This is a genomic window from Adhaeribacter radiodurans, from assembly GCF_014075995.1.
Classification (GTDB): domain Bacteria; phylum Bacteroidota; class Bacteroidia; order Cytophagales; family Hymenobacteraceae; genus Adhaeribacter; species Adhaeribacter radiodurans.
The window spans coordinates 6,170,846-6,228,516 of record NZ_CP055153.1 but is presented as its reverse complement, the minus strand read 5'-3'; the positions used below and the strand labels follow the sequence as shown (position 1 = coordinate 6,228,516).

Sequence of the window (57,671 nt, the reverse complement as noted above, 5' to 3'; positions counted from 1 at the left end):
CATAAGGGGCCGTTCGCCAGGCAAATTGCTGGGTAGTAGGCGAAATGGCGAAAAAAGGCGAGAACGTTTTTACTTTTACTGTTTTACCATCAGGCAAAAATTCCAGAATACGCAGCCAGCCATCGCCTCCATTGCCATACCAACCACCGCCCATGGCCTGGGCATTAAAAACCATTTGCTGCACCTTTTTTCCACCGGCATTGGTATCTGTCCGGAAAGCGACGTGTGCCCTAGGGTCATCCGGAGCGCCAATGTGGCCGGCTAGTACCAATTGAATATTTTTAGAAGGCTGCACCAGCTTTTGCCAGATAGCGGCTCCATAATTACCTTCGGTTATAGCATAATTTTCTTTTACTGTATGCTCATTCTTAGCGTTCAGGTAAGAATGGGTTAATATAATTACTTTATGCTTCTTATATTTTTCCTGGTTTACCACTTGCTTTGCCCAAGCCAGAATAGTATCCCGGGGAGCAAATTCTAAAGTAATAATTAAAAATTTCTTGCCGTGGGGAGAAGTAAAATCAAAAGCTGCATTTTCCAGAGTAGGAATTTTTTCGGCGTTTTGTGCCACTTCCCGCACCAGTTTTTGGGTTTGAAAGTTTTTATCAATCGGGAAGTATTTGTTAAAATTAGTATTTCGGGTGCTAATGTTAGCGTAGCCATAATCGTGATTACCCGCTGCGGTAATAAATGGTACGTGCCCATCCAGCTTGTTAAAAGAGCGGGCCACCGATTCCCATTGCAATTTACTGGGTTGGTTTACTTTGGTACCATCCGGATTAATTATTTCGTTTTGTTCCACTAAATCCCCGGTGCATAGTACCAGTTTAATATTTAACGGGTCAATATTTTCCTTTACCCAGGAAGTCATTAATTCCAGGATAGGCTGATTTCGTTCAAATTTTACATAAGACTGCGGGTCCGGAACCAGAATCATGGACCAGGAACCGGGCGTGCTTAAGGCCGGAGCTACGTATTTTTTCTGCGCGCAAACGGATAAGGAAAACAGTACGAAAATAACCAGGCTAATCTGAAATCTAGCGTTCATCTTTCCTAAAGATATATTTACCATTTAAAATTAATTTTAATTAAATTATTCATTCAGTTGGTAAAATAGAATTATAAATTCTAAATCAATCAAAAAAATAGAACTATCACCTTATATATTCTTAAATTTAATCTTTTACCACAACAAAATTTTTACTGGGCCGGGGTACTCCGGTTAAAGTATTTCGCTTTTTTACTGGCTTTAGGTAGCTGCTCCTGAATAGCAGCGGCGGCTTCAATAGGTAAATCTGATTCCAGCACATCGGCTCCCATGGTAAAGGTTTGCTGGTAGGCTTGTTTGCGGGCTTCGGGATCTTTTAATTTGTCGTAGGTAGGGGCCGCCGAAATCATGCACATTACGCCGCGGGCATGCAACAAATCATACATTTCTTTGTTTTCGGGTTTGTTTTCCGGCCCTACGTAGGCCATAATACTCGACCAAGGCACGCCGGCTTTTTCGTATCCTTCCAGTTCTTTTTTTGTTTTCACGAAAGCCGAGAACATGACACCCGGTATATTATCATAGTAATATTTAGCTTGTTCGGGCGTGTGCACGGTCAGCATCACGTGAGCGGCGGCGTTGTGTTTTTTTAATATTTTCATCGTGGTAGCCAGGGGTACGTCTTTTTTATCCAGGTTAATAATGGTTTTGCCTTTACTCCAGGTAATTACTTCGTCTAAAGTAGGGATGCCGTATGCCGTTACGTTGCCTTCGGGGTCTTTTAATTTAAATTGCTTTAACTCTGCCCAAGTATAATCCGATACTTTGCCGGTGCCGTTGGTAGTCCGGTTCAGGGTGGCATCGTGCATTAATACTACCACACTGTCCTTGGTGAGGCGCGGATCTATTTCGAAAAAAGCCGGGGTATGGCGTAAGGTATTTTCAAAAGTGGCAATGCAGTTTTCGGGAAAACCTTTGGTAGTGCCACCCCGGTGCCCGCTAATAATTGGTACATCCTGACCAGTATACTTAAAAAAGTCATGTAGTTCCCGGGTATTTTTAATTTTTAAAGTTTGCAGCGGTGCTTTTTGCTGGGCATAGGTTTGATGAAACATACCGGCAAACAACATAGCCCCTACTAAACCACTCGCATAACGCTTACCGAAAAAGATTTTCATAAAAGATTTCATGGTATTTTCTGACTTAAGGCTCCGGTTAAGAAATGAGCTTATAATTTACTATTTAAGTGTACCAGGTAAAGTTCACCGGCCGCATCCAACTCAAACATGGTAACAGACGAATTATCGATTACCAGTTGGCGGTAGTTTTTTACCGGCATACCTAACTTGTAAGCTAAATAAAAACGGTTTACCCCGTTGTGGGCTACTACCAGAATATTACCCGTGGTACGGTTCTGCTGCAACGTTCGATAAAAATCATCTACCCGCTTAATTACTTCTCCCGCCGACTCGCCGGTGCCGCCGGCTTTGGTTTGGATAGGGTCTTCGCACCAGTTTTGCCAGAGCGGTTCATTTTCCGGGATAAAAACTTCTTTTGGTTTTCCTTCTCATTGTCCGAAATCGGCTTCAATCAACCGTTCATCCGTTATTACGTTTTGGCCACCGCTGGCAATGTAAGCCGTACGGTGCGCCCGCTCTAAGGGCGAGGAATAAACCGCAGCAAAATCAATATTTTTAAGTTGATCGGCGGCCAGATGCGATTGTTCTAAACCTTTACTGGTTAAGGGCAAATCGGTGCGGCCGCAGTAACGGTTGCCATCGGCATTCCAGGCAGTTTGGCCGTGCCGCAGTAAATAGATATTAAGCATAATGGTAATCAGTAATGTATTTTTTCTCCTGCAAAAGTTGCAGAAATTTACCGTAACTTTTTTGATAGCTTGCGCTAAGGTAAGGGGTAAGATGCACTTCTTTTTCGATTTGCTTTAAAGCTTTGGTAGCTTCGCCCATAAAAGTAAAATACGTTTTGGAAGCTGCAATTATCGCGGCTCCCACCGCCCCCGTAACGTACCTCCTATTGTAGATAGGCAAATTTAACACATTGCTGCGGATGGTAAGCCAGGCATCGCTGTTACTGGCCCCGCCCGCCATGTATATGGCTTTTACTTTTTCGCCGGAAAGTTGCTGAATTATTTCAAAGGCATAGCGTTCTATATAAGCCACTCCTTCCATATTTGCCACAAAGCGTTCCACGGGAAACAATCCGTCTGGTTCAAAGCCGTGGGCATGGGGAGCAATAAACGGAAAACGTTCTCCTTCCTGCCGTAAGGGATAAATTTAGCTTAGAATCATTGATAGAATTTTAAGTTTATTTGAAAGTTGGTTAGTAAAAGAGCATAATACTTTTTAAGTTAATTGAGTAAATATCCACGCTATTGAAGCCTGAGCTAGATTTATCAAAAAAAACAAAGCCAGATAACATTGTTGCTACCTGGCTTTGTTGAGGAATTAAGATCAAATTATTTATTTAAAAGTAATTTTTGTTGCTGGCGCGTAGTAGGTGTTTGCAGTTGCAGGAAGTACAAACCAGCGGGTTTATTACCGGCTTGCCATTTTACTTCATACTTCTGATTGGCTTTGGCTTCGCCCTGGAACAGAGTAGTAATTTCCCAGCCCTGGTTGTCGTATACTTTTACATTGGCTGGTTGCGTCTGCGGTAAAGTAAAGCTTATTGTTACTTTTTCACCGAATGGATTGGGGTAAGCCTTCAACAAGTTAAGCCTGGTTTCCTTTACCGGATCCGTTACGGGCTGCGCTTCTCTGGCGGCAATAATAGGAGTAGTTTCCGGGGCTACTTTTACCAGCCAGTAATCGTATTCGCCCTGACTAGGCTGTTTCCTATCGCCGCTTGCGCCTGAAAGGGATTTACCTGCCAGCAGGTAGCCGCCATCATCCGTTTGAATAACGGCTCGTAGTTCTTCCACAGTACTACCGCCGAAGCGTTTGTCCCACTGGTACATGCCATCCGCATCGGTTTTCACGATCCAATAATCGCTGCTTCCCTGGCTATCTTGGGTTTTATTGCCGCTCTTACGGGAAGCCGACATACCTGCCAGCAAATATCCGCCATCCTGGGTCTGGATACTGGCCCGGACTTCGTCGTCAAAGTTACCACCAAAACGCTTGTCCCATATCTTACCGCCGGTGCTATTTATTTTCAAGAACCAGAAATCTTTAAAGCCCTGGCTGTCCCGGGTTTTATCAGCACCCACTGGTGAATCGCTCTGACCTGAAATAAAGTAATCGCTTTTGCCACTCCGACCTAAAGAATAGGCTTCGTCCTGGCCGCTGCCCCCGTAGGTTTTATCCCATACTTGGTTGCCATTTTTATCTACCCGCACCAGCCAGAAATCACTGCCGCCCCGGCTTACCTCACTCTTGTTGCCGCCCTTATCCGATAAAGAACTACCCCCCAGCAGAAAGCCACCGTTGGATGCCTGCACGATGCCAGTTAACGTTTCATTTAACGTACCACCGTAAGTTTTGTCCCATAACTGCGAACCGGTACTGTTAACCTTTACAATCCAGTAATCCAAACCGCCCTGGCTTGCCTGACTTTTGTTACCACCGGCCGGAGAGTTGCTGTAACCCGCCAAGATATACTCGCCGGTAGAGAGTTGAATTACTTTTTTGAGTTCGTCGTACCCTGTGCCACCGTAACGTTTATCCCATTGTTTCGCTCCAGTGTTGCTGATTTTGACAATCCAATAATCCCGGTCACCGCGGGTAGCCTGCGTTTTATCACCACTGGTGCCTGAGAGGGAAGAACCCGCCAGTAAATAGCCTCCGTCTTGTGTCTGAATCACCCGGTTTAGGTAGTCATCGCCGCTTCCGCCATAACGTTTATCCCAAAGCTTCTTGCCATTCGCATTGGTTTTTACAATCCAGAAGTCGTTCTTGCCCCGGCTGGCTTGGGTTTTATCCCCGCTAATACCAGAAGGAGAATAGCCCCCGGATAAGTAACCGCCATCTGCCGTCTTGATAACGGAAGTTAAAACATCGTAGCCGGAACCACCATAACGCATATTCCAGGCAGAGTTATTGGAGGAGGTTTCGTCTTTTATTTCTACTACCCAGTAGTCAGTTGGCGAAAATTCAAAGTTTATATTGGTGGTATCCCGGGGAGCTTCGCTTTTATCGCCCCCAATACCCGATTCGGACGAGCCACCCAATATATAATTCCCCGATGAACTAACAGCAGCGGCCGACAGGAAATCGTAGTTAAAGCCACCCAAAGTTTTGTCCCACTTTTTAACGCCTTGGGCATCAATTTTCACGGCCCAATAATCCACTAATTCATAATCCATTTTTCGGACGTCTTCGCTCTTGTCAGCACCTTTTCCAAAATCAGAATCACCGGCCAATAAGAAACCGCCATCCGGAGTAGAAATAAGAGATCTAAGGTTAGCACTGCCCCCGTATATGGTGTAAGTACTATCAACAAATTGGAGAGTAGACGTTGTAAGACCGCCAGCGTAAGTTTTATCCCATTCTTTATTTCCCTGGTCGTTTATTTTTACTACCCAATACTTTCTGAGGTTGGCATACTTATCACTCAAATTATCTTCACTTTTTTCGGCTCCTGGTTCTGTTGTAGAAGTACCTCCCAGTAAGAATCCGCCGTCCGGTGTGGTAATCAGCCCCGAAAGCACCGATTCGCCATAAGTAGTTACATTACAGTTAGTAGTGCACCAAGGATCAGTGTAAGTGCCTTTAATACCGCTATAAGCTTTGTCCCATACTTTGGTGCCGGTTGGCTTAATACGAACTACCCAGTAATCGGTTAAGGCCCGCTTTGCCTGGGTTTTATCGCCACTATAGCCCGAAACCGAAGAACCACCCAGCAAATAATCGCCGTTGGTTCCAACGGCCAAGGCAGCCAGATTATCTACGCCTACTCCACCAAGCGTTTTATCCCAGAGTTTTTTTCCGGTTTCATCTAATTTAACTACCCAATAATCTATTCCACCCCGAACGGCTTCACTTTTATCACCAGAAATACCGGATTCGGAAGTACCACCTAATAGGTAACCACCATCGGGGGTGGCGATTAAAGCCGTAAAAATATCTTCGTTCGCGCCGCCAAAGGTTTTATCCCATTGCTTGTTTCCATCGGCATCTATTTTCACGACCCAAAAATCGGCATCTCCCCGATTGGCTTGGGTTTTATCGCCGGAAATATCTGATTCGGAAGTACCACCCAGCAAATAACCGCCATCGGATGTTGCAATAATAGCTGCCAATTTATCCTGGTAGCTGCCGCCATAACTTCTATCCCAAAGCTTATTTCCTAAATGGTCCGTTTTTATGATCCAGTAGTCCTTTGAATTTCCCTGGCCGGCATGGCTTCTGTCACCGGACTTACCCGAGTTTGAAGTGCCGCCCATTAAATAGCCCCCATCGGAGGTAGCAACCATGGCAGTAAGTCTATCCTCGTATTTACCCCCAAAAGTTTTTTCCCAACCCTTGCGTACCAACGATGGCTCCATCACCAAAAAGGTTTGGGTGGCTTCTGCTGGTTTATAGGTGTCATTGCCGGCCTGACGGGCTTTTACCGTAACTTTACCTACTCCTGTTAAAGTAACAATATTACCTTTTATGGTAGCCGGCCCGGATACAATGCTAAAAGTAACGGGTAAGCCAGAACTAGCGGTGGCAGAAATGGTGAAAGACGCATCGCCGAAAGTTTTATAGGTAATAGGGGCAAAGGTAATATTCTGGTTAAGGTTAGTACCGCGGTTATCGATTTTTACTACCCAGTAATCGGAAGTGCAAACAGTAGAGGTACATTCACCGAGTTTAGCCTGGGTTTTATCATTACTTTTGCTTGAATTGGAAGAACCACCTAATATATAGTTACCATCAATGGTCTGTTGCAAGGAAGATAAATAATCGCCGGCGTTCCCACCAAGTGTTTTATCCCATACCTTACTACCTGTAGCGTTTAGTTTTACTACCCAAAAATCGTTCGGATCATAAAATGTTTCGGATCTTTTAAATTTTTCAGATTTATCTCCACTTATATCTGAATCGGAATAACCGCCTAAAATATAACCACCATCCTTGGTCTGCTGGATAGCGCGTAGATAATCGTCGTTTCCACCCCCAAGGGTTTTATCCCATACTTTACTACCCGCTCCATTAATCTTTACCACCCAGTAATCCCGGGTAGGATCACCTCCGCTATTAATTCCTCCTTTTCTGGCTTGGGTTTTATCGCCGCTCTTATCGGAATTAGAAGAGCCGCCCAGGATATATCCACCATCATTCGTCTGTTGCAGAGAACGTAGTTCATCATTGTTTTCCCCGCCCAAAGTTTTATCCCAAGCTTTCTTGCCATTGGATGTTAACTTTACTATCCAATAATCGGAGGAGTTAAAATTAGCCGCTTCTTTATTATCTTCGGTTTTATCGCCGCTAATGTCAGACTCGGAAGAGCCACCCACCAGGTAACCGCCATCGTTGGTTTGCTGCACCGAACTAAGCTTATCTCCCCTGCTTCCGCCAATTGTATTATCCCATGCTTTGGTGCCATCGGCTTTTAGCTTTACTACCCAGTAATCACCGGTATCTGTATCTTTCGTTCCAATTGTGTTTTCAGATTTATCTCCTGATTTATTAGATAGCGAAGTGCCACCCACAATATAACCGCCATCGCTGGTCTGCCGAATTAATTGTAATTCATCTCTGCTATCTCCACCAATGGTTTTGTCCCATAATTTATTACCGTTGGCGTTTAGTTTTACAATCCAATAGTCCCCCGTGAGAAATTCAATATTATTCTTATTATCCCGGTTAGCTTCTGATTTATCGCCACTTTTGCCCGAGAAAGAATATCCACCTAAAATATAACCACCATCGTTGGTTTGTTGCAATGAGGTTAATAGGTCGTCTTTGTTCCCGCCAAAGGTCTTGTCCCAGGCTTTGGTACCATCGGCTTTCAGCTTTACTATCCAGTAATCACTCCCCCCTTTTTTGGCCGTAGTTTTATTGCCGTTAATTCCCGATTTAGACCAACCGCCTAAGATATAGCCGCCGTCTTTTGTTTGCCGGACAACGGTTAATTGATCTTCCGATTTACCCCCAATGGTCTTATCCCAAATTTTATTCTGGGCATAAGTTGCTACTATACAAGTTAGGTTAAGAAGTAAAATGGCGCCTAGTGCGCGCCACCAATGAGCGGTTACCCGGTTCTCTGAAACCAGGCTACCAGGAGATAAATGTATTTTCATGGGAAGTAAAAATTTAAATAATGAAGTAGTGGAATTAGTTGGTGAATGTTCTTTAGCGCAATGGCTAATTAATTAGAGACCTGGTAAATGTAAATAGTTGGCTTCCATGTTCCTATACCTAAAATTGGGTATTTTTTAAAGTATTTTATTATGTTTTAGCTAATTAGCAGATTAATCGAACCCGATGGAATAACAAATAATCCGGAAAGTAAAACCGGTTTTGTCTAAGAAATTATACAAAATAGGCTACAACGCTTTTGTTATTTTTTTAAGGAAAGTACCAAACAGAGCTTTTGTTATAGTTGGTACTCTCCTTAAATTATTCCCATTTATTTAGTCAAGAACAGTTTTAGTTGCTAACACGTAGTAGGAGTATCCTGATTTGCTTCGATTTTATCCCCCGATTTTCCGGATCGGGAAGTTCCGCCTAACATGTAACCGCCATCACTTGTTTGCTGAACGGAGTATAAAGCATCAAACTGATTACCACCAATAGTTTTGTCCCGGATTTTTTCCTGGGCAAAGAGTTTAACTGGGTGAGTTAGAGTAATGCATAAAAAAGTAAAAGTCACCTATTTTTAAGTGGATTTACTTGGCTTAGAGGAGGTAGAAATATTTTCATAAATTTTGTAAAGTTATTTTTTAATAAAATACTGTATTTCAGGAAGAATTACTAAAAGTGGTAAGTATTAGCATAGATTCAGGATTATGGAGATATTTATATTTTTGCCATTACTTTGTTCCTTCTTAGAGAGGCGATATATTATAGGAGAGCTTCTACTTTTAAGTATTTATATGGGGCTCCTTATCAGGTCAATAATTTTTAGTAAGCAAGTGTTATTCTAAATTAGAACCTAACCGGAATTAGCTGAATTACTAAAGTTTCCGTTATCCAAAAGTTTTTTCTTCTTATTTTAATCTTAAACAATTGCCATAGAAACCTGTGCCTGTTTAAACAGATACCTCCTCAACTTATACATTCCTTGAAGAGTTAAATTGTTACCTGGTTTGAGTGAATATTTTGTGAGAAAATTTCTAAAACGGGAACCAGGGCTGTTGAGCAGTTACCGGACGATTTTAATAGTGTTCTTTTTACCCGGAATTCAACAAATAGAAGAGGAACATTACTAAACTAGTAACCAGCTAATCCGGGAAAATAACAATCGGGGCTTTTCGCCATCATTGGTGTAAGAAACAACAGATTGATTGCCACACAACCAGCGCGAACAATCTTCTTGATTTTACTTAAAAGTTAAAGCCGGTTAGAAGATTCTCTAACCGGCTTTAACTTTTAGGATTTAGGTGCCATTACTTAGTTAAAAGTAATTTTTGTTGCTGCCGAAGCGTAGGCGTTTGTAATTGTAACAGGTACATGCCCGTAGCCTGTTTATTAGCTGGCCAGCTTATTTCATACGTGTGCTGGGCTTGCGCTTCTTCGTTAAACAAAGTGCTAATTTCGCGGCCCTGGCTATCATAAACTTTTAAGATAGTCCTTTGCGTATCGGGTAAAGTAAAGCTAATGGTTACCTGCTCTTTAAACGGGTTGGGATAAGCCCGCAGTAAGTTTAGCGGCACTTCTTTTTCCGGAACAGAAATTTCCGTAGCTTCTCTGGCTGCTACCATAGGAGAAGTTTCGGGCGCTACTTTTACTAACCAGAAGTCGGTACCGCCTTGGCTGGGCTGGGTTCTGTCGCCACTTACCCCCGAGTCGGACTTCCCGGCTAAGAGTAAACCCCCATCGCTGGTCTGGATCACAGCCCGCAGTTCTTCTGCCCCGCTGCCGCCGTAGCGTTTGTCCCACTGGTACATGCCATCTTTATCGGTTTTTACAATCCAGTAATCACTACTTCCCTGACTATTTTGCGATTTATTTCCGCTTTTGTTGGAGAAAGACTTACCTGCTAACAGATATCCTCCATCGCTGGTCTGTACACTGGCCCGTAGTTCTTCATCTAAGGTTCCGCCAAAACGTTTGTCCCAGATTTTCGCTCCGGTGCTATTAAACTTAATAAACCAGAAATCTTTACCTCCCTGGCTTCCGCGGGTTTTATCCCCACCCGCCGGTGAATCACTTTGGCCCGAGATAAAGTAGTCTTTGCCGCTCCGACCTAAAGAATAGGCTTCGTCTTCGCCGCTGCCCCCGTAGGTTTTATCCCAGAGTTTGTTGCCGTTCTTATCCAGACTAATCACCCAGAAATCGCTCCCTCCTCGGCTTACCTGGCTTTTGTCGCCGTTCTTTCCCGACCAGGAATGGCCCCCCAGTAAAAAGCCGTTGTCAGGCGTTAACACAATGCCGCTTAATATTTCATCGGAACTGCCCCCATAGCGCTTGTCCCATACCTGCGTACCGGTGCTGCTAATTTTGATAATCCAGTAATCGTACCCTCCCCGGCTCGCCTGGCTTTTGTTCCCGCCAGCCGGGGAGTTGCTGTAGCCGGCTAAAATATATTCGCCGGTCGAGAGCTGAATTACTTTTTTGAGTTCGTCGTAGCCGCTGCCGCCAAAGCGTTTGTCCCATTGCTTTACCCCGGTATTACTGATTTTGACAATCCAGTAATCCCGCCCGCCCCTACTCGCCTGGGTTTTATCGCCACTGATTTCAGAAAGGGAAGAACCGGCCAGCAAGTAACCACCATCCGAAGTTTGAATAATACGGTTGAGGTATTCCTCCTGAGAGCCACCGTAGCGTTTATCCCAGAGCTTTTTACCGGCCGCATCACTTTTGACTATCCAGAAGTCGTTCTTGCCCTGGCTGCTTTGCGTTTTATCACCACTCACGCCCGAGTTCGTGTAACCGCCGGATAAGTACCCGCCATCAGAAGTTTTTATAATAGCCGTAAAGCCTTCGTTGCCGGTGCCGCCGTAGCGCAGGTTCCAAGCATCGGAAACAGGTGCCGTTAAATCTTTTACTTTTACCAGCCAGTAATCCTGATTTCCCCGACTAGACTCACTCTTATCCCCCCCTATTCCCGATACCGACGTGCCCCCTAGCAAATACTCATTCTCTGAAACAGGCAGAATAGCCGCTAAAAAGTCATTGTTTAATCCTCCAATTGTTTTATCCCACTTCTTCTGGCCACTCCCGTCAATCTTCACTACCCAATAGTCATACAATCGCTGATCAATTTTTTCGGTTTCGATGTCGCGTCTGCTATTTTCACTTTTGTCCTTACCTATGTCTGAATCAGACGTACCTGCCAGTATAAATTCGTTATTTGACGTTGGAATTATTGATTTAAGCTCCGAATCACCGGTATAGTAGTAAGTCCCATAATCATTGTACTCAAACTGATGGATTCCTCCATAAATTTTATCCCACTTCTTATTTCCTTGCCCGTCAATCTTTACTACCCAATAGTCTCTTAATCGAGCCGTTTCTTCATAATCATTCCACAATAAATTTTCCTCACTTTTTTCCCCGCCTTTATCGGCGTTAGATGATCCGGCAAGCAAAAAACCTCCATCTGTGGTAGGTACTAACCCGGAAAGAATGGAACTACCAAATTCCACTTGGCAATCGTTACCCATTCCAGGGTCGCACCATGTTTGTGAGTACAAGTCCTTAACTCCGCCATAGGTTTTGTCCCACAGTTTAGAACCATTCTCATTTAAGCGGATTACCCAATAATCTTGCATTCCGCGCAAACCTTGACTCTTGTCGCCGGAAATACCCGAAGCAGAGGAGCCACCCAACAGATAACCACCATTCGAAGTATTAATCAGAGCAGCGAGATTATCATTTTTATTACTCCCATAGGTTTTATCCCATACTTTCTTACCTAAAGCATCTATTTTTAAAATCCAAAAGTCAGTATTGCCTTTTCCTGCCTCACTTTTCTCGCCACTCCTACCCGAAGCTGATGAGCCACCCAGCAAATAACCCCCGTCCATAGTAGACAACAGTGTTGTTAAGTTATCGCTATTATTACCACCGTAAACCTTATCCCAAAGCTTTTTACCCGTGCCATCCACTTTCACCAGCCAATAATCGACTCCTCCCCGGCTAGGCTGACTTTTATCCCCACTAATACCAGAGTCGGAATACCCCCCCAGCAAATAGCCTCCATCGGCAGTAACGATTATAGCGGTCAGATTATCCATACCGCTCCCCCCAATAGTTTTATCCCACAACTTCTTACCTTGTTTATCGGTTTTTACGATCCAGTAATCCTGATTTCCTTTACTGGCTTGGCTTTTATCGCCCGATGTACCTGAATCGGAAGTTCCACCCAGCAAGTATCCGCCATCGGCTGTTTTAACCATAGCCGTAATGCCGTCGTTCCCCGTACCGCCGTGGCGCAGGTTCCAGGTAGCAGGATTGGATTCTTTTATTTTAATCACCCAATAATCAGTAATGCCCTTCGGGAAATCACTCTTATCTCCTCCTGAATAGGAACTGGAAGTACCTGCTAGCACATAACCGCCATCCGAAGTAGAGCGTATTGCCACCAGTTCATCCGAGTCGTTCCCTCCATAGCTTTTATCCCAAAGCTTACTTCCATTCTGGTCAATCTTGATAAACCAATAATCATTATCCCCATATCCTACCTCATGCCTATTATCTTCACTCTTATCATAGCCTTTACCCGAACTGGAAGAACCTCCTAGAAGGTAGCCTCCATCCGGAGTAGCCTCCAAATCATTAAGAATCTCCCGGTCTTTCCCCCCCAAAGTTTTATCCCAAATTTTGTTTCCGTTTGCATTGATCTTTATAACCCAATAATCAGTAATGCCCTTCGGGAAATCACTCTTATCTCCTTCCCTGCCAGAAGCAGATGTACCACCTAATAAATACCCACCATCAGCCGTAGCAATTATATCTGAAAGATCATCATGTTCCCCACCCCCAAAAGTCTTGTCCCAAAGCTTTTTACCATTGCCATCGATTTTTACCACCCAAAAGTCAGAGGGATAATCACTTTCAGGGGAATCCCTGGTTCCTTCCGTTTTATCACCACTATTACCGGATGTAGAAGAGCCTCCGACTAAATAGCCTCCATCAGAGGTAACAAGGATACTTTTAAGATAATCATCTGAAGTTCCTCCTAAGGTTTTATCCCAGATTTTCTTCCCATTCGGATCAATTTTTAGCAACCAATAATCATTTCCTCCTTTGTTAGGTTCACTTTTGTCTCCTTCTTTATCGGTTTGAGAATACCCTCCTACTAAATAATTTCCATCTGACGTAACTACTAAAGAAGTCAACTTCCAACCCCCATCATAAGTTTTGTCCCAAATTTTATTACCTTTTCCATCTATCTTTACTACCCAAAAAGCATACAGATCAAGGGAGCCTCCTAGTAAATAGCCTCCATCGGGAGTAGCTACCACTTCCTGAAGTTGGTCAAACTTAGTGCCGCCCGCAAAAGTTTTATCCCAAGTTTTATTACCTTTACTATCTACCTTCACTACCCAATAGTCCAGATCACCCTCATTCTCGATTGGATTACAATCCCCTTCGCTATCCTGGGTTTTATCTCCTCCTTGTTGGGAATCGGAAGATCCGCCTAATAAATAGCCCCCATCCGGGGTTCGTATTATCGTGCGCAGGGAAGAAATACCCGTATCACAAATTCCCACTCCCTCTTCATCCGTTACTACACTTCTTATACCCCCATAAGTCTTGTCCCACTGCTTTATGAGCTGCGCGGACGCTATAAACTCAAAATTGACGACAAAAAGTGAAACAAAAGTGATTTTCAGCAACAAGTTACTGCCAGGCAGATTTCCCTTGATTTTAAAGAAATAGAGTTGATACCATTGAATATGGTGGAGAAGAGAAGGTAAAAGCTTTTTCATACGCTTTGCGAAAAGTGTTTTAAGTAAAAGTTTGAGTTAGATAAATGGATAGCCCAAAAGGAGCAGAGGAAAAGTTAGCTGGTGCAATTTTATTTTGCCAGCCAGTGGAAGAGCTTTAAACTAAAAGGAAGAAATAAGCCTATTCCAACAGAAGGCTGATGTAATTTCTCGCATCTTTTATGCTCAACTTTAGCTAAGATGCTAGTAAACTGGAATGCAAGAAAACCAACAGTGCTTACTTACATTAAAAATCTCCAGGAAAAGGAATAAGGTTCAGGGTAAAATGCCTTTTTTAACTAATAGGAACTCGGGGATTGAGCGGGGATGCTTACTTCTTAGATGTAATTGCATTCTCTGAGAAGGGAGGCTTAGAAGAGAAAACAGTACGAAATTTATTCTATTCTTCTGTTGAATAAAAGCTTTTTCCATCATGAGGTAGTGTTAAGTAGCTGAAATGAATATTTCCATTCCGCGGATTTATCTATACATCTGGCAGATAGGCAAATTGTTACCTTAAAATATAAAAAATTTTATTAGAATATTTACAAATATGAGTTCATTTTTGTTAGTAGGAATAGAGAATAAATTAATCTTCCTATTTAACAGCTATTTAGTAAATTTTTAAAAGCAAACAAGATTCTGCGAGTATATCTGCCCGTGCATATTTCCTAAAACTTCCTCCACACTATTCTCGCTAAGCCAGTACTTCTTCCTCCGAAACCACACCCGAGAAAGCTAGCCGCTGCTTTATTGGGTCGAACTCGTTTTCGCTTTTAGCAATAACAATAGTGGCTACGCCGTTGCCGATGATATTGGTAATGGCCCGGGCTTCGGACATAAAGCGGTCGACGCCGAGCAATAAAGCCAGTCCTTCCACGGGAATGATTTTAGTAGCGGTAATGGTAGAGGCCAGCACAATAAAACCGCTGCCGGTAATACCCGCTGCTCCTTTAGAAGTAAGCATAAGAATGGCAATAACGGTAGCTTCCTGCGCCAACGTTAAATTAATACTAAACACCTGAGCCAGAAAAATAACAGCAATGCTCAGGTAAATACTCGTGCCATCGAGGTTAAAAGAATAACCGGTAGGTACCACTAAACCCACCACCGACCGGGAACAGCCTAACCGCTCCAGTTTGCGCATTAATTGCGGTAACGCCGACTCCGACGACGAGGTACCCAATACCAGCAGAAGTTCTTCTTTTATGAATTTTAAATACTGCCACAAACTTACTTTGTAGTACGCCATAATTAAGTTGAGCACCACGAAAATGAACAAAAACATGGTTAGGTAAACCGTGAGCATAAGTTTGCCCAAAGGCAGTAAAGTACTAATTCCGTATTTGCCTATGGTAAAGGCCATCCCGCCAAAGGCACCCAGCGGGGCCAGTTTCATAATCATGGCCAGAATCCGGAAGAAAACCGCGGATAATTTTTCGAAAACAGAAATAATAGTGGGAGCGGCTTCGCCTACCCGGGTAAGTGCCACCCCAAATAATACTGAGAAAAAAAGCACCTGTAAGATATCGCCCTGGGCAAAAGCACCTATTACCGTAGAAGGTACAATATGCGTAAAATACTCTACCCAGTTAATTTCGGCAGCTTGCTTGGTATACGTACTGATATCGCCTTTCGCCAGCGCCGATATGTTAATGCCCGCACCGGGTTTTAAAGCATTAGAGGCTACTACCCCAATTATTAAAGCAAACGTAGTTACTACTTCAAAGTACAATAATGCTTTGCCCCCTACCCGACCCACTTTTTTAAGATTACCCATGTTGCCAATGCCCAATACAATGGTTAAAAAGATAATGGGTGCAATTACCATTTTAATCAGGTTAATAAATACCTCGCTGATAGGGCGGAGTTGAGCAGCGGTTTCCGGGAATAAAATACCGGTAAGGATTCCTAAAAAAATAGCTAGTAAAACCTGAAAGGTAAGGTTCCGGGAGAGTCGACGCATATACTGGTAGCTGTTTTCGCGTAAAAGATAAGCAGAATTACCGGAAAGATTGATGCTGACTAGATAGAAGGTAAAGGTCAGATTTAGGAAAAGGCGATTAAGGCAATTGCATCAAGTTAGCTAGCTAAGAACAAAACCCAACTCCCCCGCTTACAACAGCCAGTAAGCACCTTTTAAAAGAGCTTTATACCAGAAAATAGTAAATAAAAGAGGAATAAAACTTAAATTAGAACCAAGCTGAAGATACATACATAAGTACCTGGACAAAAATAAATATTCATTCTCACGCGCAGCTGTAAGCTTCCCGTTTTTAGAACTGGTTACAATTATAAATTCTAATTAAGGTGATACTACTTTACTAAGCTGCTTTTTTCTAGCATATTCAACGGGAGCCATTCCATTCAAAGCATCATGTGGTCTTTTATGGTTGTAATCCTCGAGCCAAGTCGCCGTAATTTCTCTTACTTCCTCCAGGTTTTCAAATAAGTAAGCATTAAGTACATTTCGGCGGAAGGTACCGTTAAACCGTTCTACAAAGGCGTTTTGCGTTGGCTTGCCGGGTTGAATATATTTAAATTCTATCCCTTGGACCTGACTCCATTCCTTCATTAAGCTAGCCACAAACTCTGGTCCGTTATCCATTCGGATCTGTTTTGGTTTTTCTCTTCGCTTTAATAGGTGATTCAGTACCCAAACTACCCGGTTGCTTTTCAAAGAAAAGTCCACTTCAATATGCAAGATTTCCCGGTTATAATCATCTAGCACATGGAAAGAGCGGAACTTTCGCCCGTTCAGCAAAGCATCACTCATAAAATCAATCGACCAAGTATAGTTCAATGTCTGCGGTACTTGCAGGGGCTGTTGGATGCGGGCGGGTAGACGCTTTTTCGCTTTACGACGCAGGTTTAAACCCAAAGCGGTGTAGATGCGATAAACCCGTTTATGATTCCAAAGATGGCCTTCTTTACGTAACCGTACATAGACCTTCCAAAAACCTTCTCGGGGATGCTGCTCGGCTTTCTGCCGTAAAGCTTCTTCCACCGGTTGGTCCTCTTTAACAGCTTGATAATAGTAAACCGACTTGCTTAAGCTCAATACCCGGCACGCCCTGCTGATGCCGGCTTGTGGTTGCTGGTAAACCTCTTCCACCAGCTGTCGCTTTTGGCAGGGCTTCAAAGCTTTTTTTCGATGATCTCCTTCGCTAATTTTAAGTCTAAGGCTAGTTCCGCATACATGGCTTTCAACCGCCGGTTCTCTTCTTCTAAATCCTTGAGCCGCTTCAGCTCGGTCGCATCCATACCGTTGTAACGTTGCCGCCATTTGTAAAAAGCCGCTTGACTCACTCCATGCTCTCGGCTAATCTCGGCCGCACTTTTACCATCCTCAAATTCCTTGAGAATTTTAGCAATTTGTTGGGGACTAAAGATCTTTCTTTTCATAAGTACTGTTCTAAGTTAAGTTTTTTCCTCTTCCTGAACAGTTCTATTTTTGGGGAAGCTTACAAAGTACATATTTAAAAAAGCTTAAATATGTACTTTTGTATTGTAATTAATCTTTCTATATTAAAGCATTAAAAATAAATAATGTAATTTTATGTTAGTTAAGTACCTGGACAAAAATAAATATACATTCTCACGCGTAGTTTTAGTGGAAAAACAACCACACCTACCCCTCCTAAACTTAGGAGGGGAGCTATTATCCAACTTATTATCTATCATTTAATTTGTCTCTTTACTTAACTGGATGGTGTAACTGAATAGATTAGTTGTATAATCTGCGTACAATATTTAACCTTTCTCGTTTTACTTTTGGTTATTACAGATACAGTTTTTATAACAATAAAGAATATAGCTAATATTATAAAGAAGTTGTTTAGAGTTTTAAAACTACCAAAGAAATAGGAGTGTAAAAGAGTTTGCAAAGACACTTTACACAAGTTCCTATTTCAATGGCAGTATTAAGCGAAGATAAAATAAATCGGTGGATAGTTCCATATTTGAGCCAAGGAAAGAGAGGCAGTAAATTACAAGTAGCACCAGCAGCCATTATTTCAGGTATTTTATATCGGTTGAAAACAGGCTGTCAATGGCGAGAGTTACCCCTAAAAGAAATATTTACTGGCCCAACCATTAGCTGGCAAGGCGTGTATCATCATTTTCGAAAGTGGGTAAATGATGGGAGTTTTAAGAATGTATGGCTTGGCCTACTAAAAAGCCAGCGTTGCTTACTAGATTTATCAGGTGTTCAGTTAGATGGTAGTCAGACTATCTGTAAGCAGGGAGGGGAATGCATTGGTTATCAAAACAGGAAAGCGGCCAATAGTTGCAATAGCCTGTTTTTAGCTGATAACAAAGGGCAGATGCTGGCTTGTAGTTTACCAGTATCAGGAGCCCACCATGACTTGTATGAGATTGAAGTAGTATTTAAAGAATTATGTAATTTATTGAAAGAAGCAGGTATTGAAACTAAAGGTTTATTCTTAAATGCCGATGCCGGATTTGATTCCCAAGCTTTTAGAAGTATATGTTCAGAAATGAAAATAGAAGCTAATATTGCCACTAATCCCAGGAATGGCCAAATCACGGATGAATATATTTATTTTGATGAACAACTCTTTAAGCAGAGAAATGCCATTGAAAGAGCTAACGCCTGGATGGACAGCTTCAAAGCTTTGCTCATTCGATTCGAAACCAAAGCACTACACTGGTTCGTGCTTATTTTAATTGCTTTCTCCGTCTTATTTATTCGTAAAATCCCTAATAAACCAAAACTCTAAACAAGTTCATAATTAAAATCATATATAATAGCTGTATTCAGGTTTAGGTTAGTAACCATTTACTTTTAAGATAAATATTCCATAAAGAAGCAAACGCTGATTTTATTACTTTCTCTTTTGAGTTCTTCTAATTGCTTCTTTTAAACTAATTCGGAGGGGCCTATTAATATTTGACAGATAGCTATTACTAATTAAACCAAGCTAATTGTTTTCTCTTTGCAACTTACAATAATCGGCTTCATTTCGATTTATCTTTTTCCAGAACTTGTCTTCATTATAGTTCATTAGTTGTAATTCTTGATATACTTCTAATAAAGAAATTTGATTTTTATGAAAACACTATTATCACAATTAAGTTTGGATACTTTTATTGTCTTACTTAAGTACTGGCGATTGCGAGTAATATTTATTTTTTTGTTTTTAATATATTATCCTTCTATAACCTCTGGACAAATTAAAGAATGGGACAAAACATTAGGTGGCAGTGACCTGGATGAACTTACCTCTTTGCAGAGGACCATTGATGGTGGCTATATTCTAGGTGGAAATTCCTATTCTGAAATCAGTGGAGATAAAACTGAAGCTCCAAGGGGAGTAGGAGATTACTGGATTATAAAAGTGGATGCAACTGGTAAAAAGCAATGGGATAAAACTTTTGGGGGAATTAGCAGCGATTTTCTTACTTCTTTGCAGCAGACCAGTGATGGGGGCTATATCCTAGGTGGAAATTCCCTCTCTGATATTAGTGGAGATAAGACAGAAGCTTCCAAAGGAAGTAATGATTACTGGATTATAAAAGTGGATGCAACCGGTAAAAAGCAATGGGATAAAACTTTTGGGGGAATTAGCAGCGATTTTCTTACTTCTTTGCAGCAGACCAGTGATGGGGGCTATATCCTAGGTGGAAATTCCCTCTCTGATATTAGTGGAGATAAGACAGAAGCTTCCAAAGGAAGTAATGATTACTGGATTATAAAAGTGGATGCAACCGGTAAAAAGCAATGGGATAAAACTTTTGGGGGAAGTGACTGGGAGGAACTTTCTTCTCTTCAACAAACTACGGATAATGGTTTTATTTTGGGCGGACATTCCAGTTCACCTATTAGTGGAAGTAAAACAGAAGAATCAAAAGGTTACCTGGACTTCTGGTTGGTAAAACTGAATGCTACTGGCGAAAAACAGTGGGATAAAACTTTAGGGGGGAACAGTAGTGATTTACTTAACTCTCTTCAGCAGACCAGAGATGGTGGCTATATCCTGGGTGGAGCTTCCGTTTCCTCCATTAGTGGAGACAAATCAGAAGTTTCAAGAGGATTGATGGATTTCTGGATAATAAAAGTGGATGCAGCTGGCAAAAAGCAATGGGACAAAACCTTAGGAGGAAATAATTACGATGAGCTTACATCTCTTCAACAAACCATTAATGAGGGTTATATCTTAGGTGGTTACTCTGTTTCTAATAAAGGCGGGGATAAAACTGAAGATAATAAAGGAGATTGTTTTTTCTTCGAGTGTCCTGGTGATTACTGGACGGTGAAGTTAGATGCTACCGGGCATAAAGAGTGGGACAAGACCCTTGGCGGGCCTGCCAACGATGCTATGTCTTCTATTCAGCAAACGAGTGATGGTAGCTATATTTTAGGGGGAACTTCCAGTTCTGGAATCAGCGGCGATAAATCCGAGGATTCTAGAGGTTTCTCAGACTACTGGTTGGTGAAGATAAGAGAAGAACAATCTACTACTACCCAATGGGATATGCGTTTTGGTGGCTCAGGTAGCGACAACTTTACCACAGCTATTAAAACTTCAGACGGAGGCTACTTATTCGGTGGTTACTCTAATTCAGACATAAGTGGTGATAAGACTCAAAGCAGACAAGGCAAAAACGACTTTTGGATTGTAAAAAGTGATAAAAATGGTAAAAAGCTCTGGGATAAACGGTTTGGCGGTAGTGCTGATGATTACCTCAACCGAGTTATTCAAACTAAAGATGGAGGATATTTATTAGCCGGTAGTTCTTTGTCAGGTAAAGACGGAGACAAGACGGAAAAAAGCCGCGGCTTGCGGGATTACTGGTTAGTAAAAGTAGATGGTAACGGTAATCTACAATGGGATAAAGCCTTTGGAGGTAGTGGTTCGGATGAACTGGAGAAAGTCGTGCAACTTAGCACTGGAGAATACGTGTTAGGCGGTTACAGCAACTCGCCGGCCGATGGTGAAAAAAGTCAAGGTAGCCAAGGGGGTAATGATTACTGGTTAATAAAAATCAGCAGCACCGGTGCCAAAATCTGGGATAAGCGTTACGGAGGTTCATCAGAGGAAATACTAGGCAGCTTTACGCAGACTCCGGAAGGGGGCTTTTTATTGGCAGGCAATTCTTTATCTGGAATCAGCGGGGATAAAAGCCAGACTAGCAGAGGTGGAAGTGATTACTGGATAGTACGTATTGATAAGGACGGCAATAAGGTTTGGGATAAAACCTTTGGAGGAAGTGGAGAAGAGAAGGCTTACTCAGTTGGTCGTAGTGGTGATAGCTACTTCATGGCGGGTACGAGTGCATCAGGTGCTAATGGGGACAAAAGCCAATATAGCCAAGGTGGCCAAGACTATTGGTTGCTTAAACTAGATCATAACGGCAACAAAGTGTGGGACAAGCGATTTGGGGGAAGTAAAGACGAAAAGTTACAAGCTAGTACTTACACGGATAAAGGTTTGTATGTACTGGCTGGTTCCTCATACTCGGGAATTAGCGGCGACAAAACGCAAGCTAGCCACGGTGGAAGTGATTATTGGATAGTGAAGGTGGATGAAAATGGACAGGTAGTAGGAGATCAACGGTTCGGAGGCAATGACAAGGACGAATTACGCACTGTGTTTCAAAGCAATGATGGTGGTTTTTTACTCGGTGGCCGTTCTTATTCTGGGGTAAGTGGCGACAGAACGCAGGCTAGCCAAGGCAGTAGTGATTACTGGTTGGTGAAAGTAGCCCCTGAGACTACATCAGTGATAGCGGCGAGAGAAACAATCATATTTAAAGAACCAGTGCCCAAAACAGAACTAACCCTATTGAAAGCGTATCCAAATCCTTTTAAAGATAAGTTAACTATCCATTTCAATTTGCCTGAATCACAATATGTAAAAGTAAAATTGTATGATATACAGGGAAGAGAATTAAAGACTTTGTTTCAAGGCCAAGTTCAAGCGAACCAATCCTATCACTATCAACTCGAATGGCACACAGGAAACCAAGCAACAGGGCTATATCTGATACAATTGCATACTTTTGGTAAGAGCTACACCACTAAGCTCTTGCTTTCTCGCTGAGTTCTTGCAGGCTATTTTCTGTGACTAACTTGGTGTAACAAGCTGGCCTGAGTACAAGTAATAAACTTGAGCCAGTTAGCTTCTTTATTATTGTGTGCTCTCCTCTAACTTAGGTTCTCTAGGCCAATATTAGCTTGAATTAGCCATGCTGTTTCAGAAAGCTATTGGTTGTTGGTGCTAACAAATACTTCCTGGTATTATCAAACTATTACATAAGTAGTTAGTCAAAAATAATCGAATATTTAGTATTGATATTATCGAGTACTTGGTGCAGATAAAAAGATAAAGAATCGAAGTTAAGGAAGGCCTTCAAATAGAGCCATTGGTATTTGATCTGTCGCCAGAGTAATTCAATTGCATTCAACTCCGGGGAATACGGGGGCAGAAAGTAGAGGTATAAATCTTGCTGCTGCCATTCTTTCCTCTTGGCCTGAAAAGCTTTGCCACGGTGAGTGGGCGCATTATCCAGCACCACAATGGTTCTTTTATCGATGCTGGTGCAAAAGTGGTCAAAGAACAAAATCAAATCTTGGTGGTTAAAGCTATTTACTTGGGTTTGGTAGATAAATTTACCTGTTTTAGTATAGAAACCCGCGACATTAATCCGTTTGCCTTTCCTCGGTAACAGGCTTATCTGTTAGCCTTTCTCTTGCCAGGCGTAGGGCAAACAGGAGGTCAGCGAGAAACCACTTGCATCGTAAAAATACACATCCAACCACTGCTGCCCGGCCAGCGATTCTAACGCCTGTACCTGAAGGGCGGCCTGGTCAAACGCTTGCTGGTTGCGCCTCGACTTTAAACTTTGGCGGATTCTTCTAAAACTATACTGCTCTTGTTTTTAAAAAGCGTTGCAACGTTTTCTTGCTTATCTGCACCCCGTGGGTCTGCGCCAACTGGGCTATCCCTGTGTCTAAAGACCGGCTGCTTTGAGTGACATACTCTTTTAACAGCTTTCCATCTAACCCAGACAGTTTCTTTTTGCGTCCTCGTCCGCAGCTGATGGCTAATGCCTTGGTGGTTTCCCAGCTGTTAAACCAGCGACTAATCGTCGCCCGTTGCACGCCAAAGGTCTCGGACAAGGCTTGGATACGCATCCCTTGGTGGGACAACAACAAACATTGACTCCGTTTGCGAACCGTACCATCTTTACTCGTCTGGTAGTGTCTCTTGAGCAGGGCTTGTTCTTCTTCCGTCAATTTTATTACTCGCATCCTGTTCTATACCATTGTTCGTTTATTTTTGTCTACTTACTTAGAATCCTATTCTAATGTTTTTTATGCAGGCTGGATAGAATCGAATAGTAGGATCATTCTGCAGTGTATTTCCTGGAAAATACACTTTTCTGAGTTAAGAACGGAAAACATGGCAAAAACTAGTTATGTAAAAAGAGCCAAGCGTCAAATAAAAGAGAGAACCCCATTCACAACCTTCATCTCGGTATTCTGCCAATTCCCACCCATCCATAGAGCAACCTCACAGTAAACATTTAAATCATAATCAACTTACAAAGGTTCTAAAAAGTCTACACTTAGCTATATACCCATTCTTTAGCTTCGACTTCCGATAGAGGAATGCCTGCACAAGGGAGTCCATTGCTCACGCAAAACTTCTAAGCACGTAGGTTTTTCACTTCGGAAAGGTAAAATATCTGATAATGGTATAAAAAGCTTTGGAACTAGTTATTATTGTAGCGGAATGTTTTGCTACATTTGTTGGCCTAACCTGGAATTTACTAATTCAAAAAAGATGTTTTTAAGGTAAAGTTGGCAGAGCCAACTTTACCTTAAAAACATCTTTAGCTAGACACCCTCAGCTAACTTTAGCAGTCACTAAACATAAGAAGCCCGAGAAACTTAATTCTATTTCTTAAGTTTGCTTTACCTGAGTAATGCAATTGCTGCTGGAAAAAGGATAATCCTCTTTAGAAGCTGATGCATAATCTAGGTTTTACTATATTCTAATAGTGTTCAATGTGGTTAAGTGGGATATTACATTAATTAACCTGATTTAAAACCTAGAATTTCTTCTTAACACGTTGCTTTATAGGTTATCTATTTTATAATTTAATACTGGTAGATCCCGTTACCCATTAATTGCAGAGTAGAAGACATAATAACAATTTGAGTCTTACTAATTACATTTACCGATCTAGTAAAAGCTTAGCTGTTTGAGCACCAGTGTTAGTCTGCAGCCGCACCAGGTACAATCCTTTAGCCAGTTTAGCTCCGTCTACTTCTATTATATTCAGTTCTCCCGCGTTGACCTTTCCCTGCCTAAGCACCTTGACCAGCCTGCCTTGCGCATCGTAGAGGTCTAGGGTGTAAGCTCCACCTTCCACCAGCACAAACTGCACCTTCGCCTTATGAGTAACCGGGTTAGGATAAACCATCATTCCTTCTGCTTGCGTTAACTTTACTTGTGCTCCTACTTCTGGGGTAGCAATGTTTAGGCGGGAGGCGGTACTAGCCGCCGAACTCACAGTGTTAAATACCGCGTCCACATAATAGTTACTGGCCTCGTAGTTCTCGGTAGGGTAGGCTGGTGTGGCTGTATACAGGTAAACTCCATTGCGGCCATCAAACCCATTTTGTAAGCCAGTAAGTGGCCCGTTGACAATGGAACTAGTAAAGCCAAAATCATTGACAGAATAATGGCCCTCACTACTGTGGTAAGTAATGACATAGGTGGTATTAGCGGTAATAGATACTGGTGAGCTGAAATTTACCTCCTGCCAACCTGAGGCTGTCTCATTAATAAACGTAGCCTGCGCTAGCAGTGTGCCGGTGCTGCTGTAGAGTTGCCCAATGTGGGTACCGGTATTGCCTGTCTGCTTGTAAAAGCGCACAGCGGTTACATTTCCATTGACCGAGGAACGAAACTTCATGCCCAACTGCACGCTCTGCCCATCATTCTGGATAGTACCACCCGGCACATCCGTAGGCCGGAATACCGTGCAGGGGCACGTTGAGGGCGGGTTACTTCCATTAACCGTTATACTCACGGCCGCTGAAGTGGTGGTAGTCCCGCCATTATCCGTTGCCCGGGCCGTGAGCGAGTAAGTGCCGGCCGCGACATTGCTCCAAGCAAAGCTATAAGGGCTACTGACATCCGTGCCCAACAGGGTGGTACCATTATAGAAATCTACCTTGCTTACTGTGCCCGGACTCGTATCCGCCGCATTGGCATTGATGGTAATGGAAGCGGGCGCCGTAAACGTAGCCCCATTTGCCGGTGAGGTAATCGCCACTGTTGGGGCTGGATTAGAAGGTGGAGCACCATTGTTAAATACCACGTCGACCCAGTAATTCGTTGCCTGATAAGTGGAGCCGGGGAAAGCCGGGGAACTGCCGTACCCGTATACTCCATTGGGACCATCCGTTCCATTGGCTAAGCCGGTGAGCGGTCCGTTGGTCTTAGCCGTGGTAAAATAGTCATTGGTCTCCGAATAAGTTCCCCCACTGCTATGGAAAGCCACAATGTAGGTGGTATTGGCCGTAATAGCAACGGCTGCAGGAAAGGGCACCTGCTGCCAGCCTGTAGCGGTCTCACTTGTGAACGGGGCTTCTGCTAGCAGCGTGCCAGTGCTGCTGTAGAGCAACCCGCGATGAGTACCATTATTGCCACTCTGTTTATAAAAGCGCACCCCCGTAATTGAACCACTGCTCGAAGAACGAAACTTCATACCTAAGGTCACGGGATTGTCTACCTGCAAGCTGCCCGTTGGTACCTCACTCGCCTGGAATACCGTGCATGGGCAACTAGTACTTCCACCGATAATAGTTACATTCCTAGTAATGGGCGAACTCATATTTCCTAAATCATCAAAAGCACGGCTTTTAATTGTAGTTGGCCCTTGAAGGGTAGGCGTCCAAGAGAATGTCCAGTTAGTAGTCCCGTTTGCTAAGCGCCAGGTTGTGCCGCCATCTGTGGATACTTCCACTCCCGCTACTACATTTGCATCTGTCGCCGTGCCACTGATTGTTACGGCTGTACCAGCTGGTAAACTGGCCCCCTCAGCTGGAGATAAAATTGTGGTGACCGGAGCCTGAGTATCTGTTGATGCAGTTGCAGTTACTAAACCAGTTTGTAAACTTCCGGGCTGCGCCCCCATATCAGCAAACAAGTTTACGGTTGCCTGCTGCAAGGCCCGACTAGGCGCTGCACTACCCCGATCATGGTTGCTGTCTAAACCCCACGAGTATTGTACTGTGCCGGCCCCGAATATCAATGCCCCATTGCTGTGTCGATAGAGAGAACAATTATGAACCTGGCTATTTATAACAGTACGTGAAAGCACCACTCTGCCTGCTGGATAAGAGGAGCGGTAAGCCTCCTGCTCTGAGTCCCACTCGTAACCAATAATGCCATTGGTCAAGGTAGCCGTTTGCCCATTTTCCAAAGAAGCAACACTGGTATTGCGCCAGAAACGGAAAGTTTTAAAAGTACTTGGTACCGTTAGGGCGGCGGTATTTTCGGCCCAACTGATTTGCCCAGTTAAAGCATTTTCCGGATGGCAACCATCATTAATTTGGCTACCTGTTACAATCTCACAACCACTTCGCCACAAACCCGTCCATTCTGGACTAGGATCACAGTTGTTCCCGCAAACATTTTCACCTTGGGTACCTTCTTTGTAGCAGACCAAAGTGCGATGGGAAGTACCACTGCCATCAATACTGTTTTCCCAACGCGTCTTCCAATATACCTCATTACCACTAAAAAAGGCAAGGTTTGTTCCGGAGTTACGGGCAGCGGTTACATTAGCCCGTTGGGCTCCTGACCAGTACTCATCATGCCCAACCGACATAAACACTTTATGATTAGCAATAAGATTTCCCCGGCGGTCGCTATCCACATCTGTAGTATAACTTACATCATAACCATTTGACTCAATCCACCGGATCATGGGGTACTCAGCATTGAATATCCAGTCTTCTTCTGCACCGCCGCCACCGCCGCCGCTACGGGTAACGAATGGTCTATTATAACTTACCTTTACAGCTTTGCCACCTGTACCGGTGTAAAGGCTTCTGCCATTATTGTTATCACCATAAATGTTGTATGCCTGCCACGTAGCATCAGAAGTTTGGAAAAGCAAATTAGAAGTACTTGCATCATCGCGAACAATAAACACAATATGACTTGAACCTTGTGTATCAGTTCGGGTTAGCTTAGCAATATAAACCCCCGATACAGCGTTGCTTGGAATAACCCATTGGGCAGAAGTAGCCCAATTACCACAGTCAAGCAACCCAGTACTTGAGTTAGTGCTGCAGCTTGGCTGAGTCTGGGGTAAGGTAGCCGTCACGGTAGCTGTGCCTTGCAATCTAGCGCCATTGCCTTGATAATAACCCAGACGGTAAATTTTAACGGTATATGCCCTGGCATTGGTTTTTATCTTGAATCGTGCTGTTGTACCTTTGTTGTAACTAATGTCTGTAGCAAATCCTTGTATGGACATATCCCCCGCCCCGCTTATTTGCCATTCGGAACTCGGATTTCCGGATTTGGCATTCTCAGTTACAATAGCATTTTGGGCAGATAACTTAAAGGTGCCTAAACTCAATAGCAAAGAAAGAATTACCAGAAATACAAAAGCAGCATTCCCTGAAGAATAATTTTTAAGGAAAGCTTTAGCAGAATTGATACATGATTCTCCCTTAGTACATTCACCAGCCAATAACAGGCTTTTGCAAGTAAGCGTTGTATTCATATGTAACTAGTTTTTAAATGAAGGTTTTTATCTTTTTGATACTTTCTATAATTGTAAGCTGGTGAATTACATGAAAGACAGCAGAGCTTTCTAGCAATTTATTCACTATTGATACAGCCTGCTAAAGCTGCACAAGCGATTCATAGGTTGCCGGAAAGTCTGCTTCATTGATTGGGGAATTTTACAACTCTAACCAAGCTGGCGATTGTTATTTGCGCTTTTTGAGTCGAAAAGGCTTACCGGCTAAGGCTCGTTTCTCGTTCAAAATATAGATTCCTAACTCTTTAATATCATGGGAGAATTCAACATCATGGTACTCGCCATCAGATTGAAAAGTGCGTTCTTCTTCTCCTATTAGCACGACATAGCGGCCGGTAGGATCTCCATTTTTTTCTTTCTTAATCTTAAACTTAGCTATTCGTTGGGGAAAAAATTCGTCAACGATATCAGGGCTTTTATCAGTGTCATATTCTTTTTCATTTATTTTTATTTTGAATTTCCCCTTGCCTTGTCCCTGTGAAAAGGAAAAGTATGGAAGAGTGATGAACAATGCTATAATGATAAATCTCATGGTTATACTTTTTATAATTAAACTTCAAAATTGATATAGATTCTATTTTAATTAAGTAGTTCTCTTTTAAACTTAAGAACATAGAATTTACCGATCTAGTAAAAGCTTAGCTGTTTGAGCACCAGTGTTAGTCTGCAGCCGCACCAGGTACAATCCTTTAGCCAGTTTAGCTCCGTCTACTTCTATTATATTCAGTTCTCCCGCGTTGACCTTTCCCTGCCTAAGCACCTTGACCAGCCTGCCTTGCGCATCGTAGAGGTCTAGGGTGTAAGCTCCACCTTCCACCAGCACAAACTGCACCTTCGCCTTATGAGTAACCGGGTTAGGATAAACCATCATTCCTTCTGCTTGCGTTAACTTTACTTGTGCTCCTACTTCTGGGGTAGCAATGTTTAGGCGGGAGGCGGTACTAGCCGCCGAACTCACAGTGTTAAATACCGCGTCCACATAATAGTTACTGGCCTCGTAGTTCTCGGTAGGGTAGGCTGGTGTGGCTGTATACAGGTAAACTCCATTGCGGCCATCAAACCCATTTTGTAAGCCAGTAAGTGGCCCGTTGACAATGGAACTAGTAAAGCCAAAATCATTGACAGAATAATGGCCCTCACTACTGTGGTAAGTAATGACATAGGTGGTATTAGCGGTAATAGATACTGGTGAGCTGAAATTTACCTCCTGCCAACCTGAGGCTGTCTCATTAATAAACGTAGCCTGCGCTAGCAGTGTGCCGGTGCTGCTGTAGAGTTGCCCAATGTGGGTACCGGTATTGCCTGTCTGCTTGTAAAAGCGCACAGCGGTTACATTTCCATTGACCGAGGAACGAAACTTCATGCCCAACTGCACGCTCTGCCCATCATTCTGGATAGTACCACCCGGCACATCCGTAGGCCGGAATACCGTGCAGGGGCACGTTGAGGGCGGGTTACTTCCATTAACCGTTATACTCACGGCCGCTGAAGTGGTGGTAGTCCCGCCATTATCCGTTGCCCGGGCCGTGAGCGAGTAAGTGCCGGCCGCGACATTGCTCCAAGCAAAGCTATAAGGGCTACTGACATCCGTGCCCAACAGGGTGGTACCATTATAGAAATCTACCTTGCTTACTGTGCCCGGACTCGTATCCGCCGCATTGGCATTGATGGTAATGGAAGCGGGTGCCGTAAACGTAGCCCCATTTGCCGGTGAGGTGATACTAACAGTAGGTGGTTGGTTAGCCACTCCATTAACCGTTATACTCACGACCGCTGAAGTGGTGGTAGTCCCGCCATTATCCGTTGCCCGGGCCGTGAGCGAGTAAGTGCCGGCCGCGACATTGCTCCAAGCAAAGCTATAAGGGCTGCTGACATCCGTGCCCAACAGGGTGGTACCATTATAGAAATCTACCTTGCTTACTGTGCCCGGACTCGTATCCGCCGCATTGGCATTGATGGTAATGGAAGCGGGCGCCGTAAACGTAGCCCCATTTGCCGGTGAGGTAATCGCCACTGTTGGGGCTGGATTAGAAGGTGGAGCACCATTGTTAAATACCACGTCGACCCAATAGTTACTTGCCCCAAAAGTTTGATTAGGGAATCCCGAGCCGTATGCGTACACCCCGTTCCCGGCTTCTTCACTACTTCCTAATGCGCGCAACGGGGGCCGGTCAATTGTTGATCCAAAGTATGAATTAGTGCCACCATAAAAACCATTAACACTATGGTAAGCCACTATGTAAGTAGTATTAGCAGTAATAGTTACTGGTGAGCTGAAATTTACCTCCTGCCAACCCGAAGCTGTTTCATTAATAAACGTAGCCTGCGCTAGTAGCGTGCCGGTGCTATTGTAAAGCTGCCCGGTGTGGGTGCCGGTATTGTTGGTCTGCTTGTAAAACCGTACACCAGTTGCGGAACCGTTAATTGAGGCGCGGAATTTCATGCCTACCACAATTTGACTTCCATCATTATATGCACTGCCAGAAGGAGCTTCAGAAGGCTGAAATACAGTGCAGGGACAAACACCATTTACCGTTACATTCACCGAAGTAGAAGCAGTGGTAGCGCCCCCGTTATCAGTGGCTTTCGCTATCAGCGAGTAAGTACCCGCCGCCACATTGCTCCAGGTAAAGCTATATGGGCTGCTTGTATCCGTGCCCAGCAGGGTGGTACCGCTATAGAAATCTACCTTGCTGATCGAGCCACCAGTATCCGATGCATTAGCCGTAATAGTAATAGAAGCGGGCGCGTTGAAGATAGCCCCATTAGTCGGTGCAGTAAGAGCAACTATTGGTGACTGGTTTGGGGGGGAAGTGGAATTATAATCTGCCACATAATTACCCGGGGTACAATTAAACAAAGCATAGTCTATTCCCTTGATCTTTTCTATTCTGTAGGATACGGCAGTTCCGTTTACAGTTAGTCCCTCTAACTGCCCTGTTTTATCAGTAATAGGCAGCATCCCTTGCAGGCTGCGGGCACCACTCGCTACGCTAATGGAAAAGTTCAGTTTTTCGCCATTCCAACTCATAGCTCCGAAAGATGACCCATTCCGTCCATCAAGCCAAGTGAGTAATTGTTTAGCCGATATTACCGGCACATTGCGGGCTATGGCTGAAGCAATAATTTTATCTGACCCATCAGATGGATTGAAATCGGTATGCATATTGGCACAGAAAGCACCATAATAGCCCTCTGGTCCTAAGGCTCTATCCAGCAATTGATCAACAGTAAAGGGGAAAGCCTGATCCGATTCATCGGTCATTTGGGTGACCAGCTGATAACAATCAATAATGGTCCCATTAAGCTCAGCGAAGCGCATCGGCATACCAGAACCAGAAAACATACCCGGACGGTTCTGCACCCATTTAGCTGGCCAGTAGTAATAGTTTGCATCCAACCTGATTCCCTTAGGGACTTCTAATTTGGCTTGGGTATGCCAGTCGCTCCAGGCAATACAGTGTGTCCGGTTAGTTACCGGTGCGGTAACACTTGGAAAAATAGATTTAAATTGGGCGAGCTGGGTTGTAAGATTCTGTTCCAGTGAAGCTGCCGTGTAGTTGGCACAATCTGTATTTACGTGCAATCCAATCTCAAAACCCTGTTGCTCATAAGTCCGAGCCTGTGCATCTGTAATAGGCGTACCCGGAAAAACGTAGGAAGACCCGCGTATCGCGCGCCAGTCCGCCACCGCTTCCGCGCTATTGTCGGCACTCTTCTGCATGTACTGATCAAATCGTGCCTTTGTTCCCCCATTGCCATGATCATCGCCGGTCATTACCACCACAGCTTTAAGGCCTCTAGGCAGAAACCAGAACCGGGGTAAAGGTTTGCGAGAGTTTTCCAATATAATATTAACTAACAGCCGTTGCTGCTCATCAGCTGCCGGAATAGCTACTTTAGACAAATTCATCCAATCCGGAAAATATTGGTCATCTGAGCGGATGGGCCCTGCCTCACCATCCCTTTCGGTACCAGCCCAAGCTGGATTTCCTTGGCGTATATACACCACCGAGCGTGCTAAGTCGTAAGTAAACGCTACTACTGTGCCTGTACCCACAGTTCGCATGGTTACTGCTGGGTTAGATGTTGCAGTGGTAGCACCTGAGTATAAAGTTGCTAGACTTGTTGCTCCATTCAAAGTATAAAGGTCGGCTGTGCCCTGATACTGTATTGTTTGGTTCACAATGCCTTTCCCAGGTCCGGTTGCAGTGTTTACCAGAATGTATTTATTGGCCATTGTGCTACCAGTAGGGTTAATACCTAATAATGATGCTAGCTTAGTGTCTGGGCTAAAAGTAATTAACATACCTCCAGCATTAGCCCAATTACTTAGCATAGTAACTTGCGCATCTGTTAAAGGTATATCACCTACTATTACTACATCATAACTGTTTAGCATGGTAGAGGATACTGATGTTATATCAAAGGTAGAATACTCGTTTAAACCCTCGGCCTGTAATATCTCGGCGGTATAGGAACTAAAAGGATTTGTAGCTGAGGTAATTATCAGTATTGGCCCACCAGGTCCTGGTAAGGTAGCCAACAAGGAAGCAGAAGATGTTGAAAATGACTTAATCTGAGCTCCTTCAGTCTCCTTATTGCTTGTTAATTCTTCTTTTCTTTTTGGAGAAACCTTTGTATTTGTTGTTTGATTTGAATAAAAATTAGTATTTATTAAATCCTTAGGACTTATTGCTTTTGTTAATAATCCATTTACAACTGGCGTAATATACCCTTGAGCAGCTGCAAAAAAGAATAAAAGTAGACTAGTTAACAAAAGAGAAAATTCCTTTCTCATTATAAAATATGTAAAGGACTTATTCATGATTGATAATAAATATTTTAATAGTTATAATATCTTATATTAGGTACTCGCTTATGTGAGAATATTGCTGTATGTTAATTGAATACAACCGTGGAGTAATCGTAGAATAATATGGCTTATGAACATAGAATGAAACATCTACTATGCTCAAACTTAACTTCAACAACGCTTAGTAGTAGAGACTAATTAATAAATTTGTTGTTAAAGCTTTCTATTTTAGACATACACTAAATAAGCTCTTGAGGAAAGCTTTTATTAGACTATATTGTCTAACAAACAAGCTAAGTATTAAAGATGTCCTTGAAAGTTAATAAGGTTATAAGCACCATAATATCTTTTAGCTTTTTAACCTAAGAACAATAAGTTTGGTCTATTATTTAAACTCAGTATATAAATAAAATCGCATGCATATATTTTATAAATACTGCTTACGTTTTATGTATTCTTAACTAAATTTAAATTAATCTTGAATGATTTCTATAATGTTTTTAATAGAAAAGTTAGTACACGTTAACTTGGCACTAGTTGAGAGTAAATAACTAATTCAGGTTGATCTTTGAAGCTAGCTACCTGAACAATTAAAATATAAAAAGATAGTTAAACCTTTTTGGTTATACAATCTTGAATTATCACAAATGAATTTAACAAGAACAAACAACTAAAATTAAGGCTCACTTTTTGTTGCCTAAAATATTACTTTAAAAAAGATTATATAGTAGTTTTATATTATATTTTGTCTATTTTAAAATTATAAATAAGTTCTATAAGAGAATAAATTTTTTAACTACATCATGATCTTTAATAAAGAGCTAAAATATACAGTTTCCAATAATAAAGATAATTGTAGTTAATTATCTTTGCTGAATCTTCAGAATTATTTAGTTAAACTACTTAAAAACACCTTTAACTTAATACCACAATTAATAGGCTCTATTTCTTAATATTTTATAAGTATAAAGTTAATTGTTTTTTAATAATACCAACTTTATTTTTAATTTTTATTTAAGATAAACATATTTAAAAGTAGAAAATTAATACATTATATTTCTTTACTAAAGTATTAGGTTGTTTATAATTTTAAAGAAAAGTTAAATAATATATTTCAGATCGGGTTTAAATATTATTAATTATTACATACAACTAAAAGGAGCAGATAAGAAAAAGAATTGTTAAAATATTAAGACTATATTAGTTGATGACGATGTGGAACTAGGTAGTAATAAACAAAAGGATTATCATTTCGCCTACTTACTAAAACGAAGTTATACTTACCGAATTAAGCTGTTTAATAAAGGGAATTTATTATAATTAAAGGGTCTTATACTTATAAGTAAATTCTATCAAATGATTGATTAGAGTTTCAATCTATCTTAAAAGAGTGTCTTATGAAAGCAGTTAGCTTAATTTTATTCAAATTTTCTTTACTAAAAATTGATTTATGAATTCCATAAATCAAATATGTTATAGCATTATTTAACTCCATACAAATTTTGAGTTTACTATTATTCGCACAGTTGGGTTGAAAGCATGAACATTAAAAAAGCAACTTATGAAATCAATCTTAGCAAGCAGATAAAAAGGGTATACCTAACTGAGATAACGGGAAAGGAAAATTGGTAATCATATTAAGTTATGGACCTCCTTGTGTAAGTACCCCAAAAAATCGGACAGTTTGAAAGGAGACAGAAAATGGATACCTTAAAACTGAACAAATGAAAAAGACAAGGATTACCGAGAGTCAGATTATCAAAGCACTGCAGGAGAATGAGTCGGGTCAGAAGACAGAAGACATTTGCCGGGAATTAGAAGTTAGCCGGGCTACCTTTTACCGGTGGAAGAGCCAATACGGAGGTATGGAAGCTTCGGATGTAAAGCGGCTCAAAGAGTTAGAAGAGGAGAATGCCCGATTAAAGAAAATGTATGCTGATTTAAGCTTGGATCATTCGATTCTGAAAGAAGTTATCACAAAAAAAGGTTGGGGCTCTGGCAGCAAAAGCAGTTAACCGATGAAATCATCTCGGACTACGACTTACCCGTTGTCAGGGCCTGCCACTTAACTGGTCTGACCCGTTCTCAATTTTATTACAAGAGCTGTAAAGATGATTCCGAAGTGATTACCGCCTTGCAGGAGTTAGCTGCTGCTCATCCAGCTTATGGTTTTCGGAAGCTGTTAGCTTATCTGAAAAGAGCCGGTCAGCCGTGGAATCACAAACGGGTATACCGGATCTATAAACTGTTAAAGTTCAACAAAAAGAGAAAAGGAAAACGTAGGCTACCAACCCGAGTAAAGCAACCATTGCTGCAGCCGGTAGAGATTAACAGTAGCTGGAGCATGGATTTTATGAGTGATAGCTTAGCATCAGGTAATAAGTTTCGGACCTTGAATGTGCTAGATGATTGTAACCGGGAAGCACTGGTCATTGAGATAGCAACTTCAATTGCCGCCAAAAGAGTGATTCGCACTCTGGAGCAGCTGATTGACTGGCGCGGTAAGCCAACGGCCATCCGGGTAGATAATGGCCCGGAGTTTACTAGTGTTGATTTTACGAACTGGTGTAAAGAAAAAGAAATTAACATCCATTATATTCAGCCGGGTAAACCCATGCAGAATGGCTTTATCGAACGCTTTAACGGCAGTTATCGCCGGGAAATATTAGATGCTTATCTGTTTTTTGAACTGGCGGAAGTCCGGCAACTGACAGAAAATTGGCTAGAAGAATATAATACCCGTAGGCCGCATGAAGCTTTAGGAAATCTGACCCCAAGGGAATGGCTCTTGAAAAAAGAAGTGGAAATATGGAAAACTTATCCCTGAACTCAAAATCAGCCCACCAAGTTTACCACATTACCACTTCCTAGTAATAGTAATAATAATGAGAATGGTCTCATTCAAACTGTCCCAAAAATGGGGTACTTACATTGGCACTTTTCACATCTGTCTCCATCAGTTTTAGCAAAAAAGTACAATGCGTGATGCGGAAAGTGTTAAACCCTTTCCTAAAATTCTAGTGGTAAGATGCATTGATAATTTGAGGAGTATTTGGCTAATAGCTTTTTCAGCATAGTTAAAAAAGAAGGAATGAGGTTATTAAGACTGAAGAAGGCATAAGTATCTCAATTCTAATAAGAGAGGCCGTTACTATATTGTTTTATCTGACCTTATCGGATTAGCACTTCCACACGAAGTAAGATTAGTAGTGCCTTTAGGATATATGATTGGGGATGGGGGCCCTTTGACTCTGCCTTCTAAATAAAGATGGGTGCTCTGCATAGGAAAAAATGTATCAGTTGGTTACATGCTTAAAAGATATAAGAGAAGGTGAAAAGCGAACTGTTCATTCTCATCTTTTTGCTTCGCAATGCTATAACCAGAAACAAGATCTAAGTAAAAAGCAGAACATTGTTAAGCTTTATCTGACTTGCTTGCATGAAAATAATGCTACCTTATTTTTAATTTTCTTCTAGTTGTCAGATAAATTTTGCATAATCTGCTGCAGTTAACACCAATAAAATTTAGAGTTAAACAATAATAATTAAAATGTGTGTAGTCGATGGAACACCATAATTTCTCCATTATAATATACCAAAACCTAGCAATTTTGGATATTGATTGTAATTAACTCAAGTTGCGCGCTATAAAAAAGTCTGTTCAGTTTTTGGTCAAAATACGTTTTGAAGTTACCACACTCTAAAATGTAGAAGCCAGGACCGAACAGACTATAGCAATATACTGCTTTATCGATGATTTCTTTCATAGCATCGGGCGAAAAGAGGATATCCACTGTAAGCTTTCCGATGCCGAGCTCCTCACGACGGCTCTTCTGGCGGCTCGCTATTTCTATGGCAATCTTCATTCCGCTTGTGGATACATGCAAGAGCACCATGGCGTTAAGATGATTGATAAATCCGGCTTTACCCGTCGCTTGCACCAACTCCAGGATCAATTAACCACTCTATTTCTCGCTTTAGGTAACACGCTTAAAGAGCTGAATACTTCTTGCCGCTACTTAATTGATTCCTTTCCGGTGGCGGTTTGTGATAACATTCGTATTCCTCGCTGCCGTTTACTGCAAGGAGAAGCCTATCGGGGAAAGAATGCTAGTAAAAGGCGTTATTTCTATGGCTTCAAAGTTCAAATCATTACCACGGAAGATGGCCTGCCGGTACAATTCTATATTCATGCGGGTTCTTTCGCCGATGTAAAAGCTTTTCAGACGATGACTGTGGACTTACCGGAACAGAGTCAGCTTTATGGTGATAGTGCTTATACCTGCTATGAACTAGAAGACCTGTTCTACCAATGTGAACAGGTCAAGTTACAGATCTGCCGTAAGACTAACAGCCAAAGAAAGGATCTGCCGCACCAGGTTTTCTTAAAAAACTATTACCGAAAGCTGATTGAAACTACCTTTTCTGGTATCACCAGCTTCTTTCCCAAGAAAATCCATGCGGTTACCCCGAAAGGGTTCATCCTTAAAATTATCCTCTTTATCTTCGCCTATACCCTAAACCAAGTTATTTAATGTCGCGCAACTTAAGTTAATTAATAAAATTGTACCACCAAAACATTAGTTTTATCCTGGTAAAATTTGCTACCCCAAATTAATCAGAACTATTTATTCAAAATTCATGAATTTTTGTTCAACAGCATACTTATAAGGACTGACTTACTCCCATTAAAAAGGGACCCATCCTTATCTTTTGATGGATGGGTCCCTTTTTTTAATACATTTATAATTTTTATTAATACGGTTTAGATTCGTGAGAAACGCGTTGGGCTTCTTCCACCCCTTCTTTGGGTGAAGTAGCACCGATTGGTCCTTTGTCGCTTTGGTCTTTCAATTTAAGTTGCAGACCTTCGGCTACACGGCGGCCATACTCTTCATCGGCCAGCGTAAAGTGCTCTACCATCTTGTCCTGGATGCGCTTATCGCAGGTGCTCAGAGTGCTTACCAGGTTAGAAATCAGGTCATCGCGTTCCCAATCCTCAAAGTTGCGGTACGTTTCGCCGGCTTGCTTAAAGTCATTGGTACGGTCAATTTTCTGACGTAACAGGTTGGCTTCGTAGCGTGGAGTATAATCTTTACCTGCTTTAGGAGCTTCCTGCAAACCACCTAAGAAAGAAGGCTCGTAATTAATGTGTGGGTTCTGCCCTTCGGCAAAATCTGTTTTATACGACATTTGTCCACCACGCTGGTTTGTTGCCACTTTTACAAGTGGAGCATTAATTGGCAACTGCAAATAGTTAGCTCCTACGCGGTAACGCTGGGTATCCGAATAAGAGAAGGTACGGCCCTGCAACATTTTGTCATCCGAGAAATCCAAACCGTCTACTAAAACACCGGTACCAAAAGCCGAAAGTTCTACTTCGTTAAAGTAATCAACCGGGTTCCGGTTAAGGGTCATTTTACCAACTGGCAACCAAGGGAATTGGTCTTTCGGCCAAATTTTAGTATCATCCAATGGGTCAAAATCCAGTTCCGGATGTTCGTCATCGCTCATTATTTGCACGAACAATTCCCATTGAGGGAAATTACCGTCTTTAATAGCTTCAAACAAATCCTGAGTTGCGTGGTTAAAGTTTTTGGCCTGGATAGATTCGGCCTCGGCTTGAGTTAAGTTACGTATGCCTTGCAGCGGTTCCCAGTGGTATTTTACTATTACTGCTTCGCCGTCGGCATTTACCCATTTATACGTGTTAACGCCGGAACCTTGCATTTGGCGGTAGTTGGCCGGAATGCCATAGGGCGAAAACAGGAACGTTGCCATGTGGGTAGCTTCGGGAGTATTGGCAATAAAATCAAAGATCCGCTCGCCGCTTTGGATGTTAGTAACCGGATCTGGCTTTTGCGAGTGAATTAAATCCGGAAATTTCATAGCATCCCGGATAAAGAAAATCTTCAGGTTATTTCCTACTAAATCCCAGTTACCATCTTCGGTATAGAATTTAACGGCAAAACCGCGCGGGTCACGCAATGTTTCCGGCGAATGGCCGCCATGACCTACGGTAGAGAACCGAACAAAAACCGGCGTTTGTTTTCCTTTTTCCTGAAATAATTTAGCTCTGGTATATTTTGCTATTGGCTGATCCCCTACGGTTCCGTAAGCTTCAAAAACACCATGGGCACCTGCTCCCCGAGCGTGCACTACGCGCTCCGGAACCCGTTCCCGGTCGAAGTGCGAGATTTTCTCGATGAAGTGATAGTTTTCCATGGTAGCAGGACCCCGGTTACCAACGGTGCGGATGTTCTGATTATCAGTTACCGGATGCCCCTGACGAGTAGTAAGAATTCGAGGTTCGTTTTCTGCCCCCATTAAACCATTACTGGCCGATCCGTTCTCCCCGGCGGGTTTGTGAGTTCCGTTTTCTTGTTGCATCATTAAAAATAAATTTTAAGTATAACTTTATTTTACCGGTAAACAAATAGCCAAGTTTCGTTTTAGAAACTTATCTTTTCAGTTTATCCGCAATATTAACAACCACACCGGGCTTTTCCTAACGAAAATTGAAGACTGTAACAAAGAGAGACTGCTGTAAGGGGGCTCTCTAGACTATTGTGTTTCACCTGAGGTAAGTGCTCTGGGCAGCATCCCTGATTTAATTTTTGTTACGTTTCTTTTTACTTTTTCAACGAAGCGCTAAAGCAAAATCAACAAGGCTTATTTAAACAAGTTAATCTACATTAATTTTACAATACTGATATAAATCGTACGCCGCCGAACCATAGCCGCGCTTATAAGCTTTTAAAAAATTAGTACAGGCTTCGTCTTTTCTATCTAAATCGTAGTACGCTTTGCCTAGTAAGTACAGCAAACGACCACTTTGGCTATCCATGGTCAAAGCTTGTTCATAATCCGGAATAGATTTATCTGGTTTCCCCAGCAAGTAATAACAATAACCGCGGTACAGCAAAGCCTCATTGCGCATTTTGGCATTAGTGCCCGGAAACTTTAAAAAAGAATCAAAATCCTGAATTGCCTGCGGGTAGGTATTCAACAAGGTCGCCCGGATCATGCCCCGTTCAAAGTAAGCTGGGGTAAATACCTGGTTTGCCTGCAAAGCTTTGGTCATTTGAGTTTCGGCTAAGGTGTCGCGCCGCAGTTTTTCGTAGCACCTGCCTTTATCGTAGAATAAATCGGCACTTGGTTGCTTGGTTCGCTTTATGGCTTCATTAAAGTCCGAGATAGCCGCCGGATAATTCTGATAAACATTCATTTCAATGCGTGCCCGCCGCGAGTAAGCATCGACAAAGTTAGGTTTAAAGTAAATAGTTTTGGTAAGCAAGCTATGCGCCAGGCTCCATTGCTCCGTTTTTGTATATTGCAGAGCCGCGCGGTAATTGCTCATTCCCGTAATATGATCCATTAACAGCTTTACTAATAAACTGGCTATAATTATTCCGATGAAAATGCCAATTATTATTTTAATGTCCTTGCGCTGAAACTCTCTTTTTGGAATATTACGGTAATGGCGTTCGGCGTACGAAGCTGGTTCGCGGGTAACAATGGGCGCTTGGTACTGCGCCTGCTGCATGGCTTGTAATTGCAGCACCATGTATCGTAAGCGTAAATCGTATAGCGCCCGTTTTCTTTCGTCAGATAAAACCTGGTATGCCTCGTTTACTATTTTAAACTTTTCTTCGAATAACTGGTTCCCCTGGTGTTTATCCGGATGGTATTGCCGGGCTAGCCTTTTATAAGCAGCTTTTATTTCGGCGGCCGTAGCCGATGGATTTACTTCTAAAATGGTATAATAATTCTGATTCAAAGATGCCTGCCAGTTATATCAAGAAGCTATTTTAAAAATAACGCTTTTTTTAGACAATATTATTCTAAAATCCGTAATACAATTTTTGTATAATAGAGGTTCCTTAATATTTTTTTGATTTTTTATCGTACACGTACTTGATCTAACTAAACGAAAACTATGAATAACGACGACAAAGGTTCTAAAACGGAAAGCCTGATCAGCAACTTAATGGGTTATATTGATACCCGCATCGATCTGATAAAATTAGAAATACAAACAAAGCTGAAAGAAGGTTTTGTAGGCTTGCTACGCGCTATTGTGTTAGGCTTTGCCGGCTTTATGGCTTTAATCTTTTTTAATATCTTTATAGGATTGCTCTTAAATGATCTCCTGGATAGCCATTTCTGGGGATTTGGTATAGTTACTTTGTTCTATGTTATTTTATTAGTAATAGTAATATTAGGAGTAGATAAGAAACTATTTACTAATATGGCCGATAAAACATTCGAAAACACTGTATACAAAGACGATAAAAGAAATCAACCGTTATGAACGAACTCAATAATCCGCTTTTCGAAGACAGAAAAGAATTTTTAGAAAGACAGAAACAAGAATATAAAAACGCCCTGCTAGGCGATGTTGCCGAATTAAAAAACCAATCGCAGGAAATAGGCAAAAAGGTGCTTATTGGCGGTGGTGCTTTAGTAGGTGTTTGGTTAATAAGTAAGCTAATTGGAGGAGGAAAAAGTAAAAAAAAAACTAAAGCCTTAAAAACCGGTTTACAAAAACAATTGGCAGCTACCAGCACGTATGCAGCCCCATCGTCTACAACCCAGGCAAGCACAGAGGGAGCTAATTATTCCGATCCGGCTTTGCAATATGGTTCCGGTCAGCTTCCTCCCATTTCTTCGTTTCACCAAGCAGCGCAGCCGGCTCAAACTTCTCTTATGTCGGATTTAGGCAAAGCTTTTATGGAATCGGAAATGGCAAAGGCCTTATCTACTCAGGTAACTGCTTTTTTGCTGGTGTATGTAACCAAAAAGTTAGAAGAGTATCTGCATGTGCCTAAAAATCCCGATATTGTGGTCACGAAAGAACCCGTAACCAAAGATATTGATTTTTCATATCACGAAGAGGATGCCGTTTAGCCGGATTTACGAACAAATAATACTTAAAAAACAACAGAGACAAAGATTATTTGCTGTACTGCTCGACCCTGATAACTTAACAACAGCGGCCTGTGAGCAACTTATTGAACTTAGCCATACCTATTCTATTGATTACTTTTTAGTAGGCGGCAGCTTGATTACCACTCAAAATCAGGCGCCGCTTATTTCTTTGCTTAAACAACAAAGCCAAATACCGGTAATTTTATTTCCTAGCAGTAGCCTGCACATAGACTTACAAGCCGACGGAATTTTATTGCTCTCCCTTATATCGGGCCGTAATCCTGATTTTTTAATTGGTCAGCATGTTATAGCGGCGCCCCTTCTTAAAGCCAGTAAGCTCCAGATTTTACCTACCGGTTATATTCTGGTAGATTCTGGTCAGCCAACCACTGCTTCGTACATGAGTGGTAGTATGCCTTTACCGCGTGATAAGCCTAATATTGCAGCTAGTACAGCTTTGGCCGGCGAGTTACTAGGGTTACATTTAATGTTTTTAGATGCGGGCAGCGGCGCAAAAAATCCGGTACCGGCTGCTCTTATTCAAGCGGTACAGCAGGCAGTAGAGGTTCCGCTAATTGTGGGTGGGGGATTAAATACCGCTCAAAAAGTAGTTGCCGCTTTAGAAGCCGGGGCAGATATGATTGTTATTGGAAACGAAATAGAAAAGAACCCGGATTTTATTAGTACAGTTGCTGTTGCTGTAAATCAATTTAACTCCGCAACTTTATCTAATTCTTATTAAAACTTTTTAGCTACTTGATTATAAAACAAAAGAGCCTACGGTTTATATTGTAGGCTCTTTTGTTTTATAGAAATTTACTTTTTAGATATTCATAGCCGATTCGCGGCGGCGCATTTTACCAGCCGGAATGCCAAACATCATTTTAAAGCGACGGCAGAAATAAGCAGTGTCTTTATAGCCTACTTCTTTACCAATTTCGCGAATGCTTTTCTTAGTGGTACGTAATAAGAAAACCGCCCGTTCCATCCGTTGGTATTCAATATAATCTTGTGGATTAATACCAGTAAGCATCTTGAAATACTGCCCAACATAATCTTCCGATACGTTAGCAACATTAGAAAGAACTTTATTGGATAAATCACCGCCGATATTTTCTTTAATATAGTTAAAGAGATCAATCAACCGTGGATCTTTAAAGTAAGTGCTGTTAGTAGCCAACTGCTCCACAAACATCTTATTTTTAAGAATATAGCGGATAATTTCTACTACAATATTTTCGGTGTAAATATTTATCAGCCTTTCTTTACCCGGTAACTCCTGCATGCTTTCCTCAATTACCTTAATAATTAAGTTAGCTAACTTAGAATTGCCAGAAATTAAGAAAGCAGGTACATCTAACGAGGCAAAAAAGTTAACCGAGTCAAAAACTTTAGCTTCAAAGCTTACGAAGCTGTGGCTTTCTTCAGCATCACCTATTAAATCCAGGTCATTGTTACTCCGGAAGAACTTTTCTTTATTACTAATTAAATCATCATTTGAAATCATCCGGCTGTCCGGATCACCAAAATAGATCTTCGTGCTGCGGCCACCCGGCACAAACAACATCTCGCCTTCTTCTACTATCTGTTTCTCATCACCGAAAGCAATAACCCCTCTATGGAGCAAATACAGGTTATTGCCTACATCATAAAAGTTCCGTACACCAAATGGTTGCTGCAACACATAATTCTTAGATTTAATATATCGCACCCCCAGGGACTCAATAACCTTATTGTAATCTTCCATGATTGGTATTTTATCTTTATTTTTTTGATATTTAGATTATAGTGTTTAAAATTACTATTAATCTTTCAATAACACAAAAATAATTGAAAAATAATTATACACCAATTAACAAATATATTATTTTTGAACAGCATTATTTCAACATAGAACTATTCTATTATTTCAATAACTCTCTTGATATTACTATTTTCTGAATCTCAGAGGTGCCTTCATAAATTTGCGTAATTTTTGCATCGCGCATTAGCCTTTCTACGTGGTATTCTTTCACAAATCCGTATCCGCCATGTACTTGCACCGCTTCTATAGTAGTGTCCATGGCTACTTTAGAGGAAAACAATTTAGCCATGGCTCCGGACTTGGTATAATCGTGGCCAGCATCTTTATCGGCGGCCGCTTGCAGGCAAAGTAAGCGTGCCGCATCTATATTGGTAGCCATTTCGGCCAATTTAAATTGAATGGCTTGATGTTTTGCTATTTCTACCCCAAAGGTTTTACGTTCTTTCGCGTATTTAACCGATAACTCATAGGCACCCGAAGCAATACCTAAAGCTTGTGCCGCAATACCTATGCGTCCGCCGTTTAGTACACTCATGGCAAACTTAAACCCAAAGCCATCTTCGCCTATGCGGTTCTCTTTGGGTACTTTCACGTCGGTAAACATAAGCGAGTGCGTATCGGAGCCTCTAATGCCTAGTTTATTTTCTTTTTTACCTATTACAAAGCCAGGAGTATCGCGCTCCACAATAAAAGCGTTTATACCTTTGTGGCGCTTTTCTGGGTAGGTTTGCGCAATAACCAAGTAAACGGAAGCTGTGCTACCATTTGTAATCCAGTTTTTAGTGCCGTTAATTATATTGTGGTTGTCTTGATCTACCGCTGTTGTGCGTTGCATGGTAGCATCGGAACCAGCTTCGGGCTCAGATAAACAAAAAGCGCCAATAATTTCGCCGGTTGCTAAGCGGGTCAGGTATTTCTGCTTTTGTTCTTCGGTGCCGTATCTTTCTACTCCCCAACACACCAGCGAATTATTTACCGACATTACTACCGAAGCCGAAGCATCTACCTTCGAGATTTCTTCCATGGCTAGCACGTACGAAATTGTATCCATGCCGCCTCCACCATATTTAGGGTCTACCATCATGCCCAGAAAACCAAGTTCCCCCATCTTTTTGATTTGTTCCGCAGGAAATAGCTGGTGTTCGTCGCGTTCGATCACTCCGGGCAGTAATTCTGTCTGGGCAAAATCACGAGCCGCTTCTTGTACGGCCAGGTGTTCTTCGGTTAGTCTAAAATCCATATTATTTCAGTATTATGTAAATAATAATTCTCAAGATTTAATCTTTTAGAACAGCTAGTTCCTATTCTAAATCAATTTGCCTTACTATGTTCTGAATAATATTGCTTGAACACAGTGCCAGCAATTTTTATAGTGAATATACGAATACTAAATAAATAATATGCATGCATACTTTATTGATTTAGTATTATTTTAACTGATTTATTATTACTCGCCAGTTGCTACTAAAAAACTTTTTAAGAGTTATATTATACTGTAACAGGCAAAGGCACGCAGGCAGCTTACCATTATAATCAGGCAGAAGAATATTTCTGTATAAACAAAAACACCACTGCTTAGAGAAGCAGTGGCGTAGTAAAACTTATTACTCTATTAGGTTAATTAATCGCGGCGCCCCATTAACAGAGAAACATAATATAATAATGTGGCTAACGAACCAATTGCTGCAACTACGTAAGTTAAAGCCGCCCATTTAAGGGAATCTTTGGCCATAGCGTGTTCCTGGGTGGTTACTACTCCCCTACGGTCCATCCACGCCAAAGCTCTACGGCTCGCATCAAACTCTACCGGTAAAGTAACAAAACTAAATAAAGTAGTTAAAGCAAATAAAGCTACTCCAATAGTTAAAGGGATGATACTGGTATTAATCATGAAAATACCAATTAATATAATCCATTGCATATACCGCGAAGCAACACTTAATGCTGGCACCATAGCGGACCGGAATTTAAGCATGCTGTAAGCGGTAGCGTGTTGTACTGCGTGCCCACATTCGTGCGCAGCAACTGCCGCCGCCGCCGCACTCCGCGAAGCGTAAACGCCTTCACTTAGGTTAACTGTTTTATCAGCCGGATTATAATGGTCGGTTAATTGACCTTCGGTAGAAATAACCCGAACGTCCCGGATATTATGATCAGCCAGCATCATCTCGGCAATTTCCCGGCCACTTAAACCAGAATGTAATCCTATTTGCGAATACTGTGCGAATTTACTTTTTAGCCGCCAGCTTACAAATAAGCTAACCAGCATTACCAATATGGCTATTAAATATACTCCACCCATTTTCTTTTACGTGTTTAAATTTGTTGTTTAATCTTCTCGACAATATTTGTAGTAGAATATCCTTTTACGAGCGTAATGGTTTTTACGGTTCCTCCATTATTCTGAACGAGATCGTGCCCTACAATATTTTCAATAGCATAATCATCGCCTTTTACCAGAATATCTGGTTTTACCGCCGCAATTAACTCGTATGGAGTATCTTCTGCAAACAATATTACCATATCCACAAACAACAAGGATGCCATAACCCTGGCTCGTGACATTTCGTCCTGAAGTGGTCTTTCCGGGCCTTTTAAGTTGCTTACCGAAGCATCGGTGTTTAAACCTAGTATTAATTTATTGCCTAAATGGCGGGCTTTTTCCAGGTAATCTACATGGCCTAAATGTAAAATATCAAAACAACCATTGGTAAATACAATGGTATCTCCGGCTGTTTGCCACTGCTGAATGGTAGGTAAAGCAGCGGTTACATCTTTAAATATTTTACTTTGCGTGTTCGTCATAAATAACAGGATTTAATTCTGCCGGAACCAAAGGTACTGGTTTAGCTGAAGCCGGATGGAGCATGCTGAAAATAAAACTAATACCACCCAGTATAACTACTAAAAGGGTTTGAGAAGTATGTGTTACTAACGCATAAGCCATACCCGTTTCTTTAGATAAACTATAAAGCAACAGCGTAGAACGAACCATAATATGAAACACCCCAATACCACCTTGTACCGGAGCGCTCATGCCCAAACTACCAACCACTAAAACCGACAAGGCCGCTCCCGGACTTAAGTTCTCGGTAGCAGGCAAGGCCAGAAAACCAATATAACCGGTTAAATAGTACGTAAACCATACAAATACAGTGTGCGCTACAAAAGCAAACTTGTTTTTAAGTTTGGCAATACTAAGCACACCTTCGGCTACGCCTTTCAAGAAATCGTGTATTTTCAAGTACAAAGAATTCTCTTTTAACTTTTTCCGAAAAGCATACAATAAGATCAAGGCCAAGGCAAAAACTAAAATAGCAGCACCTCCCACCCGATATAGAAGAACACTATTGGTTTTGTAATTAGCTACTTTTGCCGAGAACAAATTCCAGAAGAAAGTATGAATCCGGTCAAATTCTATTAAGAATGCCGCTCCGGTTAGTAACAGCAACATTAACATATCAATTAGTCGCTCGGTAATCACGGTACCAAATGAAGCTTTTACTGCAACGTTACTTGTTTTACTTAAAATACTGCATCTTATTACTTCGCCGGCCCGCGGCAGCACTAAATTAGCCAGGTACCCTACCATCATGGCATGGTACGTTTTAAAAGCAGGGAGCTGGTAGCCCAATGGCTCTAATTGCATTTTCCAGCGGTAAGCCCGACTAAGATAACCAGCTATTCCAAGTAAGAGCGAAACCCCTATCCAGAAATAATTAACGTGTTGTAATTGTTTCCAAACCAAAGTAAAATCAATTCCCTTAAGAGCAAACCACATCAGAAAAATGGATAGCCCTGCTAAAAGAATATATTTACTAATAGTAAGCAGCTTTTTCATAAACGATACTATTGCTGCCTAAATCAGCCGATTGTTTTGGTCAGGAAAGATAAGAGTAGGTTGATGCGTTTTAGCTTCGTTAAAATCAATTAAGCAGTACGAGATAACAATTACTATATCGCCCACCTGTACTTTTCGGGCAGCCGGACCATTTAAGCAGACAACACCCGTTCCCCGTTCTCCTTTAATTACGTACGTTTCAAAACGTTCGCCATTGTTAATATTAACGATCTGTACTTTTTCGTTTTCTACCAGATTAGCGGCATCCATCAAGTCTTCATCAATAGTTATACTGCCCACATAATGCAGTTCAGCCTGGGTAACTTTTACCCGATGAATCTTTGATTTTAAAACTTCTATTTGCATGTTTTTTCTCTTTCACTTAAAATTGGCCGCAAAGGTACGTATTTTTGTTTTATCCGATAAGGAACAACCAATCGCTGGATTTTACCTTTAATTGGTGAGCAGAAAAGCAGCTATTTGCCTTTATAATGGCTTTAGTATAACGTTATCAATTAAGCGAACATTATCCAGGTAAGCGGCCAGGCACAAAGCAACCGATTTAGTAAAATCCAAAGCTGGCTGTAGCGTTTCTGCATCTACTATCTCAAAATATTCCAGAGTAATTTGCGGGTACAGCTGTAAGAACATTTCAACTTTAAATTTAATTTCCTGAACTGTAGGTATCCTGTGTTCGGATAGTTGCGTTCCTAGTTGCAGCGCTTCATAAAGGCGAGGCGCTACCTGTCGTCCTGCGGGTGTTAATCGCTGGTTCCTGGACGATAAAGCTAATCCGTCGGCTTCACGTACTACCTCGTGGCAAATTAACTCTAAATCAAAATTAAGGTCCCGGACTAATTGCCGGATAATAGTAAATTGCTGTAGGTCTTTTTGGCCAAAATAAGCTTTATGGGGCTTTACTAAATGAAATAGCTTACTTACTACGGTAGCAACCCCATTAAAATGCCCGGGCCGGTAAAAACCCTCCATTACTTGTTCTAATGCTCCAAAATTAAACTTTAATAAAGCTGGTTGCTCGTACATTTCCGCTGCTTCCGGTATAAACACAATATCGCAGTTATTTTCCTGCAATAAGGCTACATCTTTCTCGATAGTTTTAGGATATAAACGGTAATCTTCTGCATTATTAAATTGTATAGGGTTAACAAAAATGCTGCAAACGGTTACGTCGGTATTGCGGGAAGCAGTACGTAACAGTTCTAAATGCCCCAAGTGCAAGGCTCCCATAGTAGGCACAAATCCAATCGTTTTCCCGGTCGCCCGTATTTTTTCGGTGAGTAGTTTAATGTCTGATAGATGCGTAATTACTTGCATTAATTTTTGAGAATGTTTAGCCTAAAAAGAAGTAAGCTTAAGTTTTAGATAAATAAATTGAAAATATGATAAAATTTTTGTAATTTTGTGCTGCCGAATAGTGTTGCCTATTATTACTCATCATTTAACTTAGTTAAAAACCTATGTCAAAACTTCGCATTTTATACGCTGCAACTGAAATTAATCCGTTTTTGCAAACCACCCAGGTTTCCGAGTTTTTAAGGATGCTTCCCCAAGGTATGCAGGAACGCGGAATGGAAATCCGAATTTTTGTTCCGAGGTTTGGTTTGATTAACGAGCGTAAAAATCGTTTACACGAAGTAGTAAGATTATCTGGTATTAACATTGCCGTAGGTGAAGAAGAAAAACCGCTTATTATAAAAGTTGCCTCTATTCCAAATGCAAAGCTACAGGTATATTTTATAGATAACGAAGACTATTTCCATCGGAAATCAGTTTTAGTAGATAAAGACAATAAATTTTATACAGATAACGATGAAAGAGCTATCTTTTTCTGTAAAGGAGTATTAGAAACTGTTAAAAAATTAGGCTGGTCGCCGGATATTGTGCATTGTAACGATTGGATGACTGGTTTAATCCCTATGTACCTGAAAACTACTTATAAAAAAGATCCAATCTTTAAAGATGCCAAATCTATCTTTACAGTGTACAATAATGAGTTCGATTACAAATTTGAAGGTGATTTGCTTGAAAAAGTAAAAATGTTGGACATTGAAGATGATATGTTGACTCATTTAAAGACGGCTGATTTTGAAGGATTCGTAAAAGTTGGTATGGAATATGCTGACTTAGTTTCTAAATCGCACGAAGAAAATTTTAGTGAGAACATTAATGCTTTATTTAAAGAATTTTGCTCTACTAAACCTATTAACCAAATTGATTCTTCGGACGAAAACTTTTTAGATTCTTACTACAATCTTTATAATGAATTGGCCAATTAAGCGACCTGTTTTTTTTGTTTTATCTCTTGTTTCTCTTTTTGCCTGCGATGACTCGAATGATTTAGGTACTGCTTTTGAAGGTAGCCTGATAGATGCTGTTTATACAGATACTATAAGTATTAAAGCTTCCACTGTTTTAGCAAACGATTCAATTGTTGGTTATCAAAGAGGTAATTTATTAATTGGTAACTTCACCACTGAAAAGTTTGGTACTACTACTGCTCAATCGTATTTAGTTGTTGGACCTACAGGTGGCAGTTTTGCTGCCAGTGCGGGTATTCCAGATTCGGTAGTGCTCTCCTTAGATTATGACGAATATTACGGAGATACTACCAAGAACTTTGCTTTAGAAGCTCGGGAATTAGGTACGCTTTTCCGGACAGATGCTACGTATTATACTAATAATAACAATAATCTAGAAGCCTTACCTACACTTATAGGTACTACCAATTTTGTGCCTAAACCTAAACGTACTAATTCGCAAACTGCTTCTACCGGTACGGTAACTAAAACTTCTATACCGGTTCGGATTAGACTTAATAATGAATTAGGGCAGCGCATAATGGCCTTGCCAAGTGCTACCTTGAGTAACCCAACAGAGTTTGCTAAATCGTTTAAAGGGATTGTTCTGAGCTCTGACGCAAATACTAATGCCGCACTAGGTTTTGCGCCGGATGCAGATAGTACCTATTTACGAATTTACTATACTTCATCGGATAATAAAAAGCAGAAATATGATTTAGCTATTAGTGGTAGCAACGACCGGTTAAATCAAATTACAAGTAGTTTAGCAGGTAGCATCCTTGCTGCGCTCAATAAGTCGGGAGATTCAATTGCTTCGGAAGCCACAAACAACGAAGCCTATTTGCAGGAAAGCACTGGCATTGTTACTAAAATTACTTTTCCTTACCTTAATCATTTTAAAGAGAAGCTTAGTTTATCGGATTTAGCTATTAACCGGGCAGAATTAATTATACCGGTAAAAGAAAATCCTTCTTATTTACCATCACCGGCAGCTTATCTGGTAGAAACAAATAAATCTAACAGAATCTTAAAAAATGCTGGTTTGCCGCGGGTATTAAGAGAAGATGCATTAGAAACAGCCACGAGCGGTGGCACTCAACAAGCGGCGGCACTGCGTTATAATAAAGATAAAAAAGCTTATATTGTTAATGTTACTAAGTACGTGCAGGATTTAATCTATAATAAACAATCCATCTACGGTACATTAACCAGCAACAGTTTATTACTAGTACCCACTTCCCGAACCGGACTTTTAGATGTTACCGGAAAAACTGTATTGGAAGCTACTGGTCTTTATTCCTCTATTCTGCAAATAGGTGGCTCAAATCAAATAAAGCTGCGCCTTTATTTCTCCAAAACCAACTAATCTGTTCAACCAAATCAACTAATGATATAATTATTAACTCATTTAATTAAAATTTTATGTGCGGCATTGTAGCATATGTAGGGCACCGAGAGGCCTGCCCTATTATCATCAAAGGTTTAAAACGTTTAGAATACCGCGGCTACGATAGTGCTGGTATTGCTTTACTGAACGGCAACTTAAACGTTTATAAGAAAAAAGGAAAAGTAAGCGAACTCGAAAGCTTTATCTCTGATAAAAATACTCATAGTCATATTGGAATGGGCCACACCCGTTGGGCTACTCACGGTGAACCTAATGATGCTAATGCGCATCCCCATTATTCCAGTTCTAAAAAAATTGCCATTATCCATAACGGCATTATTGAAAATTACGGGTCTTTAAAACAGCATTTAGTAAATAAAGGCTATGAATTCCATAGTGATACCGATTCGGAAGTATTCATTAATCTAATTGAGGATATTCGTGAAAATAACCATATTTCGTTAGCAGAAGCAGTTCGTTTAGCCCTGCATGAAGTAGTAGGTGCGTACGCCATTGTGGTTATTTCGCACGATTCACCAAATCAATTAATTGCGGCCCGTAAGGGAAGCCCGCTAGTAATTGGGATAGGTAAAGATGAGTTCTTCCTGGCCTCAGATGCTACTCCCATTATTGAGTATACCAACGAGGTAGTGTACCTGAACGATTATGAATTAGCCGTAATTAAGGATGGACAGTTAGACATTCGTACGCGCGAAGATGTATCGCAAACCCCTTACATTCAAAAGTTAGAACTCGAGCTTGAATCCATTGAAAAAGGCGGTTATCCGCACTTCATGCTGAAAGAAATTTTTGAGCAGCCCCGTTCTATTTTAGATAGCATGCGCGGTAGATTGGTAGCGGAAAACAGCCATTTAGTAATGGCCAGCGTAATTGAATTCGAGAATAAATTTAAAAATGCTGACCGGATTATTATTGTAGCTTGTGGTACTTCGTGGCACGCTGGCTTAGTAGCTGAATATTTAATTGAAGAATTTGCCCGTGTTCCTGTAGAAGTAGAATATGCTTCGGAGTTCCGGTACCGTAATCCTATAATTAAAGAAGGCGATATAGTAATTGCTATTTCCCAATCTGGCGAAACGGCTGATACTTTAGCCGCGCTAGAACTGGCTAAATCTAAGGGCGCCATGATTTTTGGTGTTTGTAACGTAGTTGGTTCTTCCATTGCTCGTGCTACCGATGCGGGTGCTTATACCCATGCTGGTCCGGAAATTGGAGTAGCTAGTACAAAAGCCTTTACCGCGCAAGTAACTGTTTTAACCTTGCTTGCAATGATGATTGCGGAAAAACGCGGTACCATTGAAACCTCTGTTTTAAAGCAAATAATGATGGAAATGGAACAAATTCCATCTAAAGTAGAGAAAGCTTTACAATTAGATACTGAGATAAAAGTTATTTCGGAAATATTTAAAGATGCGGCTAATTTCTTATACCTAGGTCGGGGATATAATTTCCCGGTAGCCCTGGAAGGAGCTTTAAAGCTAAAAGAAATTTCCTACATCCACGCCGAAGGATATCCGGCAGCCGAAATGAAACACGGGCCAATTGCTCTTATCGATGCTAATATGCCGGTAGTAGTAATTGCTACAAAAGATTCTTCTTACGAAAAAATTGTTTCCAACATTCAAGAAGTGAAAGCTCGCAAAGGTCGGATAATTGCTATTGTTACTGAAGGGGACTCTATTATTCCGGATATGGCTGAGTTTGTTATTGAAGTTCCGGATACACACGAAGCCTTAACTCCCTTGCTTTCTGTAATTCCGTTGCAGTTACTTTCTTATCATATTGCTGTTATGCGTGGTTGCAACGTAGATCAGCCACGTAACTTAGCTAAATCGGTAACGGTTGAATAATTTTTAAAATTTAGCTGCTAGAAACAAAAAAGAGCCTCTAAAGGCTCTTTTTTGTTTCTAGCAGCTAAATTTTAAAACATCTCTCCTCGTAAATACTTGGTTTTTAATAGCGGACAAATCTTATAACGTTCATCTTTTGTATCTGCATAAAGAGCGGTTAATAATTTGTATACATGGCGAATACCTATCCGGTTTGCCCATTCAAACGGACCATACGGGTAATTGGTGCCTAATTTCATACTTACCTCAATATCTTGTATTTGGGCGGTATTTTCCTGTAGAGTATAGCAGGCTTCGTTAATTATCATGGCAATAACGCGCGGGGTTACCATACCAACCCGGTCCCCAACTAATAAGTACTCTGTGTTCAGGTACGCACAAACTGTTTGTAATTTCGGAATAGAAGCTGGATATAAAACAGAAACCTCTAAGATGGGACGATTTAAGAAGCCCGGTAGGCCATTAAAGCCTAATAGAACACAATTAAGAGTTGGTAGGGTAGAAGCTAATGCAGCTAACTGAATCTTGGCTGCTTGGCAAAATACAATTAAATTAGTCCGGTGCGCATACAAGCGTAATTGCTGCGGTTCATCTGCTAAAAAATAATCAAAAACTACATCTGCATTATCTAACAGGGGGAGCAATGCCTCATAAGAAAACACTACTTGATATAGTAAAGGGGGACTCGGAAACTTTTGCCGAAACTCTGGTTCAGTTTCGGGCGAAGCTAACACCACTATTTCCATATTTTCGTACATTTAGGCCAAAATACAGAAATTTAACTGCGCTTTATGGCAAATAGTATTATAAATTCAATTAACGCTCCTGCTCCCATTGGCCCTTATAGTCAGGCAGTGCTAGCCAACAATGTTTTATACGTATCCGGCCAAGTTGCTATTAATTCGGTAACTAACAATATGGTACTCAACGATATTGAAACAGAAACCCACCGGGTAATGCAGAATTTACAGGCTATATTATCAGAAGCAGGTTTAAATTTTACGGATGTGGTAAAGTGCACCATATTTGTGAAAGACTTAAATAACTTCGGGCGTATTAACACCATTTACGGCAGTTATTTTAATCAAGCGCCGCCTGCCCGCGAAACCGTAGAAGTAAGCCGTCTGCCAAAAGATGTAAACGTAGAAATTTCGTGTATAGCCGTAAAATCTACTTAAGAGAAATGATGAAAGCTTTCTATGGTACAGGGTGCTATTAGCAGCAGTTATTACTCTATACTTTCGAACTTACCGGGTTCGGCATTTACTGCCGTTTTTCCTACTTCTACTTCTTGCCTAACTACCCGGACAGCGTATGGCGAAGGATAGATGTTAGAACCATATTTTCGCGAAAAGACCAGCGTAAAAACAGCACCAAAAAACAAAATCTGAGAAGAATAGAATACCCAAACTAAAATAACAACTACTGTGCCTGCCGCGCCATAAACATTGGTGTAATTACTGTTACCCAGGTAAAATCCAATTAAAAATCTACCAAGGGTAAATAAAATAGAAGTAACAATAGCTCCAATCCACACATCGCGCCATTGAATTTTTGCATCGGGAAGGAGTTTAAAGATCATGGCGAAAATAAAAGCGACTACCGCCAGCGAAAACATTTCGTTAAACATCTGCAGCAAAATTACAGCTGTTTGATCTAGAAGTGCCATAAGGTAATTGCTGACTTTTGCTAAAATTGCTTGCGCTACTAAAGACACCAACAAAATAAAGGTGAAACTTAGAATCATGGCAAACGACAATACCCGGTTAAGTAACATTTTAAAGTAATGATTTCTGGGTTTGGGCTTCACGCCCCAAATAACATTTAAAGCGTCTTGCATGGAAATAAACAACCCGGTAGCAGCCAACAATAAAGTTATAATTCCAACTATGGTAGTAAAAGTAAGCTTTCCGGAGCGGCTGATATTTTCTACCATTTTTTGCACTTCGTAAGCACCCTGCGAACCAATTAATTCTTTTATTTCGTAATAAATTTCGCCGCTTACAGCATCCTTCCCGAATAAGGCTCCCACCGAATTAATCATTATAATTAAAATAGGAGGTAAGGCAAAAACAGTGTAGTACGCCAGCGCAGCGCCCCGATCAAAAGAATTATTATCCAGAAATTCTAAAAAAGTCTCACGGAGCAAATGCCAGATGCTCTTAAATATGTTATGGTAAGGGAGCTTCACACTTTTATTTTAGGATTATAATTATAAGCATTTTTACATTATGCTCCTATACTTTAAACTAATGAGCCTGAATTAGTTTGTTCTTACAATTTTGTAAATAATCGAAAATTATGCAGGAACCTGCTTTAATAATAAGAATGGGCAAACTTAAAAATCCGCAATCTGTTTAGTAAATTGCAGCAGTTTTTAAGCGCTTGTTAAACAGCGCATAAGTTAATTATGGAAAGAGAAGTAAGAGTACGATTTGCTCCCAGCCCAACGGGGCCGCTGCACATTGGTGGTGTCCGGACGGCTTTATACAATTATTTATTTGCCAAGAAGATGGGCGGAAAGATGCTGTTACGCATAGAGGATACCGACCAGAACCGATTTGTACCTGGTGCCGAAAACTATATTTTCGAATCTTTGGCCTGGTGCGGCATTCAATTAGATGAAAGCCCTTTAACGGGTGGACCGCATGCCCCTTACCGGCAATCGGAGCGGAAGGCTATGTATATGCAATATGCCCAGCAGTTAATAGAAGCGGGTCACGCGTATTATGCATTTGATACAGCCGAAGAATTAGATGCCATGCGGGAACGCTTAAAAGCGGCAAAAGTAGCAACGCCCCAGTACAATGCTATTACCCGTAATTCCATGAAAAACTCCATTACCTTACCTAAAGACGAGGTAGCACAGCGGCTAGCCAGTAATGAGCCTTATGTAATCCGGTTAAAGGTTCCTCATAAAGAAGAGATCCGTTTAAAAGATTTAATCCGGGGTTGGGTAGTTGTTCATTCTTCGGCCATAGATGATAAAGTGCTGATGAAATCGGATGGAATGCCTACGTACCACTTAGCTAATATTGTAGATGATCATTTAATGGAAATTACCCACGTTATCCGGGGCGAAGAATGGTTGCCTTCTGCGCCATTACACGTGTTGCTCTACCGGTATTTGGGTTGGGAAAGTACCATGCCAGAGTTTGCGCATTTGCCTTTATTACTTAAACCAGATGGGAATGGCAAATTAAGTAAACGCGATGGCGATAAATTAGGGTTTCCGGTATTTCCGTTGCAGTGGATAGATCCATTTACAGGGGAGAAATCCAGCGGTTACCGCGAAAGTGGGTATTTGCCGGAGGCATTTGTTAACTTTTTAGCTTTTTTGGGTTGGAACCCAGGCACGCAACAAGAGCTATTTACCATGGAGGAACTCGTAGAGGCCTTTTCCGTTGAACGGATTGGTAAATCTGGCACCCGTTTCGACATTAACAAAGCACGTTGGTTTAACGAGCAGTACCTACGCGCCAAACCCGACGAAGAACTAGCCCAATATTTAATTTCTGCTTTAACCGAACACAACATTGAATGCTCCCTGGAAAAAGCAACTAAAATTTCCAGTGTAATGAAAGAACGAGTAACATTTCCGCAGGATTTCTGGCGCGAAGCTTCTTACTTTTTCGTAGCTCCGGAACAGTATAATGAACAAGTTGCCAGCAAAAAATGGAATAGTGAGGCAGCCGCCGTTTTCGAAGATTTTAAAAATCAACTTTCTTCTGTAAGTGATTTTACTGCCGATAATGTAAAAGCCCTTTTAATGCAAATTTTAGAGCAACATGGTAAAAAGATCGGGCAAGTTATGCAAGCGCTTCGTTTAGCAATTACCGGTTTAGAGGCTGGTCCGGATTTAATGGCGATTATTGAAGTTATTGGTCCCGACGAAACGGCCGCCCGCATTAATGCTGCCATTGCCAAACTGCAACCATATACGGTATAAGCTTTTATTTAATCAGATAATTTTTTAGATTTTTCATTATAATTATTATTAACGCCTGGTAAGTTGTCTTAACTTATCGGGCGTTTTTATTATGGTAATTTCTTGCTGTTCTTATTTAATTTTAACGTTCGCTATTCTCACCCGTTTACCTTATTGGTAAGTACTACTATTCTATTCATCTTTCTAAATTATTACCGTTAAACCTGCTTAATAGCTTTTTTGCTCCTTAATCGCACCTGAAAATTCGCGTAATCTTGCCTTTAAACCCGAAAACGAATTGTTAAAAAATATCCCTTCTTTCGGTTTTTCCGTTTTAGGAGATAACTGATTTCATCAGCCACAATAACTTACTTACAGTCATGGGAAAAAAGAAAAAATCAACGGAAAAAAAAGCCCGCGTACACAAAGATCTCGAAGGCTTCGAAATAAAAATAAATCCGCTCGGCGAAATTAGCTCTAACTACGATATCGACCGGATTAATGATTTTCTGGACAAAAATGTGCGGGATAAAAAACTGGTTCATACCCAAGGAAAAGAAGAAGATGATTTATATCCTATTGAGCAATCGGAGGATGAAAACGAAGAAAATGAAGAGGACTTTTTACCAAGTGCTTCGTCAGATGAGGAGGATATAGACGAAGGAGAGAAGCCGATAAAGCCAAAACGTAAAAGATAAAATATAGGATAGCAGTACTTTTGCGAAATCAAAATTAAAATAGTTATTTAACGACTCAAACTACTTTAAACAAAGTAATTATGAGATCGCACGAAATAGATTATCGCATTTTTGGTACGGATATTCAGGTTCTGGAAGTAGAACTTGACCAGAATGAAACAGTTATTGCCGAAGCGGGCGCCATGGTATTTATGGAAGAGGGCATTACCTTCGAAACGAAAAT

At 41.3% G+C, this 57,671-nt stretch carries 39 protein-coding genes and 1 pseudogene (2 of these 40 running past the window's edge); 14 read left to right on the top strand and 26 right to left on the bottom strand.

From position 1 onward, the window contains the following. From HUW48_RS24745 to HUW48_RS24705, 9 genes and pseudogenes are all read right to left on the bottom strand, one after another. Positions 1-1,072: the 5' portion of a metallophosphoesterase gene (locus HUW48_RS24745; RefSeq protein ID WP_246343615.1), read on the bottom strand. The gene continues 35 nt to the left of window position 1, outside the view; 1,072 of the gene's 1,107 nt are visible here — the first part of the coding sequence; its start codon is at positions 1,070-1,072; the stop codon falls past the left edge of the window. A 128-nt stretch (positions 1,073-1,200) separates the two neighbouring features. Continuing rightward, positions 1,201-2,166 (bottom strand): glycerophosphodiester phosphodiesterase family protein, encoded by a 966-nt coding sequence (locus HUW48_RS24740; RefSeq protein WP_246343613.1) that lies wholly within the window; start codon positions 2,164-2,166, stop codon positions 1,201-1,203. A gap of 50 nt (positions 2,167-2,216) precedes the next feature. Further along, a pseudogene (locus tag HUW48_RS24735) lies at positions 2,217-2,816 on the bottom strand (histidine phosphatase family protein). Further along, positions 2,809-3,282, bottom strand: a complete 474-nt coding sequence (locus HUW48_RS24730; RefSeq protein WP_182416515.1) for an FGGY-family carbohydrate kinase — start codon at positions 3,280-3,282, stop codon at positions 2,809-2,811. The pseudogene HUW48_RS24735 and the gene HUW48_RS24730 overlap by 8 nt, the downstream one beginning before the upstream one ends. Before the next feature lie 182 nt (positions 3,283-3,464). Next, entirely contained in the window at positions 3,465-8,237 is a 4,773-nt protein-coding gene (locus HUW48_RS24725) for a T9SS type A sorting domain-containing protein (protein WP_182413472.1), read from the bottom strand. Between the two features lie 356 nt (positions 8,238-8,593). Continuing rightward, positions 8,594-8,809 (bottom strand): hypothetical protein, encoded by a 216-nt coding sequence (locus HUW48_RS24720; RefSeq protein WP_182413471.1) that lies wholly within the window; start codon positions 8,807-8,809, stop codon positions 8,594-8,596. A gap of 736 nt (positions 8,810-9,545) precedes the next feature. Further along, positions 9,546-14,036, bottom strand: coding sequence for a T9SS type A sorting domain-containing protein (locus HUW48_RS24715; RefSeq protein ID WP_182413470.1), 4,491 nt, complete (start codon positions 14,034-14,036; stop codon positions 9,546-9,548). 694 nt (positions 14,037-14,730) lie between these two features. Then, positions 14,731-15,999, bottom strand: coding sequence for a dicarboxylate/amino acid:cation symporter (locus HUW48_RS24710; RefSeq protein ID WP_182413469.1), 1,269 nt, complete (start codon positions 15,997-15,999; stop codon positions 14,731-14,733). Positions 16,000-16,338: 339 nt separating this feature from the next. Beyond that, a protein-coding gene (locus HUW48_RS24705; RefSeq protein ID WP_394368414.1) for an IS3 family transposase occupies positions 16,339-17,438 on the bottom strand; the annotation gives its coding sequence in 2 pieces (ribosomal slippage) (positions 16,339-17,177 and positions 17,177-17,438; 1,101 coding nt in all). 509 nt (positions 17,439-17,947) lie between these two features. Between HUW48_RS24705 and HUW48_RS24700 the strand changes: the two genes are divergently transcribed. Further along, a complete protein-coding gene (locus HUW48_RS24700) occupies positions 17,948-18,775 on the top strand; it encodes a transposase (RefSeq protein WP_182412169.1) in 828 nt (275 codons plus the stop codon). A 414-nt stretch (positions 18,776-19,189) separates the two neighbouring features. After that, complete coding sequence (locus HUW48_RS24695) at positions 19,190-22,099, top strand: T9SS type A sorting domain-containing protein (RefSeq protein ID WP_182413468.1); 2,910 nt, start codon at positions 19,190-19,192, stop codon at positions 22,097-22,099. A gap of 220 nt (positions 22,100-22,319) precedes the next feature. Here the strand turns inward: HUW48_RS24695 and HUW48_RS24690 are convergent, their stop codons facing one another. The 5 genes from HUW48_RS24690 to HUW48_RS24670 form a co-directional block, all read right to left on the bottom strand. Further along, on the bottom strand, positions 22,320-22,727 hold the full coding sequence (locus HUW48_RS24690; RefSeq protein WP_262891536.1) for a transposase: 408 nt from the start codon (positions 22,725-22,727) through the stop codon (positions 22,320-22,322). Between the two features lie 193 nt (positions 22,728-22,920). Then, positions 22,921-23,295 (bottom strand): helix-turn-helix domain-containing protein, encoded by a 375-nt coding sequence (locus HUW48_RS24685; RefSeq protein WP_182413467.1) that lies wholly within the window; start codon positions 23,293-23,295, stop codon positions 22,921-22,923. Between the two features lie 944 nt (positions 23,296-24,239). Beyond that, a complete protein-coding gene (locus HUW48_RS24680; protein ID WP_182413466.1) occupies positions 24,240-27,812 on the bottom strand; it encodes a DUF4082 domain-containing protein in 3,573 nt (1,190 codons plus the stop codon). Between the two features lie 208 nt (positions 27,813-28,020). Beyond that, positions 28,021-28,383 carry a hypothetical protein gene (locus HUW48_RS24675; protein WP_182413465.1) on the bottom strand — a complete coding sequence of 121 codons (363 nt, stop codon included), beginning with the start codon at positions 28,381-28,383 and terminating at the stop codon, positions 28,021-28,023. Between the two features lie 87 nt (positions 28,384-28,470). Further along, positions 28,471-32,400, bottom strand: coding sequence for a DUF4082 domain-containing protein (locus tag HUW48_RS24670; RefSeq protein ID WP_182413464.1), 3,930 nt, complete (start codon positions 32,398-32,400; stop codon positions 28,471-28,473). A 1,991-nt stretch (positions 32,401-34,391) separates the two neighbouring features. Between HUW48_RS24670 and HUW48_RS24665 the strand changes: the two genes are divergently transcribed. Further along, a protein-coding gene (locus HUW48_RS24665) for an IS3 family transposase (protein ID WP_220463971.1) occupies positions 34,392-35,494 on the top strand; the annotation gives its coding sequence in 2 pieces (ribosomal slippage) (positions 34,392-34,653 and positions 34,653-35,494; 1,104 coding nt in all). 775 nt (positions 35,495-36,269) lie between these two features. Here HUW48_RS24665 and HUW48_RS27115 read toward each other — a convergent pair. Continuing rightward, positions 36,270-36,533: a hypothetical protein gene (locus HUW48_RS27115; RefSeq protein WP_246343609.1), complete on the bottom strand. Its 264-nt coding sequence runs from the start codon at positions 36,531-36,533 to the stop codon at positions 36,270-36,272. Between HUW48_RS27115 and HUW48_RS24660 the strand changes: the two genes are divergently transcribed. After that, positions 36,417-37,202, top strand: coding sequence for an IS982 family transposase (locus tag HUW48_RS24660; protein ID WP_246343929.1), 786 nt, complete (start codon positions 36,417-36,419; stop codon positions 37,200-37,202). The two genes, HUW48_RS27115 and HUW48_RS24660, sit on opposite strands and share 117 nt — an antisense overlap. Positions 37,203-37,422: 220 nt before the next feature. Here HUW48_RS24660 and HUW48_RS24655 read toward each other — a convergent pair whose 3' ends face one another. Both HUW48_RS24655 and HUW48_RS27520 read right to left on the bottom strand, forming a co-directional pair. Next, entirely contained in the window at positions 37,423-38,994 is a 1,572-nt protein-coding gene (locus tag HUW48_RS24655) for a catalase (protein WP_246343927.1), read from the bottom strand. Between the two features lie 358 nt (positions 38,995-39,352). Next, positions 39,353-40,447, bottom strand: coding sequence for a J domain-containing protein (locus HUW48_RS27520; RefSeq protein WP_182413461.1), 1,095 nt, complete (start codon positions 40,445-40,447; stop codon positions 39,353-39,355). 159 nt (positions 40,448-40,606) lie between these two features. Between HUW48_RS27520 and HUW48_RS24645 the strand changes: the two genes are divergently transcribed. From HUW48_RS24645 to HUW48_RS24635, 3 genes are read left to right on the top strand one after another with little or no spacing between them, the layout of a single operon-like run. Next, positions 40,607-40,981 (top strand): phage holin family protein, encoded by a 375-nt coding sequence (locus HUW48_RS24645; RefSeq protein ID WP_182413460.1) that lies wholly within the window; start codon positions 40,607-40,609, stop codon positions 40,979-40,981. After that, the gene (locus HUW48_RS24640; RefSeq protein ID WP_182413459.1) at positions 40,978-41,577 is read left to right on the top strand and encodes a hypothetical protein; all 600 of its coding nucleotides are present in this window, start codon (positions 40,978-40,980) and stop codon (positions 41,575-41,577) included. Before HUW48_RS24645 ends, HUW48_RS24640 begins: the two co-directional genes overlap by 4 nt. Then, complete coding sequence (locus HUW48_RS24635; protein WP_182413458.1) at positions 41,567-42,340, top strand: geranylgeranylglyceryl/heptaprenylglyceryl phosphate synthase; 774 nt, start codon at positions 41,567-41,569, stop codon at positions 42,338-42,340. Before HUW48_RS24640 ends, HUW48_RS24635 begins: the two co-directional genes overlap by 11 nt. Before the next feature lie 81 nt (positions 42,341-42,421). Here HUW48_RS24635 and HUW48_RS24630 read toward each other — a convergent pair whose 3' ends face one another. The 7 genes from HUW48_RS24630 to panC form a co-directional block, all read right to left on the bottom strand. Next, positions 42,422-43,345: an AraC family transcriptional regulator gene (locus HUW48_RS24630; RefSeq protein WP_182413457.1), complete on the bottom strand. Its 924-nt coding sequence runs from the start codon at positions 43,343-43,345 to the stop codon at positions 42,422-42,424. A 157-nt stretch (positions 43,346-43,502) separates the two neighbouring features. Next, entirely contained in the window at positions 43,503-44,642 is a 1,140-nt protein-coding gene (locus tag HUW48_RS24625; protein ID WP_182413456.1) for an acyl-CoA dehydrogenase, read from the bottom strand. Between the two features lie 381 nt (positions 44,643-45,023). Further along, the gene (locus HUW48_RS24620) at positions 45,024-45,704 is read right to left on the bottom strand and encodes a zinc metallopeptidase (RefSeq protein WP_182413455.1); all 681 of its coding nucleotides are present in this window, start codon (positions 45,702-45,704) and stop codon (positions 45,024-45,026) included. 14 nt (positions 45,705-45,718) lie between these two features. Next, a complete protein-coding gene (gene rfaE2 / locus HUW48_RS24615) occupies positions 45,719-46,207 on the bottom strand; it encodes a D-glycero-beta-D-manno-heptose 1-phosphate adenylyltransferase (RefSeq protein ID WP_182413454.1) in 489 nt (162 codons plus the stop codon). Beyond that, entirely contained in the window at positions 46,188-47,243 is a 1,056-nt protein-coding gene (locus HUW48_RS24610; RefSeq protein ID WP_182413453.1) for a lysylphosphatidylglycerol synthase transmembrane domain-containing protein, read from the bottom strand. Before HUW48_RS24610 ends, rfaE2 begins: the two co-directional genes overlap by 20 nt. An 18-nt stretch (positions 47,244-47,261) precedes the next feature. Continuing rightward, positions 47,262-47,609 (bottom strand): aspartate 1-decarboxylase, encoded by a 348-nt coding sequence (panD, locus tag HUW48_RS24605; RefSeq protein ID WP_182413452.1) that lies wholly within the window; start codon positions 47,607-47,609, stop codon positions 47,262-47,264. A gap of 120 nt (positions 47,610-47,729) precedes the next feature. After that, the gene (panC, locus tag HUW48_RS24600; RefSeq protein ID WP_182413451.1) at positions 47,730-48,578 is read right to left on the bottom strand and encodes a pantoate--beta-alanine ligase; all 849 of its coding nucleotides are present in this window, start codon (positions 48,576-48,578) and stop codon (positions 47,730-47,732) included. Positions 48,579-48,721: 143 nt separating this feature from the next. On the opposite strand from panC, the gene HUW48_RS24595 reads away from it, so the two are divergent. The 3 genes from HUW48_RS24595 to glmS are packed head-to-tail and all read left to right on the top strand — an operon-like array spanning position 48,722 to position 52,822. Next, on the top strand, positions 48,722-49,540 hold the full coding sequence (locus HUW48_RS24595) for a glycogen/starch synthase (protein WP_182413450.1): 819 nt from the start codon (positions 48,722-48,724) through the stop codon (positions 49,538-49,540). Continuing rightward, positions 49,524-50,930 carry a DUF4270 family protein gene (locus HUW48_RS24590; RefSeq protein WP_182413449.1) on the top strand — a complete coding sequence of 469 codons (1,407 nt, stop codon included), beginning with the start codon at positions 49,524-49,526 and terminating at the stop codon, positions 50,928-50,930. Before HUW48_RS24595 ends, HUW48_RS24590 begins: the two co-directional genes overlap by 17 nt. 56 nt (positions 50,931-50,986) lie before the next feature. Continuing rightward, positions 50,987-52,822: a glutamine--fructose-6-phosphate transaminase (isomerizing) gene (gene glmS, locus HUW48_RS24585; protein ID WP_182413448.1), complete on the top strand. Its 1,836-nt coding sequence runs from the start codon at positions 50,987-50,989 to the stop codon at positions 52,820-52,822. A gap of 71 nt (positions 52,823-52,893) precedes the next feature. Here glmS and HUW48_RS24580 read toward each other — a convergent pair whose 3' ends face one another. Continuing rightward, entirely contained in the window at positions 52,894-53,580 is a 687-nt protein-coding gene (locus HUW48_RS24580) for a 3-hydroxyacyl-CoA dehydrogenase family protein (RefSeq protein WP_246343608.1), read from the bottom strand. Positions 53,581-53,613: 33 nt separating this feature from the next. On the opposite strand from HUW48_RS24580, the gene HUW48_RS24575 reads away from it, so the two are divergent. Next, the gene (locus tag HUW48_RS24575) at positions 53,614-54,000 is read left to right on the top strand and encodes a RidA family protein (RefSeq protein WP_182413447.1); all 387 of its coding nucleotides are present in this window, start codon (positions 53,614-53,616) and stop codon (positions 53,998-54,000) included. Positions 54,001-54,050: 50 nt separating this feature from the next. On the opposite strand, the gene HUW48_RS24570 is transcribed toward HUW48_RS24575, so the two are convergent. Continuing rightward, complete coding sequence (locus tag HUW48_RS24570) at positions 54,051-55,013, bottom strand: YihY/virulence factor BrkB family protein (protein WP_182413446.1); 963 nt, start codon at positions 55,011-55,013, stop codon at positions 54,051-54,053. A 219-nt stretch (positions 55,014-55,232) separates the two neighbouring features. On the opposite strand from HUW48_RS24570, the gene gltX reads away from it, so the two are divergent. The 3 genes from gltX to HUW48_RS24555 form a co-directional block, all read left to right on the top strand. Then, on the top strand, positions 55,233-56,771 hold the full coding sequence (gene gltX / locus HUW48_RS24565; protein ID WP_182413445.1) for a glutamate--tRNA ligase: 1,539 nt from the start codon (positions 55,233-55,235) through the stop codon (positions 56,769-56,771). Between the two features lie 359 nt (positions 56,772-57,130). Continuing rightward, a complete protein-coding gene (locus HUW48_RS24560) occupies positions 57,131-57,448 on the top strand; it encodes a hypothetical protein (protein WP_182413444.1) in 318 nt (105 codons plus the stop codon). A gap of 80 nt (positions 57,449-57,528) precedes the next feature. Continuing rightward, positions 57,529-57,671 carry the 5' portion of a TIGR00266 family protein gene (locus HUW48_RS24555; RefSeq protein WP_182413443.1) on the top strand. It continues 622 nt past the right edge of the window, so 143 of the gene's 765 nt are visible here — the first part of the coding sequence; the start codon lies at positions 57,529-57,531; the stop codon falls past the right edge of the window.

Excerpts from the sequence above, each read along its gene's own strand:
- HUW48_RS24740 (WP_246343613.1), bottom strand. The coding sequence starts at position 2,166 with ATGAAAATCTTTTTCGGTAAGCGTTATGCGAGTGGTTTAGTAGGGGCT.
- HUW48_RS24725 (WP_182413472.1), bottom strand. The coding sequence starts at position 8,237 with ATGAAAATACATTTATCTCCTGGTAGCCTGGTTTCAGAGAACCGGGTA.
- HUW48_RS24715 (WP_182413470.1), bottom strand. The coding sequence starts at position 14,036 with ATGAAAAAGCTTTTACCTTCTCTTCTCCACCATATTCAATGGTATCAA.
- HUW48_RS24710 (WP_182413469.1), bottom strand. The coding sequence starts at position 15,999 with ATGCGTCGACTCTCCCGGAACCTTACCTTTCAGGTTTTACTAGCTATT.
- HUW48_RS24700 (WP_182412169.1), top strand. The coding sequence starts at position 17,948 with ATGGCAGTATTAAGCGAAGATAAAATAAATCGGTGGATAGTTCCATAT.
- HUW48_RS24680 (WP_182413466.1), bottom strand. The coding sequence starts at position 27,812 with ATGAATACAACGCTTACTTGCAAAAGCCTGTTATTGGCTGGTGAATGT.
- HUW48_RS24675 (WP_182413465.1), bottom strand. The coding sequence starts at position 28,383 with ATGAGATTTATCATTATAGCATTGTTCATCACTCTTCCATACTTTTCC.
- HUW48_RS27115 (WP_246343609.1), bottom strand. The coding sequence starts at position 36,533 with ATGAAGATTGCCATAGAAATAGCGAGCCGCCAGAAGAGCCGTCGTGAG.
- HUW48_RS24655 (WP_246343927.1), bottom strand. The coding sequence starts at position 38,994 with ATGGGGGCAGAAAACGAACCTCGAATTCTTACTACTCGTCAGGGGCAT.
- HUW48_RS24645 (WP_182413460.1), top strand. The coding sequence starts at position 40,607 with ATGAATAACGACGACAAAGGTTCTAAAACGGAAAGCCTGATCAGCAAC.
- HUW48_RS24640 (WP_182413459.1), top strand. The coding sequence starts at position 40,978 with ATGAACGAACTCAATAATCCGCTTTTCGAAGACAGAAAAGAATTTTTA.
- HUW48_RS24635 (WP_182413458.1), top strand. The coding sequence starts at position 41,567 with ATGCCGTTTAGCCGGATTTACGAACAAATAATACTTAAAAAACAACAG.
- HUW48_RS24630 (WP_182413457.1), bottom strand. The coding sequence starts at position 43,345 with ATGGAAGATTACAATAAGGTTATTGAGTCCCTGGGGGTGCGATATATT.
- HUW48_RS24625 (WP_182413456.1), bottom strand. The coding sequence starts at position 44,642 with ATGGATTTTAGACTAACCGAAGAACACCTGGCCGTACAAGAAGCGGCT.
- HUW48_RS24620 (WP_182413455.1), bottom strand. The coding sequence starts at position 45,704 with ATGGGTGGAGTATATTTAATAGCCATATTGGTAATGCTGGTTAGCTTA.
- rfaE2 (WP_182413454.1), bottom strand. The coding sequence starts at position 46,207 with ATGACGAACACGCAAAGTAAAATATTTAAAGATGTAACCGCTGCTTTA.
- HUW48_RS24610 (WP_182413453.1), bottom strand. The coding sequence starts at position 47,243 with ATGAAAAAGCTGCTTACTATTAGTAAATATATTCTTTTAGCAGGGCTA.
- panD (WP_182413452.1), bottom strand. The coding sequence starts at position 47,609 with ATGCAAATAGAAGTTTTAAAATCAAAGATTCATCGGGTAAAAGTTACC.
- panC (WP_182413451.1), bottom strand. The coding sequence starts at position 48,578 with ATGCAAGTAATTACGCATCTATCAGACATTAAACTACTCACCGAAAAA.
- HUW48_RS24595 (WP_182413450.1), top strand. The coding sequence starts at position 48,722 with ATGTCAAAACTTCGCATTTTATACGCTGCAACTGAAATTAATCCGTTT.
- HUW48_RS24590 (WP_182413449.1), top strand. The coding sequence starts at position 49,524 with ATGAATTGGCCAATTAAGCGACCTGTTTTTTTTGTTTTATCTCTTGTT.
- glmS (WP_182413448.1), top strand. The coding sequence starts at position 50,987 with ATGTGCGGCATTGTAGCATATGTAGGGCACCGAGAGGCCTGCCCTATT.
- HUW48_RS24580 (WP_246343608.1), bottom strand. The coding sequence starts at position 53,580 with ATGTACGAAAATATGGAAATAGTGGTGTTAGCTTCGCCCGAAACTGAA.
- HUW48_RS24575 (WP_182413447.1), top strand. The coding sequence starts at position 53,614 with ATGGCAAATAGTATTATAAATTCAATTAACGCTCCTGCTCCCATTGGC.
- gltX (WP_182413445.1), top strand. The coding sequence starts at position 55,233 with ATGGAAAGAGAAGTAAGAGTACGATTTGCTCCCAGCCCAACGGGGCCG.
- HUW48_RS24560 (WP_182413444.1), top strand. The coding sequence starts at position 57,131 with ATGGGAAAAAAGAAAAAATCAACGGAAAAAAAAGCCCGCGTACACAAA.